We start from the raw sequence: 54,777 nt of genomic DNA on the forward strand, positions 1-54,777 counted from the left end.
CGCCCCTCTATTAGCAGAAGAGTTATGAGAGTGTAAGCTCAGATAACACTTACCTGATACCGCCATACATAATGCACCATGCCCAAATATTTCTATCTCTACTAAATTACCAGAGGGACCTTTAATCTGTTCTTTTTCTATTTGTGTACAAATCTTCTTTATTTGATTAATACTCAGCTCGCGGCTCATCACCATAGTATCAGCAAATAGTGCATAGAACTTCACAGTCTCTATATTAGTAATATTTATTTGAGTAGAGATATGAACCTCCATACCTATCTGCCGAGCATAGGCAATCACCGCTTGATCCATGGCAATCACTGCTGTAATGTCGCTTTCCACGGCTTTATCTATCAAAGTTTTGATGATAGACAAATCATGATCATAAATAATGGTGTTCAAAGTCAAATAGGTGCGTACGCCTTTGGCTTTGCATCGTTTGGAAATTTCTGGCAAATCCTCTAAAGTGAAGTTTATCGACGCACGAGCACGCATATTGAGCTGCTCTACCCCGAAATATACAGAGTCTGCCCCATTATCCAACGCTGCTTGCAGAGATGTAAAATTCCCTGCAGGAGCCATTAATTCAATCTTATTATCTTTGGTCATGATTTTAATTTAAACTTTTTTAAGTCTGCAAATTTACATAATTTTACGCACATTCGATTTTGGATTGAGTTGAAACTCATTTTTTTCAAGAAAATTTGACTTTTCTTTAGGATATGAAAAAAACACGCGCCCTTGTCATCAAGCATTTAAAATATGGGGATTCTGGATTGATTCTGCATCTCTACACCCGAGAATTGGGCATGTTGGCTTTTATGATTAAAGGTTTTTACAAACAAAAAAAACGAAACCGCAGCCTGCTTTTCCCTTTTGCCGAAGTGGAAATCTCGGTAGAAGAAAACACACGCGGGAGCTTGAAACACCCGAAAAATTTACAAACTTCGCATGCTTTCATCGATTTGCACACGCAACCTGCCAAATCAATTGTATTGCAACTTTTGAGCGAAATTATTTTTTCATGCCTTAGACAAGACGAAGCCAATCCGCAATTGTATGATTTCATCTTTTCTTCGCTTAATCTTTTAGACCAAAAAAATAAAGATTTTGCCGATTTTCATTTGTATTTTTTACTTAAAATGAGCCAATATTTGGGTTTTCACCCCAATACCGAAAATCATGATGCGCCACTTTTTGATCTAGAGGGCGGACGATTTTGCTTTCAAACGCAATCGGGTTTCACGCTTGGAGAAGAAGAAAGTCATTTTTTCAAAAAATTGATTTTCACGGATTTTAATCAAGATTCCAAAAATATTTTTAACCAAATGCAACGTCGCTCTTTGCTCAATAATTTATTGCAATATTATCAACTGCACCTCCCAGATTTCAGAGAACCTAAATCGCTAGAAGTGATAAAAATGCTATTTTAAAGCATTTTTTAAGTCATAAAAAAAGGAAAATCCATCGCTGAATTTTCCTTTCTTCAATTATTTATTTTTAACTAAATATTACATTTCTAAAACAGTAACCGTAGCTAAGTTCACAATTTCCTCTACGCTGGAGCCCATAGGCATAATGTTTACTGATTTTTCTAAACCTATCAACATTGGTCCAATCATTTGTCCCACGCCTAAACCTCGCAACATTTTGCTCGTGATATTTGCCGACAATTGGTCTGGGAAGATAAAAACATTGGCAGCATTGTTATCCAATCGAGAGAATGGGAAGTTTTTCAGCAATTCGCAATTCAAAGCGGTATCTGCCTGAATTTCTCCGTCTACCACGATTTCTGGATTTTCGCGGTGCAAAATTACTGCTGCTTCTGCCATTTTGCGAGAGGTTGCATTGCTTTGTGTAAAGTTTTCGTTGGACAACAAAGCAATTCTTGGTCTTATCGCCATCGACTTCACAAATTGGTGCAACATTCTGGTGAGTTCCACGATTTGCTGTGCACTTAAATTCTTGTGCACCGAAGTGTCGCACAAGAAAATCGGTTTTTTATGCGTTAAAAACATTGTTACGCCCGCAATGAGATTCCCTTTGCGATTGATGGCTTGTTTGATTGGCTTTAAAGATGTTTTAAAGTCTTTTGAATAACCAATTAAGAGCCCATCTGCATAGCCATGCTCTAGCAACAACGCACCGTATTGCGAACGAGAGATTACTAATTTTTCTGCATGATAATGCGTAATTCCTTTTCTGGCACCTTTATCCCACAAGAACTGAGTGAATTTCTCACGATTTTCTGCCTGATCATCTTCAAATGGATCAATGATTGGCAAATCCACATCTAGTTTATTTTTCTTGATGGTATGTAAAATTTTATCTCTATGCCCTAATAAAATTGGATCGGCGATACCTTCTTGTTTCAAAATTAAAGCTGCCTTCAACACATTGAACTCCTCGGCATCTGCCATAATGATTTTCTTGCGGTTGAGTTTTGCACGGTTTTGAATTGCACGAATCAGTTTATCATCTTTGCCCATTCTATCCAGCAATTGCAAGCGATAGGCTTCCCAATCCGTGATTTGTTTTCTCGCCACGCCACTATCTATCGCCGCTTTTGCCACCGCCATAGAAACACGAGTGATCAAACGCTCATCAAATGGTTTTGGTATAATATAATTTTTACCAAAATTCAATTTTTTGAGATTATAAGCCAAAAGCACCTCTTCTGAAACGGGCTCTTTTGCCAAATCTGCCAATGCGTGCACCGCACCCAACTTCATTTCCTCATTGATTTCAGATGCGTTTACATCTAACGCTCCTCTAAAGATATAAGGGAATCCAAGCACATTGTTTACTTGGTTTGGATAATCGCTTCGTCCCGTTGCCATGATTACATCTGGACGCGTCTTTACGGCTAAATCATACTTAATTTCTGGGTTTGGATTTGCCAAGGCAAAGACAATTGGGTTTTCAGCCATTTTTGCTAACATTTCAGGCTTCAACACATCACCTGTAGAAAGCCCAACAAAAACATCTGTTCCATCAATTATCTCATCAAGCGTATTAGCTGGTGTGTCGTTGATAAAGAGTTTCTTACGGTCGTTTAAATCCTCACGGCGTGATGTAATCACTCCTTTGGAATCACACATAAATAAATTCTCTTTTCTCACTCCAAGCGAAAGGTATAATTTAGCACACGAAATTGCTGCCGCACCTGCTCCGTTTACCACTAGTTTTACTTCCTTGATGTCTTTTTCGGCTAATTCCAACGCATTGAGCAACGCTGCACCAGAGATAATGGCCGTGCCGTGCTGGTCGTCGTGCATTAATGGAATGGGTAATTCTTTTTTAAGTCTTTCCTCAATATAAAAAGCCTCTGGTGCCTTGATATCTTCTAGGTTGATTCCACCAAAAGTGGGTGCAATTCCTTTTACGATTTCGATGAATTTATCTGGATCTTTTTCATTAATTTCAATATCAAACACATTGATGCCTGCAAAAACTTTGAAAAGCAAACCCTTTCCCTCCATCACGGGTTTTGAAGCTTCGGCTCCAATGTCGCCCAAACCAAGTACCGCCGTACCGTTTGAGATTACGGCAACCAAATTCCCCTTGCCTGTATAATCATATACAGTTTCTGGATTTTTCTCGATTTCCAAACATGGCTCTGCCACCCCTGGCGAGTATGCCAGTGCCAAATCACGCTGTGTAGCGTGCGGTTTTGAGGGGATTACTTCAATTTTTCCCCTCGGACTTTTTTTATGATAATCTAATGCTTCTTGCCTTAATTCGTCGGCTATTCTAGGATTTTTCATTTCTTAAATTTAACTATTTACTTGATGTAAAATCAATGCAAAGTTAAGCCTTTCAATTTTTAGATGATAAAAAATAATTACTTTTGTGTTATAAAGCTATCAAAAAATATAATTCCTCATGTTGATATCAAGTGTTCAAAATCAGAAAATCAAGGATTTAATCAAACTGCAACAAAAATCCCGCGACCGAAAAAAAACTGGTCTTTTGGTAGCCGAAGGTGTGCAGGAAAATCTTTTGGCTTTGCAAAATGGTTTTGAGGCAGAGAGCTCTTTCGTTTGTCCTGATTTTTTTTCAGATGAAGAATTAAAACAAAAATTACCTGAAAATCAGATTTTTGAAATTACTCAAGAGATTTTTGAAAAGATAGCATACCGTAAAACAACGGGCGGAATTTTAGGCGTTTACAAACAGAAATTAAACGATTTACAAGATTTAAAACATATTGAAAATCCGCTGATTGTAGTGCTCGAGCAGGTGGAAAAACCTGGAAACCTTGGGGCTATTTTACGCTCGGCAGATGCCGCTGGTGCCGATGCTGTGGTGGTGTGCGATGAGCGTGTAGATTTCTTTAACCCCAATGTGGTGCGTAGTAGCGTGGGAACGGTTTTTACCAATAAAATTATTGCTGCCAATGCGCAAGATTTTGTCAAATTTTGCCGTGAACAAAAAATCCAGATTTTGGCTACTTTTTTGCGCGATAACACGCGCGACTTGTTCGCTTGCCAAATGAAAGTGGGAACTGCGCTTGTTTTTGGTACAGAATCTACGGGATTAAGCGATTTTTGGCTAAACGATGTAACGCACACCATCAAAATCCCGATGAATGGCAAAGTGGACTCACTCAATGTGAGTAACGCCGTGGCAATCTGCTTGTACGAAGCAGTGAGACAGCGTAGAGGGTGTTAATAAAAAAGCGCCACAAATATGTGACGCTCAAAAATTACTTAAAATTCAATTTATTTTATTGGCTTCAGTGATATTGCATATCCTCCGCTTCTTGCCATTTTAATCTTTATCTTAGACTTATTAGTTACTACTTTTTTATAAATATGGTAAGATTGCGGTTTTTTTTCATAATCGGCATTTTTACCGTCTTCATAAATAGTTGCTTCATATTTTTTACCTTTATCCAAGAATGAAAGATTTACTGTATAATCTCTCGCATTCTCATCAGTAATTCCACCAACAAACCATTCATTTTTACCTTTAGCTTTTCTCGCTGTATGGATGTAATCCCCTGGTTCTGCTGCAAGAATAATTGTGTCATCCCAATCGGCAGGTACATCTTTTATAAATTGGAATGCATCCATATGTTTTTTATAATTCTCTGGCAAATCTGCTGCCATCTGCAATGGCGAATACATCACAACATAAAGACCTAATTGCTTAGCCAAAGTTGTTTTTACAAATCTTGTATCTCCAGGGAAATAATAATCGATTTTGGTTTGGAAAATTCCTGGCGTGTAATCCATTGCTCCTCCCATAAATCGAGTAAATGGCAAAATTGTTTGATGCTCTGGTGGATTTCCTCCAAACACTTCATATTCTGTACCTCGTGCTGCTTCTGCTGCGACCCAGTTAGGATAAGTTCTGCTCAAACCAGTTGGTCTCACAGATTCGTGAGAATTCACCATTACTTTGTATTTAGCAGCTTTTTCTGCGATTCTATTGTAATGATTGATCATCCATTGACTATAATGATGCTCTCCTCTTGGAATAATATTTCCCACATACCCTGTTTTTACCGCATCATATCCATATTTGTTCATCAATTTAAATGCATCGTCTGCCCATCTCTCATAATTGGTTGCAGAGCCAGATGTTTCGTGGTGCATAATTAATTTGATTCCTTTTTTATGAGCATAATCGTTCAACATTTTTATGTCAAAATCTGGATAAGGTGAAATGAAGTCAAATACAAATTCTTTTGATTTCCCGAACCAATCTTCCCAACCTTCATTCCAACCTTCAATCAATAAGCCGTCAAATCCATTTTCTGCGGCAAAATCAATATATTCTTTGACTTTTTCATTATTTGCAGCGTGCTTTCCAGTTGGCTTTAACTTAGAAAAATCAGTTTCTCCAATTTTCACATTGTCGGCATCTGAATAAGCCCACGAAGATTTTCCGATAATCATTTCCCACCAAACTCCCATGTATTTGGTTGGTTTTATCCATGAAGTATCTTGATATTTTGTCGGCTCATTCAAGTTAAAAATCATTTTTGATGCCAAAACACCCTCAGCCTTTGGAGAAACAATCACGACTCTCCAAGGTGTAAATGCACTTGTCTGGATATATCCTTTTGCTCCTTGCGCATCTGGCGTTAAATGAATTTTTAAACTTAATTTATTTGCATCCACATCTAAATTTGATGCTGGATAGTTAATTACAGCAGCTTCAGCAATATTTAAATACAACGGTTTCCCATCTTCTCGCTTAAGCATCAAAGGTGATTGCACTGCATTTTTAATCGGAGATTGTGAAACATTTTGCTCTACGCTTTGTTCCCATCTTTCAGGCACCTCTGACAATTTTGAGGTTTGATAAACATACTCTTGCGTATCATAGTCTCCCGCAATCCACCAAGCTTTTGGGTCAAATGGCAGATTGAACTCGGAGTTTTCCTCTTTAATTATGAAATAATTTAAATTCTTTTGTTCTGGAAATTCATATCGGAACGCTAGCCCATCATCAAATAACCTAAATTGAATAATTAAAACCTTATCATCTTTTTCATGCAACAACCTTACATCTAATTCATTATAATGATTTACATATTCTTTTTTTTCTCCCAAAACAGGTTTCCATTTCTCGTTTTTCGAGTCTCTACTTTCTGACACGAACTTAAACCCAGAATCAAAACTGTAACTTTCCTGATTGGTAATATCTTTAAGGTTGTATGTTGCTTCTTTATATATTTCAAAACCTAACTTTGAATCATTTATAATTTGCTCTCCCTTATACTTTAAATTATAGTAGGGTACTCCATTTTTTAAACTAAACTCTAATTGAAAATCTCCATTCGGCGACTCCAAACTTTGTCCAAAAATTGAAACCGAAATCAATGTAATTAATACTACAAAAATCTTCTTCATACTTTATTATATTTTAATATCCTTTATTTTGAATTAAATTAGTATTTACGATTAAATCCTTTGATGGTATTGGATAAAGATTTTTGAATTCCTCAACACCTTTACCTTCTTTCACACCTCCTTTCCACGGCCAAACATATTGCCCCGTAGTAAATTTATTATACCTGATCAAATCAGTTCTTCTCATTGCTTCCCAAGCTAGTTCACGAGCTCTTTCATCTAAAATAAAATCTAAAGTAAGTTCGCTTTCTCTAATATTTCCGTCTTTGCTTCTATAAGCTCTTTCCCTAATCTTATTTACTAAATCTAAGGCCTTAGCTTTATCTCCGCCACCTCCTCTAAGAACAGCCTCTGCATACATTAGATAAGAATCTGCTAGTCTAAATAAAGGAAAATCTGTATCTACAAAATTTCCAGTAGCATCCGATCCAGCTCTACCTGTAGAAGTTATATTTTTAAACTTAATCAACGGATATCCTTCTGAGAAATTTGAGACATTGTTTATTTCCAATGTTTGTCCATCTGTATAGAATCTACCTCTGACATCTTTAGTTCCATTTGTATTTGGAAATTTTTCAACTAAACTTTTTGTCGTTCTCAAACCATACCAACCTCCGTTAATTCCATATTCTGAAGCCTTCATGCTACCTCCTACACCTGCGTGAATAATGTAAGTAGTTCCTCCCCAAGTCCTTGTACTTGTACCATTGAAATTAATTGGAAAAATAACTTCATTATTGTCTATATTGTTATCAGATAAAAATAAATTTTCGTATTTTGGATTTAGTGAATAGCCTGCATTATTTACTTTATCAGAATACTCAACAGCTTCTTTATATCTTTGTTCTCCTATATACACCTCTGCATTTAAATATAATTTAGCTAACAACATCCAAGCCGCAGCTCTATCTGCTCTTCCATATTCATTTGTTCTTGGTTCTTTTAGTTTGCCCTTTATTTCCAGAAGTTCTTTTTCAACGAATTTAAAAAGTTCTGCTCTCTTAATTAGTGACGGCTGACTTGCCCCTATTTTAAAATTCTCATCTACAAAAGGCATATTTCCAAATAAATCCAAGGCATGATAATAACTAAGAGCTCTTAAAAATCGAGCTTCAGCTCTATAGCCTTTAATTTTCTCTATATCAGTAACAGAGAAACCTCTTGAATTCAATCGACTATCAGATGTCTCTCTTATAAATTCATTTGCCAATGTCACTTGATACATCACTCTATAATACATTGCTGTGGTAAACTGATTATCTGCTCCCCAAGTCATATTATGTAAGTCTGGCAAATTTGCATCTCCCCAAGCTATAATGGCTTCATCAGTCGGTAATTCTTGTAACTGAAAATACTGTCTTAAATAATTTGACATGCCCCCATCAATTCCTCCAATATCTTGGCTGCCATCTCCATCCGTTTGTCCTCCTACAGCAAGCCCCGCATAACATTTCGCAAGAACTCCAATATAATTTTCTGGATTTTCGTATACTTTTTCTGAAGTATAACTACTACTATCAAATTCTCCTAAATCCTTTTCGCATGAGTAAAACCCCATACTTACAAAAATTGCTAATAATCCTATTTTTATATTTCTAAGTATCATATGATTTATTATTTAGATTTTTTAAAATTGAAGATTTACCCCGAGCGAGTAAACTCTTGGTCGCTGATAAAAGTTATTATCAATTCCACTTGAGATTTCTGGATCAATCCCACTATAACTTGTAATTACAAATACATTATTTATAGAAGCTGTTAACTTAAGTTTGGAATTACCTACAAACTTAGGTAAGCTATAGCCTAAATTAATATTATCCATTCTTAAGAAAGATGCTTTCTCTACATAATAATCTGAGAAGAACTGTTGTTCATTAAAGTTTGAATTATAATAATCTCGACTCAAATTTGTTAAATATCCATTAACCTCTAGCAATTGCAATGTTCCAAATTGAGAATTCATATTATTATAAACATAGTTTCCTAAGCTTGCCCTCAAACTACATCCAAAATTCCAATTTTTATATCTTACAGATGTTGAAAATCCATACAAAGATTTAGGCAATGGGGACTCGTAAGGTCTTAAATCTTGTTCGTTAATTACTCCATCTTTATTGAAGTCTACATACTTTCCCTCTATTGGTTTTCCATCTTTATATATTTGCTCATAAACATAGAACGAATTTGGTTTATGATCAACAGCTTGAACTTGGATTGTAGCTCCTGTGATACCATTAATCCCTCCTGTTTGCACTTTTTGATTTGGATTATTTGTCACCGATAAATTCGTAACTTTTGAATCTTGCCATGTTGCATTAAATGTCATATCCCATGAAAAATCTTCTTTTTCAATCGCTTTTATCACAGCTGAAACCTCAAGACCTTTTGCTTCCATATTTCCAACATTAGTCAAAAGTAAATTGGTAAAATTAGCTCCCGCAGGGACTGGTACAACACTTAACAAATCTGAAGTTTTTCTTTTATATGCATCAACATTAAATAAAATTCTATCTCTTAACAAGCCAAAATCTAAACCTATGTTTCCTGTTTTTGTTGTTTCCCATTTAATATCAGAATCGTAACCATTAGGTCTAAGCAAATTATAGTATGTATTTCCAAATAAATACCTTGTACTACTATCTGACTCACTATAAATTGGTAAATATGGATAATTAGAACCTATATCTTGCTGACCTGTAACGCCCCATCCCCCTCTAACTTTCAAGGTTGAAATGATCCCAATATCTTCTAAAAATGCTTCTTTATCCAATCTCCATGCCAATGAAACCGAAGGGAAAATACCAAATCTGTTATCTTCATTAAACCTTGAAGAGCCATCTCTACGAACTGTTGCCGTCAATAAGTATCTATCTTTTAAAGTATAATTAAGCCTTCCATAATATGAAAGCAAAATATTTTGAGTAAAGAAATCAACCCCCGATACAGGACTCAAAACACCTAAACCGTTTTTGGTAGGAGAGAAAGGAACATTCTCATTCCATTTTTGGTATGAATACCCTACCATTAAATCTAAATCAGAATCTAATTGCTCAAGACGTTTTGTGTAATTAAAATATAATTCTAGTAATCTATTCTTCTTAACTTGACTATACTTTCTAAAATTTCCTTTATCCGCATAAACAGTTGATAAGGTTGGTAATTGAGTTACGCTCCCATTCGAATCAGAATAATCCAAACCTAAATTCAAATTCACTTTTAAATCTGGCAAAAAGTGAAATTTATAATCAAACTGAATATTACTTAGCACTCTTCTTACATATGAATAATCAAATCTTTGATTAAGCAAAGACAGAGGATTCTTTGTTGCATTCACATTTGGGGAACCATCAGAATTCACCCATGTCCAGTACCCCCCAAATTGAGACATATTCGGAGCAAAAACAGGCTGAGTTGGAGCGAAAGAGACCGCAGAACCAATCGCTTCTGTACTCGCAAATCTATTTTCTGCATAAGTTCCTTTTGCATTGATATTAATTGCTAAATGATTATCAAATAATCTCGGATTAATATTTAAACCTAAAGTAGTTCTTTCTATATTGTTGGTTTTTAAAATACCATCTTGATTTAAATATCCAACCGATAACCTTACAGGCACCCTACCAATCCCTCCAGAGATAGATAGATTATTGTCAAATCCTACAGCTAGTCTATATATCTGATTTTGCCAATGGGTGTCGGCATTGCCCATTAAGGCTAGCTTATCCGGAGATAAATATTTATTGGCTATTTGTTTATATTCATCTGCATTTAACATATCAATTTCTCCGAATTTTTCAGAAATTGAAGTAGTGGCATTGTAATTAACTCTTATGTCTCCACTTTTCCCTTTTTTTGTTGTAATAATGATTACTCCATTCGTAGCTCTATTACCATAAATAGCTGCAGCAGACGCATCTTTCAAAATATTGAACGACTCAATATCATTTGGATTAATCAACGCTAAAGGATTTGCAGCTCCATGGATTCCTCCGTTATCAATCGGCATACCATCAATTACAATCAATGGATCATTTGAAGCATTCAATGACGCCGTACCTCTCACTCTAATCATAGAACCAGAACCAGGCGCACCACCATTACTTGTAATTTGAACCCCAGCAGCTTTACCTTGAATTAATTGCTCTGGAGAGCTTATTACTCCTTCATTAAAATCTTTTGAAGAAATAGCTGTAACAGCTCCTGTTAAATCTGACTTTTTCACACTACCATAACCAATAGCCACAACATCGTCAAGCACAATTCCATGTAAAATAAAATCATTTCTCACATTGGTACCATCTGTGAAATCGAATACTTTAGAAGCTACTTTACCATCAAGACCTTCTACATTTAAAGTAAAGGTTTTAGACTGAATTTGGTTCGGAAAAACCTCCAAAACATAATTTCCTTCTGAATCTGTTTCTGTAACTTCAGAGCCATTTATACTAATCAATGCTCCTACCTCAGGATATCCTTCGACCGATTTCACAACGCCTTCTATCTTCATTTGTGAAAAAGCGATTCCACTTGACAAAAAGCTTGCAAAAATCAATAAATTTTTAAGTTTAATATTATTCTTTTTCATACTAATGATACATTTACTATAAGATTGTAAATATACAAATAAATATTAATATAATATCAGTTTTTAAAAGCGATAAATATCAGTAATTCAATCCCGAGCTGGTTTGTAGACAACTGGCAAAAGCTCTTGTGGTGCCAAGGCAAAATACTTGATTTCGTCTGGCGTAAATTTTAAAACAAACTCTTGATTTATTATTTTAAAACCCGCTTTTTTTAGCCGATCAAAATAATCATCCCCATACCAGCGAACATGGTCATATTGCCCAAAATGCTTCTGGCGTTCCTCTGGAGATGTAATACTGAAATCTTCGTAAGTCTTGGCTAAACCTGGTTTCATTGGAACTTGAAAAATACCCCACCCTCCAGGTTTCATTACTCTAAAAAGCTCCTGCATGGCTTTTTGGTCGTTTGGGATATGCTCTAGAACATGGTTACAAAAAACGACATCAAAATGATTATCTGGCAACGGCATATTGCAGATATCTGCCTTAATATCTGCAATGGGAGACTCTAAATCCAGGGTGGTGTATTCAAGATTTTTTTGCTTTTTAAATCTTGAATAAAAGCATTGCTCTGGTGCAATGTGTAGCACTTTTAGATTTTCTTGTTTAAAGAATTTTGTTTCATGCTGAAGATATAGCCACATCAATCGATGACGCTCAAGCGACAAGCTCCCTGGCGCTAGTGCATTTTCCCTCGTTGTATGGTAGCCATAAGGCAACAATTTTCGGTATTTTTTGCCATCGATTGGGTCTTGAAACTTAGTTCCTTTGTACAAAACACTCAAAACAGGACGCGCGAGATAACTCATGCGAATCAACCACGGACGCGGCACCAAATTCAGTGTTTTTTTAGCTAAAGTATTGAGCATTCTTTTTGATTTTATAAAGTCATTAAAAGTAAAAAATCTTTACCTTTAATTTAATTCTATAAAAAAATTGATGATGAAATAATAAATTTTTCCATCATCAATCTAATTCAATATATTATTTTCTTTTAATTACCCCTCAAGTGCATCTGCACCACCCACGATTTCTGTAATCTCGTTGGTAATTGCAGCTTGTCTTGCTTTGTTGTATTGTAGCGTGAGCTCTTTCTGCAAGTCGGTTGCGTTATCTGTTGCTTTGTGCATCGCCGTCATACGCGCTCCGTGCTCAGAGGCATAGGAGTCTGACAAGGCTTTGAACAATTGAATTTTAAGCGTTTTTGGCAACAAATCGATTAAAATCTCTTTTTTATTTGGTTCAAAAATGTAATCCACATTGATTCCTTGGAAATCTTCTTCTTGTTGCTCCACTACGATGGGTAAGAATTTCTCGTTTTGAACAACTTGTGTTGCTGCGTTTTTGAATTGGTTATAAATCAAGCGTATTTCATCAAACTTATTGTCTTTGAACGCACGCATTAAAACTTCAGCAATTTTAGAAGAATTTTCAAAAGTGAAATCGTCCCACAAATCTGATTCGTTTTTATTGATTTCATTTTCTCTTTTGAGCAAATCGTATCCTTTTTTACCAATGGTAAGAATTGAAACATTTTTACCTGCAAAATCTTCTTCTTTGCTTCTCAAAGTTTCTTTTACAATATTCGCATTGAATGCTCCTGCCAGTCCACGGTTTGAGGTAATAGCAACCAAAAGTACATTTTTCACCTCACGGTTTTGTGTATAGGCGCTATTTACTCCCTCGGCATCCAAACTCACATTTGCCATAAGCTCTCGCAACTTTTCTGCATAAGGGCGCATTTGCTCAATAGCACTTTGCGCTTTTTTAAGCTTAGCGGCAGATACCATTTTCATGGCACTTGTGATTTGCATCGTAGAGCCTATAGAGGAAATTCTACTTCTAATTTCTTTTAAATTCGCCATTTTTTATAGCTTATTTTTTAGCACTGCAACCTCGAAAGATTTGCAGTGTTCTTTTTTAAATTTTATTTCTTGTACTTTGCAGAAATTTCTTTTGCAGCCTCGTCCAACACTTTAGTTTGCTCTTCGCTGTATTTTCCTGCCTTTAATTGATCAAGTGTGTCTCTATGTTTAGCATTCAAATAAGACAAATAATCTTCTTGAAATTCTTTCACTTTCTCAACTGGAACATCTCTCAACAAGTTATTTACCCCAGCATAAACGATAGCTACTTGATCCTCAACTGGCATTGGTGAGTTTACGCTTTGTTTCAAGATTTCCACGTTTCTTTCACCTTTACCAATTACTGCCATGGTTGCAGGGTCTAGATCCGAACCGAATTTAGCAAAAGCTTCTAGCTCTCTAAACTGCGCTTGGTCTAGTTTTAAAGTACCAGATACTTTTTTCATTGATTTAATCTGAGCCGATCCACCTACACGAGACACCGATACCCCAACATTGATCGCTGGTTTCACCCCTGAGTTAAATAAATCTGACTCTAGGAAGATCTGACCATCTGTAATTGAAATCACATTGGTAGGGATATATGCTGACACGTCTCCTGCTTGTGTTTCGATGATAGGCAAGGCAGTTAACGATCCTCCTCCTTTCACTTTATCTTTTAAAGCGTCTGGCAAATCGTTCATATTTTTAGCCACCTCATCGTTGTTGATGATTTTTGCTGCACGCTCCAACAATCTTGAGTGAAGGTAGAACACATCCCCTGGATATGCCTCACGCCCTGGCGGTCTTCTTAATAATAGAGACACCTCACGATAAGCAACCGCTTGTTTAGATAAATCGTCATAGATAATCAACGCTGAACGACCTGTATCTCTAAAGAATTCACCAATTGCAGCCCCTGCAAACGGTGCCCATACCTGCATCGGCGCAGGGTCTGAAGCGTTTGCAGCAACGATGATGGTGTAATCCATCGCGCCGTGTTTTTCTAATACATTATAAGTCTGAGCCACAGTAGATGCTTTTTGCCCTACCGCTACATAAATACAGTAAACTGGCTCACCTTTATCATAAAATTCTTTTTGGTTAAGGATTGTATCAATCGCTACGGTAGATTTACCTGTTTGTCTATCCCCGATGATCAACTCACGCTGCCCTCTTCCGATTGGCACCATTGAATCGATTGCCACGATACCTGTTTGCAATGGCTCAGAAACTGGCTCACGGAACAATACTCCTGGCGCTTTTCTTTCCAATGGCAAGTCATATAATTCACCAGACAAAGGCTCTTTACCATCGATTGGGTTTCCTAAAGTATCTACCACACGACCAAGCATGCTATCACCCACTTTAATAGAAGCGATTCTTTTTGTACGCTTAGCGGTATCTCCTTCTTTTACACCTTGAGATGAACCTAAAAGTACCACCCCAACATTGTCTTCCTCTAAGTTCTGAACCAATCCTTCTTCGCCGTTTTCAAACTGTACGAGCTCTCCATATTGAGCATTTTCAAGTCCGTAGATACGGGCGATACCATCACCGATTTCAAGGACGGTACCCACTTCTGCCAAATCGAAATCTGAACTTGCGTTGGCGAGTTGTTGTTTTAATATCGCTGAAACTTCAGCTGGATTTATTTCTGCCATGATGCTTTATATATTAAATCTTTGATGTAATTTTCTTTGTGTCGAATGCTTGTTTAATTTCGTTGAGCCTTGTTTTAATTGAGGCATCAAACTGGGTATCATCTATTCTCAAGATAAACCCACCTATGAGCGATTCATCTATTTTTTGAACCACTTCAATCTTGTCGGCACTTACGCCTAATGAGGTTTGTGCTTTTTCTACAATGGCATTCAATTGTTCTTGTGATAATGGATGCGCACTGGAAATAAGCGCTTTTTTAATTCCATTGATGGTGCGATAGCGTTCAATAATTGCCTTGGCAACTTCTTTTAAATTTCCCGCTCTACCATTTTGGATTAAAAGCTCTACCAAGTTTTGAGTTTCAGGCGTAAAGTCCTTAAAAACACTTTTTGCGATGTTTAGTTTCTTTTCGTCTGAAATGATCGGGCTACTCAAGAAATTTTTAAGATCTCGGCTAGCTTTAAAAGCTTTTAGAATATCTCTCATTTCTTGCACAGCCTTTTCTTGCTTCTCTGATGGTAAAACTTCAAAAAAAGCTTTTGCGTATCTTTTAGCAACTCTGTAATTTGCCATGATTAGCTCAATTTAATTTCGTTGATAAGCTTATCTACCAAGTTTTTTTGTTGATCTTCTGATTTTAAATTATCTCTCAACACTTTTTCTGCCACCTCCAATGATAGGCTTGCCACTTGGTTTTTAACCTCTGCAATTGCAAGATTTTTCTCGCTCTCGATAGTGCGTCTTGCAGCCTCGATGATTTTGTCTGCCTCAATTTCAGCAATCTCTCTTGCTGCTTCTACTTCTCTTTCTTTCATTGCCTTAGCTTCTTTAAGCATAGCATCACGCTCCTCGCGAGCTTGTTGCATGATTTGCTCGTTTTCAGCTTTAAGAGCTTTCATCTCCTCTCTTGCCTTTTCTGCTTGTAGCAACGCCTCCTCGATTCCGTTTTCTCTTTCTTCAATCGCAGTTAAAATTGGTTTCCATGCAAATTTTTTAAGCACGAAAATCAAAATTAAAAAAAGCAGTGTTATCCAAAAAAACACACCTACCGAAAAATCATTGATTAATTTATCCATTGTTTAAATCTCTTTGTTTATATAATATTTCCCAAAGGGAGTTTTCATTTTTTAAATTTAAAAACACCACTGTACTGCCAACCGCCGTAGAGTGGTGTTTGTGCATTATTTTACTGCGAATAAAGCAGCGAATGCTAAACCTTCGATCAAGGCAGCAGCAATAATCATTGCTACTTGAATTTTACCTGATGCTTCTGGTTGACGTGCAATAGCCTCCATAGCAGATCCACCGATTTTACCGATACCTAAACCTGCTCCGATTAGTACTAAACCTGCACCTACCATTACTGGAATTTGAGTCATAATATAAAAATTTAAAATTAATGATTTCTTTTTTAATTAATGTTCTTCTGCGTGCTCTTCTACCGCCATACCAAAGTACAATGCCGAAAGTGCTGTAAAGATATAGGCTTGTAATGCTGCAACAAAGAATTCAATAAATGATATTAAAATAGCTAATGTAAGCGACATTGCTCCACCGCCAAAGTTTCTAAAGATAAAGATTAAACCAATCAAACTCATCAATACGATGTGCCCTGCTGTCATGTTTGCATACAAACGAATCATTAGCGAGAATGGTTTTACGAAGATTCCTAAAAGCTCAATCGGAACTAAAATAGGATAAATGAAGATTTTACCAAACCAAGGCATTGAATCTCCTAATGGATCAAAAATGTGTTTCCAATAGGTTTTGTTTCCTGAGATGTTGGTAATTACAAAAGTCATAATTGCCAAAGCAAATGTTACAGCGATATTCCCTGTTACATTGACACCAAATGGCATCATGCCTATGATGTTTAAAATCCAAATAAAGAAGAAAATTGTGAGCAAAAAGCTCATGTACTTTTTATAGTGTTTCTCTCCAATGTTTGGAATTGCAATCTCATCACGCACATACATAATGAGTGGCTCCATGTATCTACCTATTCCTTTTGGAATAGCTCTATTGGCATATGATTTTGCCGATGCTCTAAAGATGAAGAATAAAAGAACAAATGCAATGAATATAGAAAATACTGTCTTTGTGATTGAAAAATCCAGTGGTTTTTCATTGGTTGGATGATGCTCATCATCGTAAGTCAAAGTACCTGCTGCATCTGTTTTATAGATTTTACTGTGATAAAGTTTGTAGAAATTTCCATCTTTTTCTACGACTTTCTTCCCATGATCAAATTCCGATGACATGAATACTTTTAAGCCATTGTCCCACAAAATTACTGGAAGGGGGAAACCGTAATAAGTATCGGTTTCTGAATCGTGCATGATGTCGAAATAGTGAGAATCCATGATGTGATGCTGAATATCTTCATCTATTTGCTCTGCTAGCGATTTTTCCTGTTTCTCGTCGTGGTAGATTTTACCTTCATGCTCAGCCATTCCTACCAAATCTTGCCCAAATACATTTAGCGACAAAAAGAATGCTAAAATTGCGAACAAAAACTTATTGGTGTTTCGTAACATTATTCTTATAAATTATTTTAGTTAGGCAAAAATATATAATTAGTTTTCAATTTTAAAAAAAATTTTAATCTTTTTTTCTATTTCTACATTCAAAACACAAATGCAACGCTTAAATAATTTAAAACTAAAAGCGTATGCAAAGAGAAGAAATCAGACCTTTTTTGGTAGTACAGAAGTTTGTACCCATTCCCGTAAATCATTTAGAACCTAAGCAGTACATATATGAATATGGTATTGTAGTACAGGTGTTGAAACAAGAAAATAATATTGAGGTATTATTTTCTGGTCGTTCGTGGATAACTTTTAAACCTAAGGATATTTTATATCATCGTGTGGCTGTGAAAAAAGAAGAAACCGATTTTTTTATAGAAAGCCGATAGGCTTTTGAGTGGGCTCGTCTCAAGTATCGGTAAAATCTAACGGCAAAAATCCCTGTAAATGCGACAATATCAAGAGGTTAATAATTATTATTTGTGTGAAAAGGTTCAGCTTAGACCTACTAGCCTATTGCATTATAGTTATGTGATGGACTTACGAAATTACGAAGTAGGCTATGCTCCTACTTTACGCCAAAATCTAAACAAGGAAAAAACAGAATTAGATGAGTTAAACGCACTAGATGATATTTCAGAGTTTGGTTCAATTGTTAAATATGCTGAAAAGTGTGTTGAGTTGTATAAGGAGAAACAACAAGAAGTGTATAATGAGAAAGGGCATGTTTTAAAGGATTTAGGAACGCTCTCGGATACTCAAGTAAGGAATATAAAGAAGTATGCTATTTTATTTGCTGACGCAACGAAATCAAACAAGGACAAATATTTATCTTTTGTAACCTTGACCTTGCCCAGTGCCCAAAAGCACCATGATAGAGTGTTGCGTAAAATACTTGCTAAGTATCTTGACCATTTAAAAAAGGTCTATGGTTTAAAAAATTATCTCTGGAAAGCGGAGACGCAGAAGAATGGAAATATTCATTTTCATGTTTTGATTGATACGCAAATCCCTCGTGAGGATATTCAGCGCATATGGAACCAGTATATAAATAAATATGGTTATGTTGATAGATATTCTGAAAAGATGAACCGCTTAACGGCTAAAGAATATATGGCTAAGTATTCAAAAAATTATAAATCAGAAAAAGACTGCATACTAGCTTACCAGCGTAATAAAAAAATGGGTTGGAGCAATCCCCCAAGTACTAAAATTGAAACGCCAAAGAGTAAACGAAATATAGTTGCGTATGTGGTGAAATATCTATTAAAGCAAGAAGAAAATAAACGCCCAGTAATTGGTGCGGTGTGGGGCGCATCAAATAAGGTAAAAAAACTCAATTATTTAAATTTTGAAGTTAGCAGTTATTTAGAGGAGTTAAACCACTTGCGGGGAAAATTGGAGTATGTGCCTACTGCTATTCAATTTGTAGAGTTGTATAAAGGTAAAGTATATCAGATGATCCGCAAGGGATATAAAAAATTGAACGAGCATTTAAAAATTTATAATAAAGCCATAAGACAGTTATTAGATACCGATTTGAGTATAAATTTAGACCAGTTAATCCAATTAATTTATGAAAAACAATACACAGAACTTGCAAATAATTAGTGCTAAGGAGCTAGCTAATTATTTAGGCGTAAGCTATTCCACTGCACGCATGATAAAAAAAGATATTTTAAGCCACTATAAAAAGAAATATCTAACGCTAAAGACTCGTAAAAAAATATTTTGATGATTAGTGTCAAAAATTGGTATAAATCGCTTAAAAGTGGTAAAAATCGCTAGATTTTAAAAAGTGCTTTTGCATGCTTAATATCTTTGTTTCAGAAATTTAAAATAAGATATAAAAATGAGAGTAACATTAGCAAAAGCAACCGAGGTGCTGGAAGTTAAGGAAAGTGCAGCGGGTTTGATTTTAAAAGGTAATTCAAGTACCGATTTCGGACAGGTGCAAATTGAGTCTTACCTAGTAGATGAAACCTTTACTAAAAAGGTTTTGGTGCCAAAGATGAGCGTTAAGCTATTTACAGAATTGTTGGGCGTTCATTTTGTTAAATTGCAAACAACAATTGGTAGCGACAAAGTAGCGGTAATTCCTTTTTCTAAATCTGGAAGTTTGCCATTAGGTGACAAAACTTACATTGAGTTCCATGTATCGGGTGGACAAGCACAGAATGTAACTGCAGAAACATTTGAGGCTATTGGAAGTGCAGAGCCTATTTATGTGCAACAAGTGAAGCTTGACCAAAATATATCTGTAAAGGATGTTGATGTATTAGCATTTGATTATTTGGTAGCTGAAAAGACACCAAATGAATTGCAAGTTATCAATGCACAGGGCAAAACAAGGATTTCGCAACTACAACTTGATTATGCAAAAAATGCAAGGATTGATGAGTTATCGAAATTACCTGCATTGGATTTAACAGGCTTATACACCTTAGCAGTGTATAAAAATGTAGGAGAATAATTTACATTCTATTTGTTAGACGCAAAATAATATTGAAATGATTGGAGCAGTAACAGCGGTAAGTAGTTTAATTGGAAGTGTGGGGGGCGGTAACGCCTCCGGCTCCTCTCTTGGTCAATTTGGAGGAAAGATAGTAGGCGGTGTATTAAGTAAGATAACTGGGGGGTTAGATAGCGTTTTGGCAAACGGCTTTGATTTGCATTGTTGGGGCTCGAGCTGGTCGCCTAGTAGAGCGATGAAAGAAGGAACCACAATCGTTGAATGGATTATTGAACAATCTGGGTTTACTAAGGTAGCCAGTGCTGACAATTTTAATAAGGCGTTACTTTATTTAAAAGTTTGTGCAAGTGGTTTTCCATGGGGAAAAGATTGTACGCGTAAAGGTACCGAGGCACTAGCTGCAATGATAACAGAGGCATATGGTAGAATGCTGAAAGAGTATCAGACAAGATTTACTTATGTTGGTGATAAGGAATATCCAAAAGGAACTGATGTAAACTTAAATTTCCCATTCCGTGACACTTCAAGAGGGGATGCCGTGAGTAAGGAAGTTTTGCGCGTGCCATTCTTTAGAGAAAAAACAGATGCTGAAAGACAAGCAGATAGCCAAGCAGGTTCATCGGATTACAGACCTAGTAAGGATCAAACACTTAAAACAGGAATGCCTACAGAAGGTGCGTATCCTGCGGTAACAGACGGGGAGGTATATGGAAAAGCTACTGGACATGTTGGGCGAAATGACAATAACATTTTGTATTTATTACTAGGAGGGGCATTGATTTATTTATTAACAAAGAAAAAATAACATTTAAAAACAAAATAAAGATGAAAGAATTAATAACAAAAGTTGATAGTTTTTTACTAAAGCCATTAAGTGGTAATGGTGCAGGGACAAGTATTGCGACCTTTTTGGTTTTAGGATTGGGAGCAGTGATTTTATCCGTGTACATGGGCTGGATTAAAATCAAAGGAAAAAGAAGAGGCTGGTAATTATTAACTAAAAAAGTATAGAAATGGCGTATAATAATGGATATAGTAATGGTTGGGGTGGAAATCCCAACCCTAATTTTAACCGAGGTTATGACCGAGGTTATAATAATCAGAGACAACCTAAAAAACATTCTGGGGCTAAAGCTGGACAATCCAAGAATGGAAGGTTTTATGTTACGGCTTGGAATTATTCAAAGCAAAGAGGTATGATAACTGTTAAAGCATTTGAAAACTCTAAGAGTGTGCGTTCAGAGTCTCCAAACACTGGAAATAGATTTATAACTATGATGTTTGAGGCTTTCTATAAAAAGACTGGCGCAAAGGTTTTAGAAATAGCAAGTTTCAATGTGAATACTGGAAAAGTGTATTTGCAAAAGCTGGGAATGGTAATTTCAACTAAAGCACCTAATGGTGGATATTTCGGACAAATTAAAACTAGATAAGTTATGTTTAAACAATTGAAAGGATTATTTAAATCATTGCCGTTGTTATTGAAGTATGTACAATGTGCAAAAATATGTTTGCATCATGCGCACGAGGCAAAAAAAGAGATAGATACACTCTTTGATGATGTGGAGGGTAACGAGCCAGAGTACTTGAATGAAGAAGAACTTGCGGGTGTTCCTACGGATAAGGAACATATGTGGTAAAATATTGAGAGATGACAAGTAAATTAATTACAAGTGTTTTAATTGCAGTGGTTTACATTGGAATGATTATGTTATCAGATGTGTTGAAGGACCACATTAAAGATAGTTTTAAAGGATGAAGTTTTTAAGTGATTTGATGAAGAATAGTAAGCTATTGGCGTTATCGCTGATAGCTTTTATAATATTTTTGTTAGTTCGTAGATTTAATAGAGTTGTAACTGTTGTTAAACAAAAATGGAGGATGCAAAGCCTTTGGTTTTAAAGGAAAAAACTACAGAACAGTTTGTGAAGACAAATTTTAGATTTTGGTCTGAAATGTTTAAAATGTTTTTTTCGGTTGGATCCTTTGACCCTTATTATGTTACACATGGTGTAAGAACGTTTAAAACTCCATTGGAATATGGGATAGAGTTGGGGAAAAGTATTGTTCCAATTAAGACAAAACCAAAGTTAAACAATCAACCTAAGAGCTCCGCACCAAGTCCAAAGTTAAATAATCAACCTAAGATACCCGCACCAAAACCAAAGCTTCACCCAGAGTGGCAAAAGGTTTTGGATAAATTTAATAAATCGTTATATGGGCAATAAGAGAAGAAATAAAAGAAGAGATAAAAAAATGACATATTTAAAAGCAATTGCCCTGCTAGCTGGAAGTTGGTGGGCTTATAAAATATCAAAACCAAAGTCTAAAGTTGAGTTTGGAGAATTGGAACTAGTGGGCGTTGATATTCCAAATACAGAGAGTGAGACTAAAAGTGTTTTATCTATGCTTTTAGTACCTAATGGATTGAGATTTGCCAAAGGATATAATTCATATGCTGATTGGGGTTATACTTTGTTTGATATATTAATAAATCAAATTAAAAGTGGTGATTTGTTGATAAATCAAGCATCTTATATAATGGCTACAGCATATCATGAAATGGGTCAATTTAGTTTATTGCGTGAGCGTTATAATGATAAAATTTCTGTTTTGAAGAAAACGCTTAAAGGGGATAAATTAAGGGAGTTTAACGAGTTTTTGAAGATTGCAGATACATTTGGTGTTAGTGCTGAAAAGGCTGTGTACATGGAGTGGAAGTATGGCGTACAATCTTGGTGTTATAATCCAGCTAGTAGAAGAAAGAATTTAAGTAATAAATATAAAGGTGATGGAGCTCGTTTTTTTGGTCGTGGATATTGCCAGTGGACTGGTAGGCATTTATATACTAAGTTTAAAGAGTTTTCTGGTGTAGATGTTTTGTCAAATCCAGATTTAATAGTAAATGATAAGCGTTTAAATGCTTTAATGACCATAAAAATGATGATGGCTGATAAACCTAATAATTTAACGGGTGTTTCTTTAAAGCTTTATTGTAATGAAAATAAAACAGATTATTACAATGCAAGAAGGGTTGTTAATTCTACAGATAGAGCAAAAGATATAGCCTCTTATGCTCAAAAGTTTGAAAATGTTTTTAATTCTTATTTAAAAAAATAGGTTATGACACAGCGAGAAAAAAGAAAAATTAAGTTTTGGTTATTCATCTTTTTAATAATCTATCTATTATTTAGATTGACCAAAAAGACGAGTATAAAGGAGAAAGTAAGCACAGGAGATAATTCCTTGTTGCCACTGGATACAAATAAATTCAAGGAACCTGTGAGTTTGCCCAAAGTAGAAAAACCAAAGTTTGATAAGGTTTTTGCAAAAGGCGGTTCTGCAGTGAGAAATGAAAAAGCATTTAGTCAAAAAGTTGATGATATGATGCAATCAGAAAAACAGAAGGGAAAAATACCAGTAAAAAGTGATGTGGTTAAAAAACTGCAGGAGGAGCAGGCAAATGATTTTTGTTCTGAATGTGAGGAAGAAAAGAGAAGGGAGCAGGAAGAAAGAAAGCGTAAAGAACAAGAAGAAATTAGAAAGAAGTTGCTTGAAAAGAAAAATAATTGCAACCAAATAAGTGAAGTCCCTGTAAAATTTCATTATGATTGTGAGGAGCCCGAGAAAGTTAAAATAACTGGCATGGGTGGACTTGCTCTATTTAGAATGCCATCAACTGGGCATTGCAGGGTATTAAATTTATATGGTGAAACTACACGTGTAATTCAGAGTTATAATGATGGGGAAAAAGAATATCTTGTTGAGCATGGGCATTATATAGATTTGTTGGGATATGTAAAGGCGCAGGTTTCAAATATTCAGCTTGATAGTAATGGGGGTTTTGAACAATTGAGTTAAACAAAAAATAAAGAGATATGACAAATTTTGTAGATAGGACAAAGATTTATAGTATATTAGGATTTACGGGGGCGGTTTCGTTTGATGAGCTAAAACCGCTTCTAGCAAGTTTATTGGCTATTGTGCTTGATTTTGCGTATAGCTTTGCAAAAAAGAAAATTAAAGATTTAAAAGATAAAAAAGATGAGTGATTGTGTGATAGTTATTGATAATAGAAAGTTTAGGAGTGAGCTTTTGTGTCGAGAGGTTTCTACAATTGATTTATCGGATAATTGTTATTATCAAGTAGGTCCATATTTTTATACCGCTAATGCATTTAAGCGTTATTTGATTGACAAGTCTGATTATGTTATTTATAAAAGGTTGATACCATTGGACGGAGAACCTGTGAAAGATTTACCAAATTTTATAGATGGATATGATTCAAATTCAGCGATTTTGTTAAGTTATAATGTTGGAACTTTTTATGATGGTTTTGTTGTAACGAAGAATAAAAACGGATATCACTTTAGAAATAGTACTAGTAAATTTGTTGGGGTCTATCTTGATGTATCGGACGCGTATAGTCATGCAGTTTGCGAATTAGAGCCAGGACAAGAGTATCATTATGCAGGTACTGGACCTTTCCTGTTGTATGACGCAGAAGAGGAGATTAAAGGTGTTGAGTAATGAGCCATAAAAATGATTATTCGTGTATAGTTTTCGGAGCCTTTGGAGTGTTCAAAATGCAATATGTGCACGATTTATACAGGTTCAGCAAGTGGCTTGATAGTTCCAAGTTTAGAGATTGGAAATATTTTAATGTGTATGACCGTAGGACTGGGGAGTATTTAAGACGCTTCTACAATGGAAACTATATACCAAGATTTTTAAATTAATTTGTTTGTTTTGAATAATGAGAGAGACTGCACCTTTGTTGGTGTGGTTTCTTTTTTTTTTATCTTTTTGCTTTGCACTATTTGGCATTTGTTTTGATAATGGTATTAACATATTTAAAAATCACTTAAAATCATGAAAAAAATATTACTATCATTTGGATTATGTTTAGCCGTAACCGCTGGATATGCACAAAGCAAGGAGGCAAAAAAAGAAATAAGAAAGTACTACACTGAAAAACAGATTAAGTACATTGAAAAAGAGTTAAAAGAATATATAAGTAATTGTGATGATATTTTGAATTTATCTAATTCTTTAGATGAGAAACTTTTTAAGAATAAAGGGCATTTGATTGCTTATTTTGATTTTTTTATTAATCCACTTTATGATGATTTTTGTACGAAGGGTGAGGTTTATGGATATGGTTTGAAGATAAGTAGATTAATAAATGGTGAGTGATGGCACGGAGATTTAAACATTTAGATTTGTGTGAAAGGGCTAAAATAGAGGCGTATTTAACGGCTGGTTGGTCTATCTCTAAAATAGCCCGTGAACTGAAAAGGGATAAATCTACGATAAGCCGTGAAGTGAGGAGGAACCGAACGAAGAAAGGAAAGTATAAAGCAAAGACTGCACAGACGCTCTATTCTGAAAAGAAAGAGCGTTTTTTGCGTTATAGACGCTTTACAAAAGACATTGAGAAAAGAGTAAGACAATTTTTGTATAAAAGATATTCGCCCCTGCAGATTGTGGGGTATTGCAAAAAAATGGGGTTTGCTATGGTTTCAGTGGAAAGAATTTACCAATATATAAGGGCTGATAAATTGAAAGGTGGTAAATTATATAAATATTGCAGGCACGCTTTGAAAAAGAGAAAGGCACAGGTTTCTAAAATTGTTGGAAAGATAAAGAACCGCACTAGTATAGAAGAACGCCCGCAGGTTGTGAATGAGCGTAAGGAGTTCGGACACTGGGAGGGTGATTTAGTAGAGGGCAAAAATCATAAGGGTTATTTGCTGACACTTACGGAAAGAGTATCAAGGTTTTTGTTTGTAAAGTATATACCAAATAAAACAGCTGATGTGGTCGCTCGTGCTATTATTGATGTGTTACTTCCTTATAAAAAAGTGGTCAAATCAATAACCGTGGATAATGGTTTAGAGTTTTCAAATCATGATATAGTGTCCAATAAACTGCAAGCACAGATTTATTTTACAAATCCATACTCTAGTTGGCAAAAGGGGCAAATTGAGCACATGAACAAACTTATTAGACAGTATGTAAAAAAAGGTTCGGCAATTACAAAAAGTACCGCTAACAAGCTGAAAGCGGTACAAAAAGAGATAAACGATAGACCGTTTAAAGTGTTAAAGTTTTGCAAGCCTCGTGATGTTTTTTATACATTTGTGGAAAATGTTGCATTTAGTGCTTGAATCTAGCAAAAGCTTCATTTTTAGCTTTTAAACAATTTGTTTTTATAGCATTCATCAAGAAAATAAGGATACACAAACTCATTAAAACACTTCCGAATATCATAATATTTTGGGAATAAAAAATATGAAATCCACCTAAAAACATGATTAATTCCGTGATGAAGAAACCTAGAAAACCTATTCCAGCTCCTATTTTAAGCCATAAATTTATGCTTAAAAACTTCTGCTCAATCAAAGATGCTAAAAACGATGTGCTCAAAACACCAATGAAACATAAATGCAAATAGGTTAAAATTAAATTTTTCTCTACAAAGGCTAAAGATTTAAGCCAAGGCAAAACAGATATGCTCTGGATTGATATTTTAAGCAATAAACAGATAAGAAATGTCCCCCAAAAATAATTCACGAATCTATTTGTTTGATGAATAAATCGGGGCAAAACTTTAAGCAAAATCGTGATTAAATAGATTGCTGCCAAGATTTGTAATGCCGAAGCAGCATATGCAATAATCTTTATTGAAGAGAAAAAACTCATTCCTCCCATAGATAATGCTGTTGCAGGAATTACGGAGAGCAACAGTATGAGATAAAACTTTTTCCACAAATTCCTATGAATTTGTATTTTTTTATCTTCTAAACTCTTCAACAATAGCCCAATGGCTATAAACATGAACCAAGCGTTGTACTGAAAATGCAAAAAACCATAAACGAGTGCATTGTAAATTTCGTGCGAAACGCTTTTTTTGGCAGCGACAAATCCTATGAAAAATGGAAATATTGATGATACTAAATTAAAAAATAATCCTGTATACATGAAGGTAAGCGACATGCTTATTGTTTTCCCCTCTTTCCGAGAATCTTTTATAAAACGATAAATAAACCAATAATTCAATAGCTGGAATAGGGTTGAAAATATAATGGAATAGAGTGCATAGCCCTGCAACGCAAAACTTATCAAAATTCCGACAACCACTAAAAGCGTCAATTTAAATTGCAATCCGTATTTTCCTTTTTTATACTCTTGAGGTGTTAAATACAAATGCGTTAAAAGCACAAACGAGGCTAAATACAACCACCCCTGAAAAGCGACATGCGAATGTGCGTGAACCAAGTTTTTGTACTCAAGCACAAGTGGCAAATGCATAAATGATCGCAAATAAGTACCCAATAATGCGATGATAAAAAAGAATGCAAGACTAATAAAATTCCATTTTTTTAGCATTTTTCTTTAAATAAAATTCTGAGACAAAGGTATAAACTTTTGCCCATAGATTTTTATTTTAAGACAAGAATCTCTTTTTTATTTTCTTCATTTACATTTAAAATTGAAAACAAAATTTAGCACGAAATATTGCGTATAAATATAAATAAGTACCTTTGTACATTCAATTATATGTGTATGCAAGTAAAAACCATGGCACAAATGCAAGCGGAAGGGCGTACTCCCGAGATTCTTTTTTGGGTAGGCTGCGCAGGGAGTTTCGATGATAGGGCTAAAAAAATCACTCGTGCATTTGTGAAGATTTTAAACGAAGTGGGAATTGACTTTGCTGTTTTGGGTAGCGAAGAAAGTTGCACGGGAGATCCCGCCAAACGCGCTGGTAATGAATTTGCTTTTCAAATGGCGGCAGCCGTGAACATTGAGACGCTCAATGGCTATGGAATCAAGAAAATCGTAACCACTTGTCCGCATTGTTTCAATACTTTAAAAAATGAATACCCGAGTTTAGGCGGAAATTATGAAGTAATTCACCACGCCGAGTTTTTACAATCTTTGATTGATTGCGGAAAATTAAAAATTGAAGATTCTGCCTTGTCCAATGAAAAAATCACCTATCATGACCCGTGCTACTTGGGTAGAGCTAATGGGATATACAAAGCTCCGCGCACTTTGATTGAAAACCTAAAAGCGGATTTGGTGGAAATGAAACGATGCAAAAGTAAATCCTTTTGTTGTGGTGCTGGTGGTGCTCAGCTTTTCAAAGAAAGTGAAAAAGGCGATGCCGAAATTAATGTGGTGCGAGCCAAAGAAGCCATAGAAACTGGGGCAAAAATCATTGCAACAGGATGTCCTTTTTGCCAAACTATGCTGAAAGATGGGATTTCAAGCCAAGGAAAAGACGACATTCGCGTAGTTGATTTTGCTGAATTAATTGCTGATGCTAAAAAACTTTAAAAATATGATTTCTGAATATTTTACAACATTTCCTCCCGAAGCTCGTTTATGGATTTTTATGGGAGAGCGAAGTTTTTCTCCAGAAGAAGAAAAATTTATTGATGAAAAGCTAAATAATTTCTTACCCGAGTGGAATGCTCATGGCAAAGAAATGAAAGCTGAGTTTAAAATTCTTTACCACCAGTTTATTGTTTTGGTGGCTGATGAATCGTTCACAGTGGCCAGTGGCTGCTCCATTGATTCGCTCACTAGAGTTTTCAAGTCCCTAGAACAAGACTTAAATCTAAAACTTACCAACCGAATGCTGATTCCTTTTAAAGCTGATGACAAAATTGAAACTTTAACTTTGAAGGCTTTTAGCCAAGCGGTGAAAAATAAGGAAATTTCGAGCGAAACAATTGTTTTTGACAATAGTGTTGCAAATTTGCAAGATTTCCGACAGAAATGGGAATTACCTCTAGCGCAAAGCTGGGCAAAGAAATTTTTATAAAACAAAAAACTCTTAGAAATAGAAAAAGCCGCATCGTGATGCGGCTTTTTTGTCTAAATTCAAATTAATTCAAAAATTATCTTTCGTCTAAACTAACATAATCTCTTGTAGTAGCTCCTGTGTAAACTTGTCTTGGTCTACCAATTGGTTGGTGCGTTTCTCTCATTTCTTTCCATTGAGAAATCCAACCTGGCAAACGACCTACCGCAAACATTGCAGTGAACATTTCTTTTGGAATTCCAAGTGCTTGGTAAATAATTCCTGAATAGAAATCCACATTTGGATATAATTTTCTTTCGATAAAGTATTCGTCGTTTAACGCAACTTCCTCCAAACCTTTAGCAATATTCAAAATTTCATCGTGAATTCCTAATTGCTCCAATACATCATCTGCTGCTTTTTTGATGATTTTGGCACGCGGATCCATGTTTTTGTACACTCTATGTCCGAATCCCATTAATCTAAACTCATCATCTTTATCTTTAGCTTTGTCTACCCATTTGTGCAATCCACCTCCATCGGCTTTAATGGTTTCAAGCATTTCGATTACTGCTTGGTTTGCACCACCATGGCGAGGCCCCCAAAGTGCACTAATTCCCGCTGAAACCGATGAGAATAATCCTGCGTGAGAAGAACCTACCAATCTTACGGTTGAAGTAGAACAGTTCTGCTCATGATCTGCATGGATAATTAATAACTTATCTAATGCATCGATGATGACATCGTTTAATTCAAAGGCTTCTCCTTTTTTCTTAAACATCATCTTATAGAAGTTTGCCACATAACCTAGGTCTAAATCTGGTTCGTTAAGCTCTAGACCTTTAGTTAAACGATAAGTCCAAGAAGCCAAAATCGGCATTTTTGCCAACAATCTTGTTGCTGCGTGGAACATATCTGCAGAGTGAGTAACATCTACAACTCTCGGATTGAACGCCGTAAGCGAGCCCGTTAGAGATGACAAAACTCCCATTGGGTGTGCTGTACTTGGGAAACCTTCAAGAATTTTTCTTACACGATCGTTTACAAAGTTGTATTGATTTAATGAAGTTTTAAAACGAGTAAGCTCTTCTCTATTTGGCAACTCTCCGTAAAGTAACAAATACATCACCTCTACAAAAGTAGATTTTTCGGCTAATTGCTCGATAGGATATCCTCTGTACAATAGTTTACCTTCTTCACCATCTAGATAAGTAATTTTGCTAATGGTAGCTCCGGTATTTTTATATCCTGGGTCTAGTGTAATTAAACCCGAGTCGTTTCTTAAAGAAGAAATATCTATGCCTTTATCTCCCATAGTGCCCTCTATAATAGGGTATTCATATTCCTTCCCTTGATAAATAATTTTTACTGTTTCTGACATGTTTCTAGTGATTTGCCATAAATATATGATTTTATTCTTAAATAAGAAAATTTTATATTCCTATTTAAATCTAAAATAAATAAGAAATGTCATGTTTTGAAATTTGGAAATAAAAAAAACGCTAGAATAAATATTCTAGCGTTAATAAGTATTATTAAATAATTATCAATTATTTTCTACCAACTTTGAAAGCTTTATCTTGAAGAAATTTAGCAGTTTCGCCAAGCATTTCCTCAATTCTCAATAATTGGTTGTATTTAGCCATACGATCTGAACGAGAAGCTGAACCAGTTTTAATTTGTCCTGTATTCAAAGCTACTGCTAAATCAGCGATAGTAGCATCTTCTGTTTCACCAGATCTGTGAGACATTACAGCTGTGTAACCAGCATCTTTTGCCATGTTTACAGCGTTGATAGTTTCAGTTAAGCTACCGATTTGGTTAACTTTAATAAGGATTGAATTTGCAATTCCTTGCTCAATACCTCTTTCAAGGATTTCAGTGTTGGTTACAAATAAATCATCACCTACTAATTGAACTTTATCTCCGATTCTTTCAGTAAGCATTTTCCAACCTTCCCAGTCGTTTTCATCCATACCATCTTCGATTGAAATGATTGGGTATTTTTCAACTAGTTCAGCCAAGTAATTAACTTGCTCTTCTCTAGTTCTCTTAACACCTTTGTCTCCTTCGAATTTAGTATAATCATAAACACCATCGTTGTAGAATTCAGATGAAGCACAGTCTAGTGCAATTTTGATTTCTTCTCCGAAGTTATAACCTGCGTTTTCAACTGCTTTTTTGATAGTATCTAGGGCATCTTCTGTTCCTTCAAAAGTTGGAGCAAATCCACCTTCGTCACCTACTGCTGTAGAAAGACCTCTATCATGCAATACTTTTTTAAGGCTGTGGAATACTTCTACACCTTTTCTTAAAGCATCAGAGAAGCTATCAGCTTTCACTGGCATAATCATAAACTCTTGGAAAGCGATAGGAGCATCTGAGTGAGAACCTCCGTTGATGATGTTCATCATAGGAACAGGAAGTGTATTAGCATTCACACCTCCTACATATCTAAATAAAGGCAATCCTAATTCCTCAGCAGCAGCTTTAGCTACAGCTAATGAAACACCTAAAATAGCATTTGCACCTAATTTACTTTTATTTTTAGTACCATCTAAATCGATCATGATTTTATCGATTAAATTCTGCTCAAATACAGATTCACCGATTAACTCAGGAGCGATAATATCGTTTACATTTTCTACGGCTTTTAAAACTCCTTTCCCACCATAAAGGTCGCCACCGTCTCTTAATTCTACGGCTTCGTATTCTCCAGTAGAAGCTCCTGAAGGAACAGCAGCTCTACCAATTATACCATTTTCGGTAATCACATCTACCTCTACAGTAGGGTTACCTCTTGAATCTAAGATTTGTCTTGCTTGAATGTTAGCAATAAAACTCATAATTTGTGATTTTAAATATTTTGGTCAAATTTACGAAAACCTAAGAAATAAAAAAATGATTTTTATTTGAAATAAAAAAGTGGATACTAAAACATAGTATCCACTCAATTCAATTTTATAGCTTAACTGATTATTCTTCTGAAGAATCTGCTTTTTTCTCAGCTTTTGGTGCTTGAGAAGCAGTGCTAGAAGATTTTCTACTTCTTCTAGTTTTCTTTTTAGCAGAGATATCGTATAACTCGTTGTAATCAACTAATTCGATCAATGCGATATCTGCAGCATCTCCTTGTCTGAATCCTAATTTGATGATTCTTGTATAACCACCTGGTCTTTCAGCAATTTTAGGTCCAATGCTTCTAAAAAGTTCTGAAACAGCCTCTTTATCTTGAAGATATTTGAAAGCAGTTCTTCTTGAAGTTGTTGTATCTTCTTTTGATTTAGTTAAGATTGGCTCTATATATCTTTGTAAAGCTTTAGCTTTAGCAGTGGTAGTTTTAATTCTTTTGTGTGTGATTAAAGCTACCCCTAAGTTCGCTAATAAAGCTCTACGGTGACCAGCTTGTCTACCTAAATGATTTATTTTTTTTCCGTGTCTCATGATTACTTATTCTACGTCTAATTTGTATTTACTAATATCCATTCCGAAAGTTAGTTCCTTTCTGGCTACTAAGTCCTCCAACTCTGTGAGGGATTTCTTTCCGAAATTTCTAAATTTCATTAAATCTGCTTTTGTATATGATACTAATTCTCCAAGTGTATCAACCTCTGCAGCCTTCAAACAATTTAATGCTCTAACTGATAGGTCTAGATCCACTAAATTAGTTTTCAATAACTGTCTCATATGCAATGCCTCTTCATCGTAAGCCTCGTTTGAAGCAACTTCTTCAGCCTCTAAAGTAATTCTCTCATCTGAGAACAACATAAAGTGGTGAATTAAGATTTTAGCAGCTTCAGTGAGTGCTAATTGTGGATGAATTGAACCATCAGTATCAATATCTAAAACTAATTTTTCGTAATCAGTTTTTTGCTCAACACGATAGTTTTCAATTGCGTATTTAACATTTTTGATTGGGGTGTAGATAGAATCAATCGCGATTGTCCCTACTGGAGCATTTGGTTGAGCGTTTTCCTCTGCAGGTACATACCCTCTTCCTTTTTCGATAGTAAGAGTTATGTTTAACTCAACTGATTTTTCCATATTACAAAGCACCAACTCTGGATTTAACACTTGGAATCCAGAAATGAATTTACCAAGATCTCCAGCTGTTAATTGACTTTTATTTGAAATATGTGCAGTTACAGTTTCGCTTTCAGATTCCTCTATTTGTCTTTTGAATCTTACTTTCTTAAGATTTAAGATAATCTCAGTAACATCTTCTACGACACCTTCGATTGTAGAAAATTCGTGTTCTACACCTTCTATTTTAACAGATGTAAATGCAAAACCTTCTAAAGAATTGATAAGCACTCTTCTAAGTGCGTTACCAATCGTAAGTCCATACCCCGGTTCCAAGGGTCTAAATTCGAATTGACCTTTGAAATCATTAGCTTGAACTAAAACTACTTTATCAGGCTTTATAAAATTTAAGATAGCCATAAATTGAATGAATAAATTTGAAAAATTATTTAGAGTAAAGCTCTACGATTAATTGTTCCTTGATATCTTCTGGAATTTGAATTCTCTCAGGAACTACATGGAAAGTTCCAGATTTAGTATCAGGATTCCAATTTAACCATTCATAATCATTTCTATTTTGTAGAGACTCTTCAATAACGCTTAGAGATTTTGATTTTTCTCTTACACCTACTACATCACCAGGTCTTAATTGATAAGAAGGGATATTTACAACTTCACCATTTACAGTGATATGTTTATGAGTTACAAGCTGTCTTGCACCTGCTCTTGTAGGAGCGATACCAAAACGGTAAACCACATTGTCTAATCTCGACTCACATAATTGTAAAAGCACCTCACCAGTAATACCTTTAGATCTAGCAGCAGCTTTAAACATATTAGAGAATTGTTTTTCTAAAATACCATAAGTATATTTAGCTTTTTGTTTCTCAGCAAGCTGAATTGCGTATTCAGATCTTTTACCTCTTCTTCTATTTGGACCATGTTGTCCTGGAGGGTATTTTCTTTTTTCGAATGATTTATCATCACCAAAAATTGGCTGACCAAATTTTCTAGCGATTTTTGTTCTAGGTCCTGTATATCTTGCCATTTGCTCTTATTCTTTTTTATTAAACTCTTCTTCTTTTTGGAGGTCTACATCCGTTGTGTGGAAGTGGGGTTACATCAATGATTTCGCTCACTTCTATACCTGCATTGTGAATAGAGCGAATTGCTGATTCTCTACCTGATCCAGGTCCTTTCACATACACTTTAACTCTTCTAAGACCTGCCTCGTATGCTACTTGTGCGCAATCTTCTGCAGCTACTTGAGCAGCGTAAGGAGTGTTTTTCTTAGAACCTCTAAATCCCATTTTACCAGCAGATGACCATGAGATTACTTCACCATTTTTATTAGTAAGGGAAACAATAACGTTGTTGAAAGTAGCTTTAATATGAGCTTGGCCTGTTGCCTCAACTTTTACATTACGTTTTTTAGCTTTAGCTTTACCTTTAGTATTTTGTTGTTTCTTTGCCATAGTCGTTCTACTTATTATTTAGTCGCTTTTTTCTTGTTAGCAACAGTTTTTCTCTTACCTTTACGTGTACGTGAGTTATTTTTAGTTCTTTGTCCTCTCAAAGGCAATCCAAGTCTGTGTCTAATACCTCTTTGGCTACCTATGTCCATCAAACGCTTGATGTTCATTTGAGTTTCTGATCTCAATTCACCTTCTACTTTGAAGTTTTCAGAAAGTGCTTTACGAATGGCGTTGATTTCATCATCATTCCAATCGTTTACTTTTTTGTTTTCATCTACACCTGCAATTGCTAGGATTTTTTGAGATGAACTTTTTCCTATACCATAGATGTAAGTTAAACCTATTACACCTCTTTTGTTCTTTGGTAAATCAATTCCTGCTATACGTGCCATAATATAAAATTAACCTTGTCTTTGTTTAAATTTAGGGTTTTTCTTATTGATCACATATAAGCGACCTTTTCTGCGAACGATTTTACATTCCGAACTTCTTTTCTTGATAGATGCTCTTACTTTCATTTTCTTTATTTTAATATGCTCCAATCTCCAATTATGGAAACCTTCTAAAATTATTATAATTAATATCTATATGTTATTCTTGCTTTAGACAGATCGTATGGAGACATTTCCAATTTCACTTTATCACCTGGTAACAATTTGATATAATGCATACGCATTTTCCCAGAGATATGAGCCGTAACAATGTGGTTGTTTTCTAACTCAACTCTAAACATTGCATTTGACAATGCTTCAATAATCGTTCCGTCTTGTTCAATATGTTTTTGCTTAGCCATTGTAATGATATTATGATTTTCTCGAAACTCTATCTGTTTGCATCATTCCATCATAATGGTGATTCAACAAATATGTATTGATTTGTTGAGCAGTATCTAAAATTACCCCAACCATAATGATAAGTGATGTTCCTCCAAAGAAATAAGAAAAGGCAGTACCTACTCCCAACTGATGAACAATTGCTGGAAAAATTGCAGCAATAGCCAATAATATTGAACCAGGTAATGTGATCTTAGACAAAATATCATCTAAGAAATCTGCGGTATCTTTACCAGGCTTAACTCTAGGAATAATACCTTCATTTCTTCTTAAATCTTCAGCCATTTGATTTACTGGAATAGTAACCGCGGTATAAAAGAATGTAAACAGAACTATCAATATACCAAAAACGACACAATACCAAAAACTGAATGGATCAGACATACTTTGGAAGAAACTAGGCATATTACCTTCCTTATAAACAGCTCTCGCTAATAAACCAGGCAAAAACATGATAGCTTGTGCAAAGATAATTGGCATAACCCCTGCAGCATTAACTTTTAAAGGTATATATTGTCTTACCGTGTTGGTAAAAGTTTTCATATAGTTACTTCTTCCACCTTGTGCTCTACCTACATACTGCACAGGAACCTGACGCACCCCTTTGACTAACAACACGCAGTACATAGTAACCGCCAAGAATCCCAATATTGTGAATAACATAAAGATCCCTGATTGTTGAGACAATTCTGCGAAAAACGCAGATGGTAAATTCGCCATAATACCCACCATAATAATGAGTGAAATACCATTACCAATTCCCTTATCTGTAATTTTCTCACCAAGCCACATAATAAATATTGTACCTGTAATGAGAATCACAATTGAAGGCAGCCAAAACCAAAAACTTGTAGGTGAAACAACATATGCAGGAGCAATTGCTGGATCACCATAAGGTAAGAAGAAATTAGTTACAGAAGTAAGATACGCAGGAGCCTGAACCAAACAAATCGCAATTGTTAGCCAACGCGTAATTTGTGTGATTTTTTTACGACCACTTTCACCTTCTTTCTGTAACTTCTGTAAATAAGGAACTGCCATTCCCATCAATTGGACAACAATACTTGCCGAGATGTATGGCATCACTCCTAGTGCTAAAATCGATGCACGGCTAAAACCGCCCCCTGTAAATGCATTCAATAAACTCAAAAGTCCATTTTCATTATCTGCACCTCTTGCATTTAAGACATCGGTATTAATATTACTTAAATCTATACCAGGTAAAGGAATATATGAACCAAATCTATATACAAGCAATAAGCTTAATGTAATAATAAGCTTATTTCTTAATTCCTCAATACTCCAAATATTCTTAATGGTCTGTATGAAACCTTTCATCGATTTTCTTTAATTTCTTATTTAACTTCTACCGCTGATCCTCCAGCTTTCTCAATAGCTTCTTTTGCTGAAGCTGTGAATTTATTTGCTTCTATTTTCACAGCAGATCTAAGCTCACCTCTACCTAAGATTTTAATCAAATCTCTTTTAGAAGCCAACCCAAAGGCTACAAAGGTATCTTTATTTATTGTATCTGACAAATTATTTTCATCAATTAACAACTGAATGCTGTCTAAATTGATTCCACGGTAAGATACTCTATTGATATTGGTGAATCCAAATTTAGGTACTCGTCTTTGTAAAGGCATTTGTCCTCCTTCAAATCCAATTTTTCTTGAATATCCTGAACGAGACTTAGCTCCTTTATGTCCTCTACCTGCAGTCAATCCGTTTCCAGATCCTTCACCTCTACCTTTTCTATATTTATTTTTAGTAGAACCTGCAGCTGGTCTTAAGTTATTTAATTTCATAATGAATAAAATACTATTTTAAATGGTTTACGCTTTTTCAACGGTTACCATGTGTTCAACTTTTTTAATCATCCCACGAATTACTGGGTTGTCATCGTGCTCAACAGTTTGTTGCAATTTTTTAAGCCCTAAAGCCAAAAGAGTTGCTTTTTGTCTTTTAGATCTGTTGATTGCGCTTCTTACCTGAGTTACTTTTATTTTAGCCATTACTTATTATTAACCGTTATAAACTTTACTTACAGGAATACCTCTTAATCTAGAAATCTCGTTTGCACTTCTTAAACTCAATAAAGCTTTCATAGTTGCTTTCACAACATTGTGTGGGTTTGATGATCCCTTTGATTTAGAAAGTACATCGTGAATTCCTACAGACTCAAGAACAGCACGCACAGCACCACCAGCAATAAGCCCAGTACCGTTTGAAGCAGGTCTAATAAAGATTTGAGCTCCACCGTATCTTGTTTCTTGTTCGTGAGGAATTGTATGACCATCTAGGGGTATTCTCACTAAATTTTTCTTAGCATCTTCAACAGCTTTTTGGATAGCACTAGCTACATCTTTAGATTTTCCTAAACCGTAACCTACTACACCATTCTCGTCTCCTACTACCACGATAGCAGAAAAACCAAATGCACGACCACCCTTTGTTACCTTAGTAACACGCTGAATGCCTACTAATCTATCTTTTAATTCTAAACCTCCCGGTTTAACTTTTTCAATATTTTTAAAACCTAACATAATCTTAATTTAGAAATTTAAACCTCCTTCTCTAGCTCCGTCTGCCAAAGCTTTGATTCTACCATGATATAAAAATCCATTACGGTCGAAAACTACTGTTTCGATACCTGCTGCTAAAGCAAGCTCCGCTACTCTTTTACCTACCAATGTAGAAACTTCTGTTTTAGTTCCCTCACTAGCAACTGATTTATCTCTAGAAGAACTAGATACTAAAGTAACACCTTTTGTATCGTCTATAATCTGAGCATAAATTTCTTTATTAGATCTATAAACAGACAATCTAGGTTTTTCAGCAGTACCAAAAATATTTTTGCGTACTCTTCTTTTTATTTTTAATCTTTTTTGAGTTTTATTAAGTGCCATAATCAATTTTTAATTTTATGCAGACTTACCTGCTTTTCTACGGATTTCTTCTCCTACGAATTTAACACCTTTTCCTTTATATGGTTCTGGTTTTCTAAATCCTCTGATTTTAGCAGCAACCATTCCTAAAAGTTGTTTATCATAAGACGAAAGTTTTATAATTGGGTTTTTACCTTTTTCTGTAACAGTTTCTACTTTCACTTCTTCTGGAAGTTCAATAATAATATTGTGAGAGAAACCTAAAGATAAGTCAAGTTTTTGTCCTTGATTAGACGCTCTGTAACCTACCCCTACTAACTCTAATTCTTTGGTAAAACCTTTATCTAAACCTTCAACCATATTATTGATTAAAGCTCTATATAACCCATGAAGGGATTTATCTTCTTTTGAATCCGAAGGTCTTTCTACGGTTAAAACTCCATCTTCAATTTTGATATTGAAGCCCTCTTTTAATTCTTGTACTAACTCTGCTGATTTTCCTTTAACGGTAACTACATTGTTAGAAAAACTAACTGTAATACCGCTCGGTACATCTATACTAGCAAAACCTATTCGTGACATTTTTAATCTTCTTTAATCAATTATTAATATACATAACATAAAACTTCGCCACCAACATTTTCTTGTCTGGCTTGTTTATCTGTCATCACTCCATGAGATGTAGATACAATTGCAATACCTAATCCGTTCAATACTCTAGGCAATTCTTTTGATGAAGAGTATTTTCTTAAACCTGGTTTAGAAACTCTTACAATTTTTCTAATTGCAGGAACATTAGTCTTCTTATCGTATTTAAGAGCTATTTTAATAGTTCCTTGGTAGCCTTCATCTACAAATTTATAGTTCAAGATATAACCTTGATCAAATAAGATTTTAGTAATATCCTTTCTCATGTTAGATGCAGGTACTTCTACCAATTTGTGTCCAGCCATCATCGCGTTTCTAATACGCGTTAAAAAATCTGATATTGGGTCTGTCATTATTTCTATTCTTTAATTTTAAATTACCAACTCGCTTTTTTAACTCCTGGGATTAATCCTTTATTGGCTAATTCTCGGAACTGAACACGAGACAATCCAAACTGACGCATATACCCTTTTGGTCTACCAGTAAGTTTACATCTATTATGTAATCTTACAGGAGATGCATTTTTAGGCAATTTTTGTAATGCTTCATAATCGCCAGCTTCTTTCAAAGCTTTTCTTTTTTCAGCATATTTTTCTACCAGTTTTTCTCTTTTGCGCTCACGCGCTTTCATACTTTCTTTAGCCATAATTAATTATTCTTTTTAAAAGGTAATCCGAATTTTTCTAGCAAAGATTTAGCTTCTTTGTCTGTATTAGCAGTCGTTACAAATGTAATGTCCATACCTTGAATTTTTTTCACCTTATCAATATTGATTTCAGGGAAAATAATTTGTTCGGTAATACCTAAGTTATAATTACCACGACCATCAAATCCATTTGGATTAATACCATTAAAGTCTCTCACTCGTGGTAAGGCTGTGGTGATTAATCTATCTAAGAATTCGTACATTTTTTCGTCTCTAAGGGTTACTTTAACCCCGATTGGCATATCTTTTCTTAGTTTAAAAGAAGCGACATCTTTTTTAGACAAAGTTGCCACTGCTTTTTGACCAGTGATATTAGTGATTTCTTCAATTGAATATTCAATCACTTTTTTGTCAGAAACAGCGTCTCCTAATCCTTGGCTCACTACGATTTTCACCAATCTTGGAACTTGCATCACAGAAGAGTAACCAAACTCTTCTTTCATAGCCGCTACAATCTTATCCTTATATAATTTAGCAGGACGTGGTATGTATTTTTCTGTACTCATTTGATTATAATGTTTTTCCTGATTTCTTAGCAAATCGTACTTTTTTATCTCCTTCTATACGGAATCCAACTCTTGTAGGTTTTCCTGTCTCTGGATCAACGATTGCTAAATTAGAAATTTGAATAGGAGCTTCGGTTTCTAAAATTCCACCTTGTGGATTCTGTGCTGAAGGCTTAGTGTGTTTTTTGATTACATTTACACCTTGTACAATAGCTTTATTGTCTTTTGGTCTTACTTGTAATACTTCACCTTTTTTACCTTTATCACTTCCTGATAAAACTACAACCTGGTCTCCCTTTTTTATTTTTAACTTTACCTGTGCCATGGTATACTAATTTTATAATACCTCTGGAGCCAGAGATATAATTTTCATATATTGTTTATCACGTAATTCACGAGCTACTGGTCCGAATACACGGGTACCTCTCATCTCTCCGTTATTATCTAATAAAACACAAGCATTGTCATCAAAACGGATATAAGAACCATCTTTGCGTCTTACTTCTTTTTTTGTGCGTACGACAACCGCTTTAGACACTTGTCCTTTTTTTACGTTTCCAGCTGGAGTAGCATCTTTGATTGAAATCACGATTTTGTCTCCGATAGAAGCGTAGCGTTTACCTGTACCACCTAAAACTCTAATCACTAGAGCTTCCCTTGCTCCAGTGTTATCAGCTACTTTTAATCTAGATTCTTGTTGTACCATTTTGTATTACTTAGCTCTTTCTATAATTTCTACTACTCTCCATCTTTTATCTTTACTTAATGGACGAGTTTCCATAATTCTTACTGTATCACCCTCATTGCACTCATTTTTCTCATCATGAGCTTTGTATGTTTTTGTTTTAAGAACGAATTTACCATACATTGGGTGCTTCTGTCTTTTAGTCTCAGCAACTACGATAGTTTTATCCATCTTATTGCTTTTTACCAAACCTACACGTTCTTTTCTTAAATTTCTTTCCATCACAGTATTATTTTGCTTGTGATTCATTTAGTTTCTTAGTCAATTCCGTATTCAATCTCGCAATCGTTTTACGTAAATTACGCAATTGGATTGGATTTTCGATCGGAGACATCCCATGATTAATTTTTAATAAATCATAGTTTGCTTTTTCTTCAGCAATTTTGTCTCTTAATTCTTCTACTGTTAATTCCTTAATATCTGATGCTTTCATTATATTCTATATTAATCTTCTCTATAATCTCTTGCAACAACAAATTTAGTTTTAACAGGAAGCTTTTGTGCTGCTAAGCGCAATGCTTCTTCAGCAGTCGCTCTCGGAATTCCACCAATTTCGAACAAGATACGACCTGGGCGAACAGGTGCTGCCCAATATTCTGGAGCACCTTTACCTTTACCCATACGTACCTCTTGAGGTTTCTTGGTAATTGGCTTATCTGGAAATATTTTAATCCAAATACTTCCTTCACGTTTCATATATCTAGTAGCAGCGATACGAGCTGCTTCAATTTGTCTTGCAGTTATCCATTTGTCTTCAAGGGCTTTGATCCCAAAAGTACCAAAAGCTAATTGAGTACCTCTGTAATCGTTTCCTTTACCTACATTTTTCTGCTGTTTTCTGAATTTAGTTCTTTTTGGTTGTAACATGATTCAAATAAATCTTTATTAGTTTATGATCTTTTACGACCACCGCGTTTACTGCGCTCTCTACGCTTACCGCCTGTTTTCTTATTTTTCTTTAATCCAGTAAGTGGAGATAATTCTCTCTTACCATACACTTCACCTTTCATTATCCACACTTTAATACCTAATCTACCATAAGTAGTGTGTGCTTCAGAAACATGATAATCAATATCAGCTCTAAATGTAGACAATGGAATTCTACCTTCTTTATAAGTTTCTGAGCGAGCCATTTCAGCTCCATTTAAACGACCAGAAACTTGAACCTTAATTCCCTCAGCATTCATTCTCATTGCCGATGCTATTGCCATCTTAACCGCTCTTCTATAAGAAATACGATTTTCGATTTGTCTTGCAATACTTTCAGCAACTAATGTAGCGTCTAATTCAGGTCTTTTAATTTCAAAAATATTGATTTGAACATCTTTACCTGTAAGTTTTTTCAACTCTTCTTTTAACTTATCTACTTCAGTCCCTCCTTTTCCGATGATGATACCTGGACGAGCCGTAGTTAAGGTAACAGTAATTAATTTTAATGTTCTTTCAATATAGATGCTAGATAAGTTTGCTTTAGCCAAACGTACATTTAAGTACTTTCTAATTTTAGCATCTTCGGCAATTTTATCTCCATAGTTTCTACCACCATACCAGTTAGAGTCCCAACCTCTGATGATACCTAATCTATTTCCTATTGGATTTGTTTTCTGACCCATAATTATTGCTGATTCTCTTCGGTTCTACTTCCTAAAATTAAAGTCACATGGTTAGATCTTTTTCTAATTCTGTGAGCTCTACCTTGTGGTGCTGGACGCAATCTTTTTAATTGTCTAGCGCTATCCACATATACCTCTTTCACAAACAAGTTAGCATCCTCTACATCAGCATTCTCATTTTTGTTTTGCCAGTTAGCAATCGCTGATAATAATAATTTCTCTAATCTTACAGATGCTTCTTTCTTTGAATATCTTAAAATATATAATGCTCTATTGACATTCTCGCCTCTAATTATGTCTGCTACAAGTCTCATCTTACGAGGAGAGGTAGGACAATTGTTAAGTTTAGCAAACGCTAAACTTTTCTTAGATTCTTTTAATGCCTGAGCACTGTTATGTTTTCTAACTCCCATAGCTCTCTATTTTACTTTTTACCTTTATTTTTAGCGTTACCTGCGTGACCTCGGAAAGTACGAGTAGGAGAAAATTCACCTAATTTATGCCCTACCATGTTTTCTGTAACATACACTGGGATAAATTGCTTTCCATTGTGCACAGCTATGGTTTGACCAACAAAATCTGGCGATATCATAGATGCACGAGACCAAGTTTTAATAACAGTTTTCTTTCCGCTTTCTATATTAGCTTGGACTTTTTTCTCTAATTTATAGTGAATATAGGGTCCTTTTTTTAATGAACGTGCCATAGATTATTTCTTTCTTCTTTGAATGATATACTTATTAGATGCTTTTTTCTTAGAACGTGTTTTATAACCTTTAGCAGGAATTCCATTTTTGTTTCTTGGAATACCACCAGTTGCACGTCCTTCACCACCACCCATTGGGTGATCTACTGGGTTCATTACCATAGAACGAGTTCTAGGTCTTCTACCTAACCATCTGCTTCTACCTGCTTTACCACTCACTACTAATTGATGGTCTGAGTTCGAAACAGCACCTACAGTTGCCATACATTCTACAAGGATTAATCTCACCTCTCCAGAAGGCATTTTAATAGTAGCAAATTTACCATCTCTTGCTACTAATTGTGCATAAGAACCAGCACTTCTTGCAATAATTGCTCCTTGCCCTGGTCTTAATTCGATGCAAGAAATTACAGTACCTAATGGCATGTTTTTCAATTTCATTGCATTTCCAACTTCTACTTCAACACGCTCACCGCTAGTGATTTTATCACCAACTTTCAATCCATTTTGAGCGATAACATATCTTTTCTCACCATCTGCATACTGCACTAAAGCGATAAAAGATGTTCTATTTGGATCATACTCTATAGAAACTACTTCAGCTTCTTCGTGTCTATCTCTTTTAAAATCGATGATACGGTATTTTTGCTTATGACCACCACCGATAAAACGCATTGTCATACGACCAGAGTTATTTCTACCTCCGGATTTGCTCTTACCTTTAGTCAAAGATTTCTCTGGCTTATTTGTAGTAACCTCTTCGTAATTATTTACGATACGAAATCTTTGCGCTGGTGTTATTGGTTTTAATTTTCTTACTGACATAATTCTCTTACTTAAATGTTACCGTATAAATCGATTTCTTGCCCTTCAGCTACTTCAACAATAGCTTTTTTCAATTTATTAGTAGCACCTACTTGCAATCCAGATTTAGTATATCTTGATTTAATTTTCGGCGCATAGATCATGGTCTTCACAGACACTACTTCAACATTGTACAATTCCTGTACTGCTTTCTTAATTTCAATCTTGTTTGATTTTGTATTCACTAAGAAAGCATAACGATTATTTAATTCTGAATCGTTGGTAGCTTTTTCGGTAATTACCGGCTTTAAAATTATACTCATAATCGATTACTTTCTTAAATTTTCTTGAATTTTTTCTACTGAACTTTCAAACAAAACTAATTCCGAAGCATTCACAATATCGTAACTTGTTAACTCTGAAAAGTTTACAACTTTAACATTTTGCAAATTTCGGGACGACAAATATACGAATTTATTTGGTTCTCCCAATACAAATAAAGATTTTTTATTTGATAGAGATAAATTGTTCAATAACTCGTTAAAGTTTTTAGTTTTCGGTGCATCAAAGTTGATATCTTCTACAACTTTTAGTGCATTGTCAAGAACTTTTTGGCTAAGAACAGATTTTTTTGCTACTCTTTTTTGAGCTTTATTTAATTTAAAACCGTAATTTCTTGGTCTTGGTCCAAATACTCTACCTCCACCTTTAAATAATGGGTTTTTAATATCACCTGCTCTTGCTCCTCCAGTACCTTTTTGTCTTTTAATTTTTCTAGTACTTCCAGCGACTTCGCTTCTTTCTTTAGATTTATGAGTACCTTGTCTTTTATTTGCAAGATGCTGTTTAATTTCAAGATAAACGGTATGCTCGCTTGGCTCAATACCAAAGATAGCATCGTCTAGCTGAATTTTCTTAGCTGTCTCTTTGCCTAATTTGTCTAATACTACTACTTCCATCTTCTTAATATTACGTATGAATTTTTAGGACCAGGTACAGCACCTTTTACAATGATAAGGTTCTTTTCCTCGTCTACTTTAACAACTTGTAAATTCTGAACAGTAACCTTTTTACCTCCTGTACGACCAGCCATTCTCATTCCTTTAAATACTCTTGAAGGATCTGAACCTGCACCGATAGAACCTGGAGCTCTAAGTCTGTTGTGCTGACCGTGAGTTGATTGACCAACTCCACCAAATCCGTGACGTTTAACAACACCTTGGAATCCTTTTCCTTTAGAAGTTCCTGTGATGTCAACAAACTCACCTTCTTTGAATAAGTCAACTTTTACTTCTTGCCCTAAAGACAACTCATTTACAAAATCACCATAAAACTCCACCAATTTATGTTTTGGTGTAGTGCCAGCTTTTTTAAAGTGCCCAGTAAGCGCTTTACCAGCATTCTTCTCTTTCTTGTCATCGAAACCTAATTGAACAGAGCTATACCCGTCTGTTTCAACAGTTCTGACCTGCGTTACAACGCAAGGACCTGCTTCAATGATGGTACACGGAATATTTTTCCCGTTCGCATCGTACAAGCTTGTCATCGCGATCTTTTTTCCAATAATTCCTGACATTATAATTTATAATTATTTTTTAGATAATAATGCAGAGTAAGCCGAAACTTACTCTACATTTTTTTGTATATTTCTGTTACTTAAAACTACACTTTGATTTCTACTTCAACACCACTTGGCAATTCTAGTTTCATTAAAGCATCAACTGTTTTAGATGATGATGAATAAATATCTAGAAGGCGTTTGTGTGAATTTAATTCAAACTGCTCACGCGCTTTTTTATTTACGTGAGGTGAGCGCAATACAGTAAAAATTCTTTTGTTAGTTGGTAATGGAATTGGACCATTTACCACTGCACCTGTAGTTTTTACAGTTTTTACAATCTTCTCAGCAGATTTATCTACTAAATTGTGATCGTAAGATTTAAGTTTTATTCTTATTTTTTGACTCATTGTTTCGATTATTCTTCGTTACCTTTTGCTTTAGCTACCACTTCATCTGCAATGTTTTGCGGAGCAGCTTCGTATTTTTCAAACTCCATTGTAGAAGTTGCACGACCAGAAGATAAAGTTCTTAAAGATGTTACATATCCAAACATTTCAGATAATGGAACTGTGGCTTTAATTACTTTAGCGTTGTTTCTATCACTCATTCCTGAAGGAACACCTCTTCTTCTGTTCAAGTCTCCTACAATATCTCCCATGTTTTCTTCAGGAGTAAGGATTTCCAATTTCATAATTGGCTCCATAATCGCTGGTTTCGCTTTCTTAGCAGCAGCTTTGAAACCAAGTTTTGCAGCTAATTCGAACGATAATTGATCTGAATCCACAGGGTGGAATGAACCATCTTTCAAGGTTACTTTCATTGAATCTACTTCATATCCAGCCAACGGACCGTTTTTCATAGCTTCTTTGAAACCTTTTTCTACAGATGGAATATATTCTTTTGGAATGTTACCACCTTTAATTTCGTTGATAAACTGAAGACCAACAACTCCTTCATCTGCAGGCTCGATAGTAAATACGATATCAGCAAATTTACCACGACCACCAGTTTGTTTCTTATAAGTTTCACGGTGATCTGCGCTACCCATGATCGCCTCTTTGTACTCAACTTGAGGTTGACCTTGGTTAACTTCTACCTTAAACTCTCTCTTCAAACGGTCTACAATAATATCTAAGTGAAGCTCACCCATACCAGAAATCACAGTTTGCCCTGATTTCTCATCAGTTCTAACTTGGAAAGTTGGATCTTCTTCAGCTAATTTAGCTAAAGCCATACCAAGCTTATCCATATCTGCTTTAGATTTTGGCTCAACTGCGATACCGATTACCGGATCTGGGAATTCCATACTTTCTAATACGATTGGCGCATTTTCAGCTGACAATGTATCTCCAGTTTTAATATCTTTAAATCCTACAGCTGCTCCAATGTCTCCAGCTTCGATATATTCTAGAGGCTCTTGTTTGTTTGCGTGCATTTGATAAATACGAGAGATACGCTCTTTGTTACCTGATCTGTTGTTCAACACATATGAACCAGCATCTAAGTGACCAGAATATGCTCTAAAGAATGCTAAACGACCAACGAATGGATCTGTTGCAATCTTAAATGCTAACGCAGCAAAAGGCTCATCTACTGAAGGTTTTCTAACTTCAAGCTCTCCTGTATTTGGATTAGTACCTTCAATTGCTTCAATATCAGTTGGAGCTGGCAAGTATCTACATACCGCATCTAACATGAATTGAACTCCTTTGTTTTTAAACGAAGAACCACACATCATTGGGATGATAGCCATATCCAATGTAGCAGCTCTCAAAGCAGCGTGAATCTCATCTTCAGTGATGCTGTTTTCATCTTCCATGAATTTCTCTAAAAGATTTTCATCATAAGCAGCAACCTCCTCGATAAGTTTCGCTCTAAGCTCAGCAGCTTGTGCTTTTAATTCTTCTGGAATCTCGATTTCATCGAAAGTAGCTCCTTGAGTTTCATCGTGCCACACAATAGCTTTGTTTTTCACTAAGTCTACTACTCCTCTAAAATCAGCTTCATCACCAATATTTAATACGATTGGCACAGCATTAGAACCTAGCATTTCTTTAACCTGTGTACAAACAGCTAAGAAGTTTGAACCTTGACGGTCCATCTTGTTAACGAAACCTAATCTAGGAACTTTATAGTTATCAGCTAATCTCCAGTTAGTTTCTGACTGAGGCTCAACACCATCAACGGCACTGAACAAGAAAACTAACCCATCAAGTACACGCAATGAACGGTTTACCTCTACGGTAAAGTCAACGTGGCCCGGAGTATCGATAATGTTAAAATGATAATCGTGTGCATTCGGTAGCGGCTTACCATTATGCTTTGGGAACACCCAAGTACAAGTAGTTGCTGCTGAGGTAATTGTAATACCCCTTTCAGCTTCTTGCTCCATCCAGTCCATGGTAGCTGCACCTTCGTGCACCTCACCAATTTTGTGTGAACGACCTGTATAGAACAAAATACGCTCTGTAGTTGTTGTTTTCCCAGCATCGATGTGAGCTGCAATACCAATGTTTCTTGTAAATTTTAAATCTCTTGACATTATAATTAGAATCTAAAGTGTGAAAATGCTTTGTTTGCTTCTGCCATTCTATGAGTTTCAACTCTTTTCTTAACTGCAGCACCTTCTTCTTTAGAAGCAGCAATAATTTCAGCAGCTAATTTTTGAGCCATAGATTTCTCGTTACGAGCTCTAGAATATTTAATCAACCATTTCATCGCCATAGAAATCTTTCTATCTGGGCGAATTTGCATAGGAATTTGGAATGTAGCCCCTCCAACTCTTCTTGAACGAACTTCCACATGCGGCATAACATTAGTTAACGCATCTTTCCAAACTTCTAAAGCTTCTTTTTCTTCGTCCTCTTTCTTCTGATCTACGATATCAATTGCATCGTAAAATACTTTAAATGCTACACTTTTCTTCCCGTCTAACATTAAGTTATTAACAAAACGAGTTACCAAAGTATCGTTAAACTTAGGATCTGGGAGTAAGTGACGTTTTTTAGCTCTTGTCTTTCTCATTTCTTCTTAAGGATTAAAAATTATTTTTTAGGACGTTTAGCTCCGTACTTACTTCTTCTTTGTAAACGACCATTAACTCCCGCAGTATCTAATGCACCGCGCACGATGTGATAACGCACACCTGGTAAATCTTTTACCCTTCCTCCTCTCACCAATACTATCGAGTGCTCTTGCAAATTATGTCCTTCACCACCGATGTAGGCGTTCACCTCTTTACCATTTGTCAAACGCACACGCGCAACTTTACGCATCGCGGAGTTTGGTTTCTTAGGTGTAGTAGTGTACACACGAGTACACACGCCTCTTCGCTGTGGACAACTTTCCAAAGCAGCCGATTTACTCTTCTTAGTGAGTTTGTTTCTACCTTTTCTTACTAATTGCTGAATTGTTGGCATATTATATATAAAATATTCTTCGTTTTCAACCCTTTAAAAACACACCTTGTACATTAAAGGGTGTGCAAAGGTATATCTTTTTATTTAATATACAAAGATTTATGCATATTATTTCACAAAAAAATATTCTAACTTAGGATTTTAACAACCAAATTAGAACATTTTTTATTTCTTAAAAATTAGATTTTTAGCTATTTTTTTATGAAATTTTATTTTTCCACTACCCGCAAATCCACTCTTCTATTTTGTGCCATACAAGCTGGAGTATCATTTGTGGCACACACAAAATGTGCTGCTCCATAACCCTCTGCCGACACTCTTTCTTTTTTAAGCCCAAGCAAAACCATTGTTCTCATTGCAGCTTGAGCCCTTTCGTTTGACAATGGTTGATTCACTTCTTGTGCCCCAGCATTATCTGTATAGCCTCCTAATTTGATTTTTGCTTTAGGGTAATCTTTTAAAATTAAAACTAAATTCTTTAATTGCTGTTTAGACTCAGGCGTTAAACTTGATTTCCCTTTTTCAAAATAAATTCTATCTAAAGTAATCCAACCTTGCGTTTTATCTTCAGACACTGTTGCATTATCATCGTTTAAGAATTTATACAATTTATTTTCAACACTGCTTTCGCCTACCTTTAATTTAGTTCCATTTTTAAGTGGAATTTCTATTTCAGGGTCTAAATCGTAAATAAAGTTTCCTGTCGCCTCGTCATAAACACCTACGATTAACGACTTTGGAGTAACGACTAAAGTGGTATCTACCTTGATTGCGTCTCCATTTGAATTATACACATAATTCCCATTGAGTAAAATAAAGTTCTCTGGTGTAACTTCTAAAGTTCCATTTTTCACATTTAGCGTATCTCCATCAACGGAGAGCAATGGAACCAAATCATTATCCACAATCACGCCGTTTTTATCAATGCCAAAAGTTTCTGAACGCAAAGGTGCAATTGGCTTTTGGATTTCTTCTTTAGCAAAAAATGATTGATAAATAAAATATCCTGCTATTGCCAAAATTGGAATTAAAAGCAACCACAACAAGCCTTTGTTCCCTCTCCTTTCTCGTGAGGCTGAAAGCCCTGGAGCCGAAGAGATTTTAGCTTCTACCTTAGGCAAGATTGTGGATTTTATAGACTGAGGTTGCACTACAGGCTCAAACTTCTGCGATTGAACGCCCAATCTTGACGCCAAACCATGCAATCCTGAAGGAATCGCATCCACAAACGCCTCTTTTTCTTGCAAAAACACTGAAGCTAGCCCTTGCGCTGTTAATCCATCTGTTGTGATTATTTTACCAACGACACTCATAATTAGTGGAAACACAACGGCAAGCACTCCACTCGCGGCTTCTTTAGTGATATTGGAATATTCTGCCAAACCATCAAATGCCCATTCTTCTTTCCCTCTCAACAATTCGAGGATACATGTATTTCCCTTTCCTAATAAGGCATGCTTATTTTGTTCAAAAACGCGTAAAAACGATTCATTTGAAAACAAACCTGATTGCTCAAATTGATGCGCTAAATCATAAATTTGCTTAGCACTTGATTCATTTTGCAATCTCTCGTTTAAAAAGGCTAATAAAAGTGGCAATGCTCCCGTAATTGCTTGAGAGGTATTACTTCGGCTTTCGTTTACATAATTACTTACTTTGTCCACTAAAACTGGCGAAAGCTCACTCCTAGTCTGTTCTAATAATGAATGGTCCATAACAGCATTTTATTCTTTATCATGTTTTGTTTCCCCATCCCACAACAATCACGCCAATTAAATCTTGAAAAGCACTATTTTTTACTGTGAAAATTTAATTTAACTTCATTTCAAATATTTTTGTATTCTGTGGTAAATTTTAAATCCTTACTTTTGTTCTCATGTTTTTAAAAATCGCTAAACATATCATTTTTTTATTAGCAAAAATTCCGACAAGGCTTTTGTTCATTTTTGCTGATTTTTTATTCTTTATTCAAACTTATTTTGTTCAGTATAGAAAAAAAGTGGTTGTTGAAAATTTAAAATCGTCTTTCCCCACTTTTTCAGACAAAAAGATTCAATCTTTAGCTAAAAAATTTAATCGACACTTGTGCGACTATGCAGTGGAGGCAGTGCGTGCTCTGAAAATCTCACAAAAAGAGCTCGACATGCGTATTGAGTTTAAAAATCTTGAAATCCTAAAACAAATTAAGGCTGAAAATAAAAACTGTATGTTGCTTTGTGGGCATATCTTCAATTGGGAATGGCTCATTGGGGCGGTGCATCATCTGCCTACGCCAAACACCTTTGCGGTGTACCATGCACTGAGTAATAAGGAGATTGATGATATTATGCGACAATCTCGTGAGCGATTTAACACGCACGCGATTGACATGAAGGAAACGCCCCGCGTGATGATGAAAACGCCCAATGATGGAAATTCCACCTTTTTGTTTGTTGCAGATCAAAGTCCGCATAGTAGTATGATTCATTATGATTTGGATTTCTTGAACCAAACAACGCCCGTGTTCATTGGGTTTGATAAATTAGCCCGAAAACTAAATTATGGTGTGGTGTATGTAAACATATCTAAACCAAAACGCGGACATTATATCTTTTCGTTTGAGAGATTAATGCCCGAAAATGAATCTTTTGCACCAAACGAAATTGTGCATTTATTCTACAAAGCCTTAGAAAAAAACATTGAAACCGATCCTGCCAACTGGCTTTGGAGTCATCGTCGCTGGAAATATAAAAGAGGAATAGACTATTGAAAACTGCCATCGTAATACTGAACTGGAACGGAAAAAAATGGCTAAAAGCCTTTTTACCATCATTGCTAAAATATAGCGAGCAAGCTGATATTTATGTGATAGATAACGCATCTACCGATGACGATGTGGAATTTCTGTCTACCAACTTCCCGAGCGTAAAAATCGTTCAAAATGCTCAAAATTATGGTTTTGCTGGCGGCTACAATGAAGGACTAAAACATATTTCGGCAGATTTATTTTGCTTGCTCAACTCCGATGTCGAAGTTTCTGAAGGCTGGCTGCCTCCCGTGCTGGATTTATTTAATCAAGATGAAACTTTGGCGGCTGTTCAACCTAAAATTTTAGATTATAATCAAAAAGATCAATTTGAATATGCAGGCGCAGCTGGTGGATTTTTAGACAACTTAGGCTATCCGTTTTGTCGTGGTAGAATTTTCTGGACATTGGAAAAAGACCAACATCAGTATAACGATGTGCTCCCCATTTTTTGGGCGTCTGGCGCGTGCCTATTTATTCGTAGCGAAGTTTTCTGGAAAGCGGGTGGCTTTGATGCCGATTTCTTTGCCCATATGGAAGAGATTGATTTATGCTGGAGATTACAAAATCTGGGCTACAAAATTCTGTATTGCGGACATTCTACGGTGTACCATGTGGGTGGTGGCACTTTGCAAAAAAACAGCCCGCGCAAAACTTATTTAAATTTCCGAAATAGCCTCTTTATGTTGGAGAAAAATTTACCTCTATACAAAGTGTTTCCCGTGATTTTCTCCCGCCTAGTTTTAGACGGAATCACAGCCCTTGTTTTCTGGCGCTATGAGGGATTTAACCACTTAAAAGCCATCTTTTTTGCGCATATGGATTTTTATAAAAAGCTAGGACATTTCTGGAAGAAAAGACAAAAAACTCAACGAAAGTTTTGGGCAAAACGCTTGGTGCCTTTTCAATATTTTATTTTAGGCAAAAAATATATGAAGGATTTATTTTAGCCTTGTATTTATAAAAAAGTTCCCACGCCTGCGGCGTGGGAGCCAACCTTAAAAAAATAAAATATACCTACTCGTAGTAAGTAATCTCACGCTCTGCGATACTTTCGGCTTTATCGTTTTTATAGGTTATTTTCTTAATCCAATTATCGTGGGTATCGTACTCATAGGTATAGGTTTCCCTATAAAACTTACCTTCTGAATTATAATAATCTACCTGTATTTGGTTACCTTCATAATCATAAATATTTTTTCTCGTCATACTGCCCTCTGAGTCGTACCAAACCACTGTCCTCACATTCCCTTTTTCATCATAGAAATAAGTACTTTTAACATCTATGCTATCCTCTGAGTTATACCAAACCTCCTCTATGCAATTCCCTTTTTCATCATAGGCATAAGTACTTTTACTATAGATACTATCATCTGAATTATAAAAAACACACTCTATCTTATTCCCTTTATCATCATACGCTAAAGTCATTTTTTCATCTATACTGCCCTCTGCGTTATAACGAACCCTCTCTATACAATTCTCTTTTTCATCATACGCTAAAGTTGATTTTCTATCTATATTACCCTCTGAATTATAACGAACCTCCTCTATGCAATTCCCTTTTTCATTAAAAACAACATAAAAATTATCATTATTAAATCCACTCTCACTCCCTCTTTCTACTTGTCCAAATTTCTCTACGGCTTTATATGTTGTTTGTTTTACGGATTTTACTTTACCTTTTAAGTGCATTTCCTCGGCATCGGTTTTCTTGTGTTGTTTATCGCACGCCCAAAGGCTAATTGCGCTAAGGGTGATTAAAATTATTCGTTTCATTTTTTTAAGTATTTAAATATTTTTACATTTTCATCAAAAAATTTAGGCACATTGCCCAAATTTTTAGACAGGTCTACCAAAATCTTCATTGATTTATTGAAAACTTTTCAACAACTATCGAAATTTTTAGCTCAAGTATCGAAATCTTTGACTGAACTATCGAAATTTTTGGGTGCCATAGGCTAAATTTTAGGCTTAAGGGCTAAATTTTTCTCTACCGAAGCTAAAAATTTCATTGTTTTAGGCAAATCTTTCGTTGGGGTAATCAAATCTTTCGTTGGGGTAATCAAAAGTTTTGGCATTTTACCCAAACTTTTCACCCCCTTGTCTTTACTCATTATTCAGAAGGGGTATTTTTAGCGTCTTATGCTTTTTTCTTTTTAGAACGAGGAAAAAATTGCGACAACTCCTGTGCAATGCTCGTAGTGCCAGGCGCATTCTCGCCACTAAGGTAGCGAATGTTGCGGTAGAATGTGAGTGCGGCGGTATAGTTGTCGTTATCCAAAAGGATTTTGGTATCAGAGAGTTGCTCGGTGATGCTTTCCAAACGCAGAAGGCGTTTTTCTATTACCTCGCGCGTGGAATAATCTTTGTCGAACTCCGCTTTGTCTACAAACGGAGGCACATACTCTGGATACTGCTCCATTAGGGTTTTGCTTTTTTGCACAAAGAGCTTGTTTTGCTCGGCAATTCTGCCAAATTGCTTGCGTTCTTCGGGGGTAAGGTTACGGGTTTTGCCTTTCAACACCTCTTCTACCGCTTTCAGGGCATCGTCTATTTTCTTTAAATCCTCGGTAGAAAATTCAAGGCTTAATAAATCTTTTTTCATATTGTTTTGGTTTTAAAAAATTAAACTTCTCTTTTATTTAATCATTAAGTATATACATCCTTATGATTTCCCGATTCATTGAATCATAATTTTTTCGTGTTTCACAAATATAATTTTTTTTTGCGATACTAGAAGTCTGTGGCATAAAATCCAAAGAAAAAACTGCCTAAGAAAAAATATATTCTTATTTTCGCATCAAATAAATAAAATCGAATGAATTTCAAAAAATTGAACAATCTGGTAGGCTGGCTGATGTTTGCCATTGCTGCCATCGTTTATTTGAGTTCCATGGAGCGTGAATTGAGTTTTTGGGACTGTGGGGAATACATCGTTTCTTCGTCTAAATTGGGCGTAACGCATGCTCCAGGCGCGGCAACTTTTCAACTATTGGGGGCAGTGTGGTCTGGTTTAGCCTTTGGCGACGGAAATCTTTACGCTATTTTAATTAACGCACTTTCGGCTCTGAGTAGTGCTTTTACCATATTATTCCTTTTTTGGACGATTACGCATTTTGCGCGTAGAATTATGGTAAAAATCGGCGAAGACAAAAGCAAAGAAACCAAAACTCACGCGTTGAGCAAAACCGATATTTGGGTGATTATGCTCGCTGGCGTAGTAGGCTCTTTGGCGTTCACTTTTTCGGATTCATTTTGGTTTTCTGCCGTGGAGGGCGAAGTGTA

At 35.5% G+C, this 54,777-nt stretch carries 73 protein-coding genes (2 of these 73 cut by a window edge); 22 read left to right on the top strand and 51 right to left on the bottom strand.

Features of this window, described 5'->3' with window-relative positions:
* Positions 1-609, bottom strand: partial view of a peptidase U32 family protein gene (locus ORNRH_RS02025; protein ID WP_014790244.1) — the beginning only. 636 nt of this gene lie to the left of the window's left edge; only the first 609 of its 1,245 coding nucleotides appear in the window; its start codon is at positions 607-609; its stop codon lies off the left edge, out of view.
* A 113-nt stretch (positions 610-722) separates the two neighbouring features.
* Here ORNRH_RS02025 and recO point away from each other — a divergent pair, with 113 nt between their 5' ends.
* Entirely contained in the window at positions 723-1,433 is a 711-nt protein-coding gene (recO, locus tag ORNRH_RS02030; protein ID WP_014790245.1) for a DNA repair protein RecO, read from the top strand.
* Between the two features lie 78 nt (positions 1,434-1,511).
* Here recO and ORNRH_RS02035 read toward each other — a convergent pair whose 3' ends face one another.
* On the bottom strand, positions 1,512-3,767 hold the full coding sequence (locus ORNRH_RS02035) for an NADP-dependent malic enzyme (protein ID WP_014790246.1): 2,256 nt from the start codon (positions 3,765-3,767) through the stop codon (positions 1,512-1,514).
* A gap of 118 nt (positions 3,768-3,885) precedes the next feature.
* Here ORNRH_RS02035 and ORNRH_RS02040 point away from each other — a divergent pair, with 118 nt between their 5' ends.
* Entirely contained in the window at positions 3,886-4,674 is a 789-nt protein-coding gene (locus tag ORNRH_RS02040; RefSeq protein ID WP_014790247.1) for a TrmH family RNA methyltransferase, read from the top strand.
* 50 nt (positions 4,675-4,724) lie between these two features.
* On the opposite strand, the gene ORNRH_RS02045 is transcribed toward ORNRH_RS02040, so the two are convergent.
* The 10 genes from ORNRH_RS02045 to atpB all read right to left on the bottom strand — a co-directional run bounded on the left by ORNRH_RS02045 (position 4,725) and on the right by atpB (position 17,498).
* Positions 4,725-6,866, bottom strand: a complete 2,142-nt coding sequence (locus ORNRH_RS02045; protein ID WP_014790248.1) for a glycoside hydrolase family 97 protein — start codon at positions 6,864-6,866, stop codon at positions 4,725-4,727.
* A 13-nt stretch (positions 6,867-6,879) separates the two neighbouring features.
* A complete protein-coding gene (locus tag ORNRH_RS02050; RefSeq protein ID WP_014790249.1) occupies positions 6,880-8,472 on the bottom strand; it encodes a RagB/SusD family nutrient uptake outer membrane protein in 1,593 nt (530 codons plus the stop codon).
* A gap of 21 nt (positions 8,473-8,493) precedes the next feature.
* Entirely contained in the window at positions 8,494-11,451 is a 2,958-nt protein-coding gene (locus ORNRH_RS02055; protein ID WP_014790250.1) for a SusC/RagA family TonB-linked outer membrane protein, read from the bottom strand.
* Positions 11,452-11,538: 87 nt separating this feature from the next.
* Positions 11,539-12,321 (bottom strand): class I SAM-dependent methyltransferase, encoded by a 783-nt coding sequence (locus ORNRH_RS02060; protein WP_014790251.1) that lies wholly within the window; start codon positions 12,319-12,321, stop codon positions 11,539-11,541.
* 129 nt (positions 12,322-12,450) lie between these two features.
* Complete coding sequence (gene atpG / locus ORNRH_RS02065; protein WP_014790252.1) at positions 12,451-13,317, bottom strand: ATP synthase F1 subunit gamma; 867 nt, start codon at positions 13,315-13,317, stop codon at positions 12,451-12,453.
* A gap of 62 nt (positions 13,318-13,379) precedes the next feature.
* Entirely contained in the window at positions 13,380-14,960 is a 1,581-nt protein-coding gene (gene atpA / locus ORNRH_RS02070; RefSeq protein WP_014790253.1) for a F0F1 ATP synthase subunit alpha, read from the bottom strand.
* 13 nt (positions 14,961-14,973) lie between these two features.
* Positions 14,974-15,534 (bottom strand): ATP synthase F1 subunit delta, encoded by a 561-nt coding sequence (gene atpH / locus ORNRH_RS02075; RefSeq protein WP_014790254.1) that lies wholly within the window; start codon positions 15,532-15,534, stop codon positions 14,974-14,976.
* A 2-nt stretch (positions 15,535-15,536) separates the two neighbouring features.
* On the bottom strand, positions 15,537-16,037 hold the full coding sequence (locus tag ORNRH_RS02080; RefSeq protein WP_014790255.1) for a F0F1 ATP synthase subunit B: 501 nt from the start codon (positions 16,035-16,037) through the stop codon (positions 15,537-15,539).
* 105 nt (positions 16,038-16,142) lie between these two features.
* Entirely contained in the window at positions 16,143-16,340 is a 198-nt protein-coding gene (atpE, locus tag ORNRH_RS02085; protein ID WP_014790257.1) for an ATP synthase F0 subunit C, read from the bottom strand.
* A gap of 36 nt (positions 16,341-16,376) precedes the next feature.
* Entirely contained in the window at positions 16,377-17,498 is a 1,122-nt protein-coding gene (gene atpB / locus ORNRH_RS02090; RefSeq protein ID WP_014790258.1) for a F0F1 ATP synthase subunit A, read from the bottom strand.
* 134 nt (positions 17,499-17,632) lie between these two features.
* Here atpB and ORNRH_RS02095 point away from each other — a divergent pair, with 134 nt between their 5' ends.
* From ORNRH_RS02095 to ORNRH_RS02150, 15 genes are all read left to right on the top strand, one after another.
* Positions 17,633-17,878, top strand: coding sequence for a hypothetical protein (locus ORNRH_RS02095; RefSeq protein ID WP_014790218.1), 246 nt, complete (start codon positions 17,633-17,635; stop codon positions 17,876-17,878).
* Between the two features lie 58 nt (positions 17,879-17,936).
* The gene (locus ORNRH_RS12040) at positions 17,937-19,100 is read left to right on the top strand and encodes a rolling circle replication-associated protein (protein ID WP_014790259.1); all 1,164 of its coding nucleotides are present in this window, start codon (positions 17,937-17,939) and stop codon (positions 19,098-19,100) included.
* 241 nt (positions 19,101-19,341) lie between these two features.
* A complete protein-coding gene (locus ORNRH_RS02105; protein ID WP_014790261.1) occupies positions 19,342-19,962 on the top strand; it encodes a hypothetical protein in 621 nt (206 codons plus the stop codon).
* A 37-nt stretch (positions 19,963-19,999) separates the two neighbouring features.
* A complete protein-coding gene (locus tag ORNRH_RS02110) occupies positions 20,000-20,767 on the top strand; it encodes a hypothetical protein (RefSeq protein WP_014790262.1) in 768 nt (255 codons plus the stop codon).
* A gap of 20 nt (positions 20,768-20,787) precedes the next feature.
* Entirely contained in the window at positions 20,788-20,952 is a 165-nt protein-coding gene (locus tag ORNRH_RS12260; RefSeq protein ID WP_014790223.1) for a hypothetical protein, read from the top strand.
* Positions 20,953-20,975: 23 nt separating this feature from the next.
* Positions 20,976-21,395, top strand: coding sequence for a hypothetical protein (locus tag ORNRH_RS02115; protein WP_014790224.1), 420 nt, complete (start codon positions 20,976-20,978; stop codon positions 21,393-21,395).
* Positions 21,396-21,398: 3 nt separating this feature from the next.
* Positions 21,399-21,602, top strand: coding sequence for a hypothetical protein (locus ORNRH_RS02120; protein WP_014790225.1), 204 nt, complete (start codon positions 21,399-21,401; stop codon positions 21,600-21,602).
* A 234-nt stretch (positions 21,603-21,836) separates the two neighbouring features.
* Positions 21,837-22,190 (top strand): hypothetical protein, encoded by a 354-nt coding sequence (locus ORNRH_RS02125; RefSeq protein WP_014790263.1) that lies wholly within the window; start codon positions 21,837-21,839, stop codon positions 22,188-22,190.
* A complete protein-coding gene (locus ORNRH_RS11500; RefSeq protein ID WP_014790227.1) occupies positions 22,180-23,082 on the top strand; it encodes a hypothetical protein in 903 nt (300 codons plus the stop codon). Before ORNRH_RS02125 ends, ORNRH_RS11500 begins: the two co-directional genes overlap by 11 nt.
* Before the next feature lie 3 nt (positions 23,083-23,085).
* Positions 23,086-23,823: a hypothetical protein gene (locus ORNRH_RS12390; protein ID WP_014790264.1), complete on the top strand. Its 738-nt coding sequence runs from the start codon at positions 23,086-23,088 to the stop codon at positions 23,821-23,823.
* 17 nt (positions 23,824-23,840) lie between these two features.
* On the top strand, positions 23,841-24,014 hold the full coding sequence (locus tag ORNRH_RS12265) for a hypothetical protein (protein ID WP_014790229.1): 174 nt from the start codon (positions 23,841-23,843) through the stop codon (positions 24,012-24,014).
* Complete coding sequence (locus ORNRH_RS02140; RefSeq protein WP_014790265.1) at positions 24,007-24,492, top strand: hypothetical protein; 486 nt, start codon at positions 24,007-24,009, stop codon at positions 24,490-24,492. Before ORNRH_RS12265 ends, ORNRH_RS02140 begins: the two co-directional genes overlap by 8 nt.
* Complete coding sequence (locus tag ORNRH_RS11815) at positions 24,492-24,701, top strand: hypothetical protein (protein WP_014790266.1); 210 nt, start codon at positions 24,492-24,494, stop codon at positions 24,699-24,701. Before ORNRH_RS02140 ends, ORNRH_RS11815 begins: the two co-directional genes overlap by 1 nt.
* A 133-nt stretch (positions 24,702-24,834) precedes the next feature.
* Positions 24,835-25,158, top strand: coding sequence for a hypothetical protein (locus tag ORNRH_RS02145; RefSeq protein ID WP_014790268.1), 324 nt, complete (start codon positions 24,835-24,837; stop codon positions 25,156-25,158).
* Positions 25,158-26,132 carry an IS30 family transposase gene (locus tag ORNRH_RS02150; RefSeq protein ID WP_014790269.1) on the top strand — a complete coding sequence of 325 codons (975 nt, stop codon included), beginning with the start codon at positions 25,158-25,160 and terminating at the stop codon, positions 26,130-26,132. Before ORNRH_RS02145 ends, ORNRH_RS02150 begins: the two co-directional genes overlap by 1 nt.
* Here ORNRH_RS02150 and ORNRH_RS02155 read toward each other — a convergent pair.
* Positions 26,122-27,354, bottom strand: a complete 1,233-nt coding sequence (locus ORNRH_RS02155; RefSeq protein ID WP_014790270.1) for a hypothetical protein — start codon at positions 27,352-27,354, stop codon at positions 26,122-26,124. The genes ORNRH_RS02150 and ORNRH_RS02155 overlap by 11 nt on opposite strands.
* A 171-nt stretch (positions 27,355-27,525) precedes the next feature.
* On the opposite strand from ORNRH_RS02155, the gene ORNRH_RS02160 reads away from it, so the two are divergent.
* Both ORNRH_RS02160 and ORNRH_RS02165 read left to right on the top strand, forming a co-directional pair.
* On the top strand, positions 27,526-28,308 hold the full coding sequence (locus ORNRH_RS02160; protein ID WP_014790271.1) for a (Fe-S)-binding protein: 783 nt from the start codon (positions 27,526-27,528) through the stop codon (positions 28,306-28,308).
* A 4-nt stretch (positions 28,309-28,312) separates the two neighbouring features.
* Positions 28,313-28,798, top strand: a complete 486-nt coding sequence (locus ORNRH_RS02165; RefSeq protein WP_014790272.1) for a hypothetical protein — start codon at positions 28,313-28,315, stop codon at positions 28,796-28,798.
* Positions 28,799-28,874: 76 nt separating this feature from the next.
* Here ORNRH_RS02165 and ORNRH_RS02170 read toward each other — a convergent pair whose 3' ends face one another.
* The 35 genes from ORNRH_RS02170 to ORNRH_RS02335 form a co-directional block, all read right to left on the bottom strand.
* Positions 28,875-30,158, bottom strand: coding sequence for a citrate synthase (locus ORNRH_RS02170; protein ID WP_014790273.1), 1,284 nt, complete (start codon positions 30,156-30,158; stop codon positions 28,875-28,877).
* 169 nt (positions 30,159-30,327) lie between these two features.
* Positions 30,328-31,623 (bottom strand): phosphopyruvate hydratase, encoded by a 1,296-nt coding sequence (eno, locus tag ORNRH_RS02175; RefSeq protein ID WP_014790274.1) that lies wholly within the window; start codon positions 31,621-31,623, stop codon positions 30,328-30,330.
* A 130-nt stretch (positions 31,624-31,753) separates the two neighbouring features.
* Positions 31,754-32,221: a 50S ribosomal protein L17 gene (rplQ, locus tag ORNRH_RS02180; RefSeq protein WP_014790275.1), complete on the bottom strand. Its 468-nt coding sequence runs from the start codon at positions 32,219-32,221 to the stop codon at positions 31,754-31,756.
* A 6-nt stretch (positions 32,222-32,227) separates the two neighbouring features.
* On the bottom strand, positions 32,228-33,220 hold the full coding sequence (locus ORNRH_RS02185; protein WP_014790276.1) for a DNA-directed RNA polymerase subunit alpha: 993 nt from the start codon (positions 33,218-33,220) through the stop codon (positions 32,228-32,230).
* A gap of 25 nt (positions 33,221-33,245) precedes the next feature.
* Positions 33,246-33,848: a 30S ribosomal protein S4 gene (gene rpsD / locus ORNRH_RS02190; protein WP_014790277.1), complete on the bottom strand. Its 603-nt coding sequence runs from the start codon at positions 33,846-33,848 to the stop codon at positions 33,246-33,248.
* Positions 33,849-33,867: 19 nt separating this feature from the next.
* Positions 33,868-34,275, bottom strand: a complete 408-nt coding sequence (rpsK, locus tag ORNRH_RS02195) for a 30S ribosomal protein S11 (RefSeq protein WP_014790278.1) — start codon at positions 34,273-34,275, stop codon at positions 33,868-33,870.
* 14 nt (positions 34,276-34,289) lie between these two features.
* Entirely contained in the window at positions 34,290-34,667 is a 378-nt protein-coding gene (gene rpsM, locus ORNRH_RS02200) for a 30S ribosomal protein S13 (RefSeq protein ID WP_014790279.1), read from the bottom strand.
* Between the two features lie 9 nt (positions 34,668-34,676).
* The gene (gene ykgO, locus ORNRH_RS11825; protein WP_014790280.1) at positions 34,677-34,793 is read right to left on the bottom strand and encodes a type B 50S ribosomal protein L36; all 117 of its coding nucleotides are present in this window, start codon (positions 34,791-34,793) and stop codon (positions 34,677-34,679) included.
* 59 nt (positions 34,794-34,852) lie between these two features.
* Positions 34,853-35,068, bottom strand: a complete 216-nt coding sequence (infA, locus tag ORNRH_RS02205) for a translation initiation factor IF-1 (protein WP_014790281.1) — start codon at positions 35,066-35,068, stop codon at positions 34,853-34,855.
* 10 nt (positions 35,069-35,078) lie between these two features.
* Entirely contained in the window at positions 35,079-36,446 is a 1,368-nt protein-coding gene (gene secY / locus ORNRH_RS02210) for a preprotein translocase subunit SecY (RefSeq protein WP_014790282.1), read from the bottom strand.
* Positions 36,447-36,463: 17 nt separating this feature from the next.
* Positions 36,464-36,916 (bottom strand): 50S ribosomal protein L15, encoded by a 453-nt coding sequence (gene rplO, locus ORNRH_RS02215; RefSeq protein ID WP_014790283.1) that lies wholly within the window; start codon positions 36,914-36,916, stop codon positions 36,464-36,466.
* Positions 36,917-36,943: 27 nt separating this feature from the next.
* On the bottom strand, positions 36,944-37,123 hold the full coding sequence (gene rpmD, locus ORNRH_RS02220; RefSeq protein ID WP_014790284.1) for a 50S ribosomal protein L30: 180 nt from the start codon (positions 37,121-37,123) through the stop codon (positions 36,944-36,946).
* 9 nt (positions 37,124-37,132) lie between these two features.
* Entirely contained in the window at positions 37,133-37,654 is a 522-nt protein-coding gene (gene rpsE, locus ORNRH_RS02225; RefSeq protein WP_014790285.1) for a 30S ribosomal protein S5, read from the bottom strand.
* A 9-nt stretch (positions 37,655-37,663) separates the two neighbouring features.
* The gene (gene rplR, locus ORNRH_RS02230; protein ID WP_014790286.1) at positions 37,664-38,017 is read right to left on the bottom strand and encodes a 50S ribosomal protein L18; all 354 of its coding nucleotides are present in this window, start codon (positions 38,015-38,017) and stop codon (positions 37,664-37,666) included.
* A 15-nt stretch (positions 38,018-38,032) separates the two neighbouring features.
* Entirely contained in the window at positions 38,033-38,578 is a 546-nt protein-coding gene (gene rplF / locus ORNRH_RS02235; RefSeq protein WP_014790287.1) for a 50S ribosomal protein L6, read from the bottom strand.
* A 23-nt stretch (positions 38,579-38,601) separates the two neighbouring features.
* Positions 38,602-39,000 (bottom strand): 30S ribosomal protein S8, encoded by a 399-nt coding sequence (gene rpsH / locus ORNRH_RS02240; protein ID WP_036601716.1) that lies wholly within the window; start codon positions 38,998-39,000, stop codon positions 38,602-38,604.
* A 20-nt stretch (positions 39,001-39,020) separates the two neighbouring features.
* Entirely contained in the window at positions 39,021-39,290 is a 270-nt protein-coding gene (gene rpsN, locus ORNRH_RS02245) for a 30S ribosomal protein S14 (protein ID WP_014790289.1), read from the bottom strand.
* A 2-nt stretch (positions 39,291-39,292) separates the two neighbouring features.
* Positions 39,293-39,856, bottom strand: a complete 564-nt coding sequence (rplE, locus tag ORNRH_RS02250) for a 50S ribosomal protein L5 (RefSeq protein ID WP_014790290.1) — start codon at positions 39,854-39,856, stop codon at positions 39,293-39,295.
* Positions 39,857-39,860: 4 nt separating this feature from the next.
* Entirely contained in the window at positions 39,861-40,181 is a 321-nt protein-coding gene (gene rplX, locus ORNRH_RS02255; RefSeq protein ID WP_014790291.1) for a 50S ribosomal protein L24, read from the bottom strand.
* A gap of 12 nt (positions 40,182-40,193) precedes the next feature.
* A complete protein-coding gene (gene rplN, locus ORNRH_RS02260) occupies positions 40,194-40,562 on the bottom strand; it encodes a 50S ribosomal protein L14 (protein WP_014790292.1) in 369 nt (122 codons plus the stop codon).
* A gap of 6 nt (positions 40,563-40,568) precedes the next feature.
* Entirely contained in the window at positions 40,569-40,823 is a 255-nt protein-coding gene (gene rpsQ, locus ORNRH_RS02265; RefSeq protein ID WP_014790293.1) for a 30S ribosomal protein S17, read from the bottom strand.
* A gap of 7 nt (positions 40,824-40,830) precedes the next feature.
* Positions 40,831-41,034, bottom strand: a complete 204-nt coding sequence (rpmC, locus tag ORNRH_RS02270; RefSeq protein WP_014790294.1) for a 50S ribosomal protein L29 — start codon at positions 41,032-41,034, stop codon at positions 40,831-40,833.
* Positions 41,035-41,045: 11 nt separating this feature from the next.
* Entirely contained in the window at positions 41,046-41,468 is a 423-nt protein-coding gene (rplP, locus tag ORNRH_RS02275) for a 50S ribosomal protein L16 (protein ID WP_014790295.1), read from the bottom strand.
* A 23-nt stretch (positions 41,469-41,491) separates the two neighbouring features.
* Positions 41,492-42,214, bottom strand: coding sequence for a 30S ribosomal protein S3 (gene rpsC / locus ORNRH_RS02280; RefSeq protein ID WP_014790296.1), 723 nt, complete (start codon positions 42,212-42,214; stop codon positions 41,492-41,494).
* Positions 42,215-42,216: 2 nt separating this feature from the next.
* On the bottom strand, positions 42,217-42,627 hold the full coding sequence (rplV, locus tag ORNRH_RS02285; protein ID WP_014790297.1) for a 50S ribosomal protein L22: 411 nt from the start codon (positions 42,625-42,627) through the stop codon (positions 42,217-42,219).
* An 11-nt stretch (positions 42,628-42,638) separates the two neighbouring features.
* Entirely contained in the window at positions 42,639-42,920 is a 282-nt protein-coding gene (rpsS, locus tag ORNRH_RS02290; RefSeq protein ID WP_014790298.1) for a 30S ribosomal protein S19, read from the bottom strand.
* Positions 42,921-42,923: 3 nt separating this feature from the next.
* Complete coding sequence (gene rplB / locus ORNRH_RS02295) at positions 42,924-43,745, bottom strand: 50S ribosomal protein L2 (protein WP_014790299.1); 822 nt, start codon at positions 43,743-43,745, stop codon at positions 42,924-42,926.
* An 11-nt stretch (positions 43,746-43,756) separates the two neighbouring features.
* Positions 43,757-44,047: a 50S ribosomal protein L23 gene (gene rplW, locus ORNRH_RS02300; protein WP_014790300.1), complete on the bottom strand. Its 291-nt coding sequence runs from the start codon at positions 44,045-44,047 to the stop codon at positions 43,757-43,759.
* Between the two features lie 6 nt (positions 44,048-44,053).
* Complete coding sequence (gene rplD, locus ORNRH_RS02305) at positions 44,054-44,683, bottom strand: 50S ribosomal protein L4 (protein WP_014790301.1); 630 nt, start codon at positions 44,681-44,683, stop codon at positions 44,054-44,056.
* Entirely contained in the window at positions 44,674-45,300 is a 627-nt protein-coding gene (gene rplC, locus ORNRH_RS02310; protein WP_014790302.1) for a 50S ribosomal protein L3, read from the bottom strand. Before rplC ends, rplD begins: the two co-directional genes overlap by 10 nt.
* 86 nt (positions 45,301-45,386) lie before the next feature.
* Positions 45,387-45,692 (bottom strand): 30S ribosomal protein S10, encoded by a 306-nt coding sequence (gene rpsJ / locus ORNRH_RS02315; RefSeq protein WP_014790303.1) that lies wholly within the window; start codon positions 45,690-45,692, stop codon positions 45,387-45,389.
* Positions 45,693-45,700: 8 nt separating this feature from the next.
* On the bottom strand, positions 45,701-47,827 hold the full coding sequence (fusA, locus tag ORNRH_RS02320; protein ID WP_014790304.1) for an elongation factor G: 2,127 nt from the start codon (positions 47,825-47,827) through the stop codon (positions 45,701-45,703).
* A gap of 5 nt (positions 47,828-47,832) precedes the next feature.
* Positions 47,833-48,309 carry a 30S ribosomal protein S7 gene (gene rpsG, locus ORNRH_RS02325; RefSeq protein ID WP_014790305.1) on the bottom strand — a complete coding sequence of 159 codons (477 nt, stop codon included), beginning with the start codon at positions 48,307-48,309 and terminating at the stop codon, positions 47,833-47,835.
* 20 nt (positions 48,310-48,329) lie between these two features.
* A complete protein-coding gene (gene rpsL, locus ORNRH_RS02330; RefSeq protein ID WP_014790306.1) occupies positions 48,330-48,704 on the bottom strand; it encodes a 30S ribosomal protein S12 in 375 nt (124 codons plus the stop codon).
* 209 nt (positions 48,705-48,913) lie between these two features.
* On the bottom strand, positions 48,914-50,419 hold the full coding sequence (locus tag ORNRH_RS02335; protein ID WP_014790307.1) for an OmpA family protein: 1,506 nt from the start codon (positions 50,417-50,419) through the stop codon (positions 48,914-48,916).
* Positions 50,420-50,580: 161 nt separating this feature from the next.
* Between ORNRH_RS02335 and ORNRH_RS02340 the strand changes: the two genes are divergently transcribed.
* Both ORNRH_RS02340 and ORNRH_RS02345 read left to right on the top strand, forming a co-directional pair.
* On the top strand, positions 50,581-51,453 hold the full coding sequence (locus tag ORNRH_RS02340) for a lysophospholipid acyltransferase family protein (RefSeq protein WP_014790308.1): 873 nt from the start codon (positions 50,581-50,583) through the stop codon (positions 51,451-51,453).
* Positions 51,450-52,439 (top strand): glycosyltransferase family 2 protein, encoded by a 990-nt coding sequence (locus tag ORNRH_RS02345; RefSeq protein ID WP_014790309.1) that lies wholly within the window; start codon positions 51,450-51,452, stop codon positions 52,437-52,439. The genes ORNRH_RS02340 and ORNRH_RS02345 overlap by 4 nt, the downstream gene beginning before the upstream one ends.
* Before the next feature lie 67 nt (positions 52,440-52,506).
* On the opposite strand, the gene ORNRH_RS02350 is transcribed toward ORNRH_RS02345, so the two are convergent.
* The 3 genes from ORNRH_RS02350 to ORNRH_RS02355 all read right to left on the bottom strand — a co-directional run bounded on the left by ORNRH_RS02350 (position 52,507) and on the right by ORNRH_RS02355 (position 54,097).
* On the bottom strand, positions 52,507-53,268 hold the full coding sequence (locus ORNRH_RS02350) for a hypothetical protein (protein WP_014790310.1): 762 nt from the start codon (positions 53,266-53,268) through the stop codon (positions 52,507-52,509).
* Positions 53,269-53,450: 182 nt separating this feature from the next.
* Positions 53,451-53,606 (bottom strand): hypothetical protein, encoded by a 156-nt coding sequence (locus tag ORNRH_RS12050; protein ID WP_014790312.1) that lies wholly within the window; start codon positions 53,604-53,606, stop codon positions 53,451-53,453.
* A 26-nt stretch (positions 53,607-53,632) separates the two neighbouring features.
* Positions 53,633-54,097 carry a hypothetical protein gene (locus tag ORNRH_RS02355; RefSeq protein WP_014790313.1) on the bottom strand — a complete coding sequence of 155 codons (465 nt, stop codon included), beginning with the start codon at positions 54,095-54,097 and terminating at the stop codon, positions 53,633-53,635.
* Between the two features lie 213 nt (positions 54,098-54,310).
* Here ORNRH_RS02355 and ORNRH_RS02360 point away from each other — a divergent pair, with 213 nt between their 5' ends.
* Positions 54,311-54,777 carry the start of a glycosyltransferase family 117 protein gene (locus tag ORNRH_RS02360; protein WP_014790314.1) on the top strand. Its footprint extends 2,959 nt past the window's final position, so 467 of the gene's 3,426 nt are visible here — the first part of the coding sequence; it begins with the start codon at positions 54,311-54,313; its stop codon lies off the right edge, out of view.

It is taken from the genome of Ornithobacterium rhinotracheale DSM 15997, assembly GCF_000265465.1.
Lineage (GTDB): Bacteria > Bacteroidota > Bacteroidia > Flavobacteriales > Weeksellaceae > Ornithobacterium > Ornithobacterium rhinotracheale.

Bases quoted from the DNA above. Each gene is read 5' to 3' on its own strand.
- ORNRH_RS02140 (WP_014790265.1), top strand. From the start codon at position 24,007: ATGAGTGATTGTGTGATAGTTATTGATAATAGAAAGTTTAGGAGTGAG.
- ORNRH_RS02120 (WP_014790225.1), top strand. From the start codon at position 21,399: ATGTTTAAACAATTGAAAGGATTATTTAAATCATTGCCGTTGTTATTG.
- rpmC (WP_014790294.1), bottom strand. From the start codon at position 41,034: ATGAAAGCATCAGATATTAAGGAATTAACAGTAGAAGAATTAAGAGAC.
- ORNRH_RS02150 (WP_014790269.1), top strand. From the start codon at position 25,158: ATGGCACGGAGATTTAAACATTTAGATTTGTGTGAAAGGGCTAAAATA.
- rplW (WP_014790300.1), bottom strand. From the start codon at position 44,047: ATGAGTATAATTTTAAAGCCGGTAATTACCGAAAAAGCTACCAACGAT.
- atpA (WP_014790253.1), bottom strand. From the start codon at position 14,960: ATGGCAGAAATAAATCCAGCTGAAGTTTCAGCGATATTAAAACAACAA.
- ORNRH_RS02155 (WP_014790270.1), bottom strand. From the start codon at position 27,354: ATGCTAAAAAAATGGAATTTTATTAGTCTTGCATTCTTTTTTATCATC.
- ORNRH_RS02350 (WP_014790310.1), bottom strand. From the start codon at position 53,268: ATGAAACGAATAATTTTAATCACCCTTAGCGCAATTAGCCTTTGGGCG.
- ORNRH_RS02125 (WP_014790263.1), top strand. From the start codon at position 21,837: ATGGAGGATGCAAAGCCTTTGGTTTTAAAGGAAAAAACTACAGAACAG.
- rplE (WP_014790290.1), bottom strand. From the start codon at position 39,856: ATGAGTACAGAAAAATACATACCACGTCCTGCTAAATTATATAAGGAT.
- rplB (WP_014790299.1), bottom strand. From the start codon at position 43,745: ATGTCAGTAAGAAAATTAAAACCAATAACACCAGCGCAAAGATTTCGT.
- rplV (WP_014790297.1), bottom strand. From the start codon at position 42,627: ATGGGAGTTAGAAAACATAACAGTGCTCAGGCATTAAAAGAATCTAAG.
- atpH (WP_014790254.1), bottom strand. From the start codon at position 15,534: ATGGCAAATTACAGAGTTGCTAAAAGATACGCAAAAGCTTTTTTTGAA.
- rpsN (WP_014790289.1), bottom strand. From the start codon at position 39,290: ATGGCTAAAGAAAGTATGAAAGCGCGTGAGCGCAAAAGAGAAAAACTG.
- rplX (WP_014790291.1), bottom strand. From the start codon at position 40,181: ATGGCACAGGTAAAGTTAAAAATAAAAAAGGGAGACCAGGTTGTAGTT.
- rpsS (WP_014790298.1), bottom strand. From the start codon at position 42,920: ATGGCACGTTCATTAAAAAAAGGACCCTATATTCACTATAAATTAGAG.
- rplP (WP_014790295.1), bottom strand. From the start codon at position 41,468: ATGTTACAACCAAAAAGAACTAAATTCAGAAAACAGCAGAAAAATGTA.
- ORNRH_RS02355 (WP_014790313.1), bottom strand. From the start codon at position 54,097: ATGAAAAAAGATTTATTAAGCCTTGAATTTTCTACCGAGGATTTAAAG.
- atpG (WP_014790252.1), bottom strand. From the start codon at position 13,317: ATGGCGAATTTAAAAGAAATTAGAAGTAGAATTTCCTCTATAGGCTCT.
- rplD (WP_014790301.1), bottom strand. From the start codon at position 44,683: ATGGAAGTAGTAGTATTAGACAAATTAGGCAAAGAGACAGCTAAGAAA.
- rpsM (WP_014790279.1), bottom strand. From the start codon at position 34,667: ATGGCACGTATAGCAGGAATTGATTTACCAAAGAACAAAAGAGGTGTA.
- rplO (WP_014790283.1), bottom strand. From the start codon at position 36,916: ATGAAATTAAATAACTTAAGACCAGCTGCAGGTTCTACTAAAAATAAA.
- secY (WP_014790282.1), bottom strand. From the start codon at position 36,446: ATGAAAGGTTTCATACAGACCATTAAGAATATTTGGAGTATTGAGGAA.
- ykgO (WP_014790280.1), bottom strand. From the start codon at position 34,793: ATGAAAGTAAGAGCATCTATCAAGAAAAGAAGTTCGGAATGTAAAATC.
- ORNRH_RS12050 (WP_014790312.1), bottom strand. From the start codon at position 53,606: ATGAGTAAAGACAAGGGGGTGAAAAGTTTGGGTAAAATGCCAAAACTT.
- rpsD (WP_014790277.1), bottom strand. From the start codon at position 33,848: ATGGCAAGATATACAGGACCTAGAACAAAAATCGCTAGAAAATTTGGT.
- rpsE (WP_014790285.1), bottom strand. From the start codon at position 37,654: ATGTTAGGTTTTAAAAATATTGAAAAAGTTAAACCGGGAGGTTTAGAA.
- rpsC (WP_014790296.1), bottom strand. From the start codon at position 42,214: ATGGGTCAGAAAACAAATCCAATAGGAAATAGATTAGGTATCATCAGA.
- rpsQ (WP_014790293.1), bottom strand. From the start codon at position 40,823: ATGGAAAGAAATTTAAGAAAAGAACGTGTAGGTTTGGTAAAAAGCAAT.
- ORNRH_RS02035 (WP_014790246.1), bottom strand. From the start codon at position 3,767: ATGAAAAATCCTAGAATAGCCGACGAATTAAGGCAAGAAGCATTAGAT.
- ORNRH_RS02105 (WP_014790261.1), top strand. From the start codon at position 19,342: ATGAGAGTAACATTAGCAAAAGCAACCGAGGTGCTGGAAGTTAAGGAA.
- atpE (WP_014790257.1), bottom strand. From the start codon at position 16,340: ATGACTCAAATTCCAGTAATGGTAGGTGCAGGTTTAGTACTAATCGGA.
- eno (WP_014790274.1), bottom strand. From the start codon at position 31,623: ATGAGTTTTATTGCTAACATTCAAGCAAGACAAATCTTAGATTCAAGA.
- ORNRH_RS02095 (WP_014790218.1), top strand. From the start codon at position 17,633: ATGCAAAGAGAAGAAATCAGACCTTTTTTGGTAGTACAGAAGTTTGTA.
- rpsL (WP_014790306.1), bottom strand. From the start codon at position 48,704: ATGCCAACAATTCAGCAATTAGTAAGAAAAGGTAGAAACAAACTCACT.
- ORNRH_RS02060 (WP_014790251.1), bottom strand. From the start codon at position 12,321: ATGCTCAATACTTTAGCTAAAAAAACACTGAATTTGGTGCCGCGTCCG.
- ORNRH_RS12390 (WP_014790264.1), top strand. From the start codon at position 23,086: ATGACACAGCGAGAAAAAAGAAAAATTAAGTTTTGGTTATTCATCTTT.
- rpmD (WP_014790284.1), bottom strand. From the start codon at position 37,123: ATGGCTAAAATAAAAGTAACTCAGGTAAGAAGCGCAATCAACAGATCT.
- ORNRH_RS11815 (WP_014790266.1), top strand. From the start codon at position 24,492: ATGAGCCATAAAAATGATTATTCGTGTATAGTTTTCGGAGCCTTTGGA.
- ORNRH_RS02115 (WP_014790224.1), top strand. From the start codon at position 20,976: ATGGCGTATAATAATGGATATAGTAATGGTTGGGGTGGAAATCCCAAC.
- recO (WP_014790245.1), top strand. From the start codon at position 723: ATGAAAAAAACACGCGCCCTTGTCATCAAGCATTTAAAATATGGGGAT.
- infA (WP_014790281.1), bottom strand. From the start codon at position 35,068: ATGGCTAAGCAAAAACATATTGAACAAGACGGAACGATTATTGAAGCA.
- ORNRH_RS12260 (WP_014790223.1), top strand. From the start codon at position 20,788: ATGAAAGAATTAATAACAAAAGTTGATAGTTTTTTACTAAAGCCATTA.
- ORNRH_RS02170 (WP_014790273.1), bottom strand. From the start codon at position 30,158: ATGTCAGAAACAGTAAAAATTATTTATCAAGGGAAGGAATATGAATAC.
- ORNRH_RS02080 (WP_014790255.1), bottom strand. From the start codon at position 16,037: ATGGATAAATTAATCAATGATTTTTCGGTAGGTGTGTTTTTTTGGATA.
- rplR (WP_014790286.1), bottom strand. From the start codon at position 38,017: ATGGCACTTAATAAAACTCAAAAAAGATTAAAAATAAAAAGAAGAGTA.
- ORNRH_RS02340 (WP_014790308.1), top strand. From the start codon at position 50,581: ATGTTTTTAAAAATCGCTAAACATATCATTTTTTTATTAGCAAAAATT.
- ORNRH_RS12265 (WP_014790229.1), top strand. From the start codon at position 23,841: ATGACAAATTTTGTAGATAGGACAAAGATTTATAGTATATTAGGATTT.
- ORNRH_RS02160 (WP_014790271.1), top strand. From the start codon at position 27,526: ATGTGTATGCAAGTAAAAACCATGGCACAAATGCAAGCGGAAGGGCGT.
- rplF (WP_014790287.1), bottom strand. From the start codon at position 38,578: ATGTCACGAATAGGTTTTGCTAGTATAGATGTACCGAGCGGTATTACA.
- fusA (WP_014790304.1), bottom strand. From the start codon at position 47,827: ATGTCAAGAGATTTAAAATTTACAAGAAACATTGGTATTGCAGCTCAC.
- rplN (WP_014790292.1), bottom strand. From the start codon at position 40,562: ATGGTACAACAAGAATCTAGATTAAAAGTAGCTGATAACACTGGAGCA.
- ORNRH_RS11500 (WP_014790227.1), top strand. From the start codon at position 22,180: ATGGGCAATAAGAGAAGAAATAAAAGAAGAGATAAAAAAATGACATAT.
- ORNRH_RS02055 (WP_014790250.1), bottom strand. From the start codon at position 11,451: ATGAAAAAGAATAATATTAAACTTAAAAATTTATTGATTTTTGCAAGC.
- ORNRH_RS02045 (WP_014790248.1), bottom strand. From the start codon at position 6,866: ATGAAGAAGATTTTTGTAGTATTAATTACATTGATTTCGGTTTCAATT.
- atpB (WP_014790258.1), bottom strand. From the start codon at position 17,498: ATGTTACGAAACACCAATAAGTTTTTGTTCGCAATTTTAGCATTCTTT.
- rplC (WP_014790302.1), bottom strand. From the start codon at position 45,300: ATGTCAGGAATTATTGGAAAAAAGATCGCGATGACAAGCTTGTACGAT.
- ORNRH_RS02050 (WP_014790249.1), bottom strand. From the start codon at position 8,472: ATGATACTTAGAAATATAAAAATAGGATTATTAGCAATTTTTGTAAGT.
- ORNRH_RS12040 (WP_014790259.1), top strand. From the start codon at position 17,937: ATGCGACAATATCAAGAGGTTAATAATTATTATTTGTGTGAAAAGGTT.
- rpsJ (WP_014790303.1), bottom strand. From the start codon at position 45,692: ATGAGTCAAAAAATAAGAATAAAACTTAAATCTTACGATCACAATTTA.
- rpsG (WP_014790305.1), bottom strand. From the start codon at position 48,309: ATGAGAAAGACAAGAGCTAAAAAACGTCACTTACTCCCAGATCCTAAG.
- ORNRH_RS02185 (WP_014790276.1), bottom strand. From the start codon at position 33,220: ATGGCTATCTTAAATTTTATAAAGCCTGATAAAGTAGTTTTAGTTCAA.
- rplQ (WP_014790275.1), bottom strand. From the start codon at position 32,221: ATGAGACACGGAAAAAAAATAAATCATTTAGGTAGACAAGCTGGTCAC.
- rpsK (WP_014790278.1), bottom strand. From the start codon at position 34,275: ATGGCAAAGAAACAACAAAATACTAAAGGTAAAGCTAAAGCTAAAAAA.
- ORNRH_RS02165 (WP_014790272.1), top strand. From the start codon at position 28,313: ATGATTTCTGAATATTTTACAACATTTCCTCCCGAAGCTCGTTTATGG.
- ORNRH_RS02110 (WP_014790262.1), top strand. From the start codon at position 20,000: ATGATTGGAGCAGTAACAGCGGTAAGTAGTTTAATTGGAAGTGTGGGG.
- ORNRH_RS02145 (WP_014790268.1), top strand. From the start codon at position 24,835: ATGAAAAAAATATTACTATCATTTGGATTATGTTTAGCCGTAACCGCT.
- ORNRH_RS02040 (WP_014790247.1), top strand. From the start codon at position 3,886: ATGTTGATATCAAGTGTTCAAAATCAGAAAATCAAGGATTTAATCAAA.
- ORNRH_RS02335 (WP_014790307.1), bottom strand. From the start codon at position 50,419: ATGGACCATTCATTATTAGAACAGACTAGGAGTGAGCTTTCGCCAGTT.